At 53.7% G+C, this 55,141-nt stretch carries 59 protein-coding genes and 1 pseudogene (2 of these 60 running past the window's edge); 27 read left to right on the top strand and 33 right to left on the bottom strand.

The annotated features are described in order from the left end of the window. From kdpB to ACQ66Q_RS17015, 4 genes are all read right to left on the bottom strand, one after another. Positions 1-854, bottom strand: the 5' portion of a protein-coding gene (gene kdpB / locus ACQ66Q_RS17030; RefSeq protein ID WP_430457886.1) for a potassium-transporting ATPase subunit KdpB. Its footprint begins 1,213 nt before the window's first position; 854 of the gene's 2,067 nt are visible here — the first part of the coding sequence; its start codon is at positions 852-854; its stop codon lies off the left edge, out of view. A gap of 24 nt (positions 855-878) precedes the next feature. Further along, positions 879-2,651 (bottom strand): potassium-transporting ATPase subunit KdpA, encoded by a 1,773-nt coding sequence (kdpA, locus tag ACQ66Q_RS17025; protein ID WP_430457885.1) that lies wholly within the window; start codon positions 2,649-2,651, stop codon positions 879-881. A 256-nt stretch (positions 2,652-2,907) separates the two neighbouring features. After that, complete coding sequence (locus ACQ66Q_RS17020; RefSeq protein WP_430457884.1) at positions 2,908-3,324, bottom strand: DUF3703 domain-containing protein; 417 nt, start codon at positions 3,322-3,324, stop codon at positions 2,908-2,910. Between the two features lie 35 nt (positions 3,325-3,359). Beyond that, positions 3,360-4,085, bottom strand: coding sequence for a helix-turn-helix domain-containing protein (locus ACQ66Q_RS17015; RefSeq protein WP_430457883.1), 726 nt, complete (start codon positions 4,083-4,085; stop codon positions 3,360-3,362). Between the two features lie 315 nt (positions 4,086-4,400). On the opposite strand from ACQ66Q_RS17015, the gene ACQ66Q_RS17010 reads away from it, so the two are divergent. Continuing rightward, on the top strand, positions 4,401-4,592 hold the full coding sequence (locus ACQ66Q_RS17010) for a ribbon-helix-helix protein, CopG family (RefSeq protein ID WP_377239782.1): 192 nt from the start codon (positions 4,401-4,403) through the stop codon (positions 4,590-4,592). Positions 4,593-4,925: 333 nt separating this feature from the next. Here the strand turns inward: ACQ66Q_RS17010 and ACQ66Q_RS17005 are convergent, their stop codons facing one another. Next, a complete protein-coding gene (locus ACQ66Q_RS17005) occupies positions 4,926-5,120 on the bottom strand; it encodes a hypothetical protein (RefSeq protein ID WP_430457882.1) in 195 nt (64 codons plus the stop codon). Between the two features lie 227 nt (positions 5,121-5,347). Further along, complete coding sequence (locus tag ACQ66Q_RS17000) at positions 5,348-5,557, bottom strand: hypothetical protein (protein WP_430457881.1); 210 nt, start codon at positions 5,555-5,557, stop codon at positions 5,348-5,350. Between the two features lie 261 nt (positions 5,558-5,818). Here ACQ66Q_RS17000 and ACQ66Q_RS16995 point away from each other — a divergent pair, with 261 nt between their 5' ends. Next, on the top strand, positions 5,819-6,493 hold the full coding sequence (locus tag ACQ66Q_RS16995) for a diguanylate cyclase domain-containing protein (protein ID WP_377239776.1): 675 nt from the start codon (positions 5,819-5,821) through the stop codon (positions 6,491-6,493). Positions 6,494-6,529: 36 nt separating this feature from the next. Here ACQ66Q_RS16995 and ACQ66Q_RS16990 read toward each other — a convergent pair whose 3' ends face one another. From ACQ66Q_RS16990 to ACQ66Q_RS16970, 5 genes are all read right to left on the bottom strand, one after another. Then, positions 6,530-6,913, bottom strand: coding sequence for a DUF1840 family protein (locus ACQ66Q_RS16990; protein ID WP_430457880.1), 384 nt, complete (start codon positions 6,911-6,913; stop codon positions 6,530-6,532). Positions 6,914-6,991: 78 nt separating this feature from the next. Then, on the bottom strand, positions 6,992-7,915 hold the full coding sequence (locus ACQ66Q_RS16985; RefSeq protein ID WP_430457879.1) for an OmpA family protein: 924 nt from the start codon (positions 7,913-7,915) through the stop codon (positions 6,992-6,994). Further along, positions 7,912-8,388 (bottom strand): DUF4398 domain-containing protein, encoded by a 477-nt coding sequence (locus ACQ66Q_RS16980; protein ID WP_430457878.1) that lies wholly within the window; start codon positions 8,386-8,388, stop codon positions 7,912-7,914. Before ACQ66Q_RS16980 ends, ACQ66Q_RS16985 begins: the two co-directional genes overlap by 4 nt. A gap of 101 nt (positions 8,389-8,489) precedes the next feature. After that, positions 8,490-9,314, bottom strand: coding sequence for a BON domain-containing protein (locus ACQ66Q_RS16975; protein ID WP_430457877.1), 825 nt, complete (start codon positions 9,312-9,314; stop codon positions 8,490-8,492). Between the two features lie 133 nt (positions 9,315-9,447). After that, positions 9,448-9,864: a hypothetical protein gene (locus ACQ66Q_RS16970; RefSeq protein ID WP_430457876.1), complete on the bottom strand. Its 417-nt coding sequence runs from the start codon at positions 9,862-9,864 to the stop codon at positions 9,448-9,450. A 234-nt stretch (positions 9,865-10,098) separates the two neighbouring features. Between ACQ66Q_RS16970 and ACQ66Q_RS16965 the strand changes: the two genes are divergently transcribed. The 3 genes from ACQ66Q_RS16965 (at position 10,099) to ACQ66Q_RS16955 (ending at position 12,043) form a co-directional block, all read left to right on the top strand. Continuing rightward, a complete protein-coding gene (locus tag ACQ66Q_RS16965; RefSeq protein ID WP_430457875.1) occupies positions 10,099-10,572 on the top strand; it encodes a PRC-barrel domain-containing protein in 474 nt (157 codons plus the stop codon). A 57-nt stretch (positions 10,573-10,629) separates the two neighbouring features. Next, positions 10,630-10,773 carry a lmo0937 family membrane protein gene (locus ACQ66Q_RS16960; RefSeq protein ID WP_377239761.1) on the top strand — a complete coding sequence of 48 codons (144 nt, stop codon included), beginning with the start codon at positions 10,630-10,632 and terminating at the stop codon, positions 10,771-10,773. 64 nt (positions 10,774-10,837) lie between these two features. Continuing rightward, positions 10,838-12,043, top strand: a complete 1,206-nt coding sequence (locus tag ACQ66Q_RS16955; protein WP_430457874.1) for an OmpA family protein — start codon at positions 10,838-10,840, stop codon at positions 12,041-12,043. A gap of 62 nt (positions 12,044-12,105) precedes the next feature. Here the strand turns inward: ACQ66Q_RS16955 and ACQ66Q_RS16950 are convergent, their stop codons facing one another. The 4 genes from ACQ66Q_RS16950 to ACQ66Q_RS16935 all read right to left on the bottom strand — a co-directional run bounded on the left by ACQ66Q_RS16950 (position 12,106) and on the right by ACQ66Q_RS16935 (position 14,297). Continuing rightward, positions 12,106-12,825, bottom strand: a complete 720-nt coding sequence (locus ACQ66Q_RS16950) for a Crp/Fnr family transcriptional regulator (protein ID WP_430458566.1) — start codon at positions 12,823-12,825, stop codon at positions 12,106-12,108. A 163-nt stretch (positions 12,826-12,988) separates the two neighbouring features. Beyond that, complete coding sequence (locus ACQ66Q_RS16945; RefSeq protein ID WP_430457873.1) at positions 12,989-13,687, bottom strand: Crp/Fnr family transcriptional regulator; 699 nt, start codon at positions 13,685-13,687, stop codon at positions 12,989-12,991. Between the two features lie 93 nt (positions 13,688-13,780). Beyond that, positions 13,781-14,092, bottom strand: coding sequence for a BON domain-containing protein (locus ACQ66Q_RS16940; protein ID WP_430457872.1), 312 nt, complete (start codon positions 14,090-14,092; stop codon positions 13,781-13,783). 43 nt (positions 14,093-14,135) lie between these two features. Further along, positions 14,136-14,297, bottom strand: coding sequence for a DUF3309 family protein (locus ACQ66Q_RS16935; protein WP_377239748.1), 162 nt, complete (start codon positions 14,295-14,297; stop codon positions 14,136-14,138). A 290-nt stretch (positions 14,298-14,587) separates the two neighbouring features. On the opposite strand from ACQ66Q_RS16935, the gene ACQ66Q_RS16930 reads away from it, so the two are divergent. Further along, a complete protein-coding gene (locus ACQ66Q_RS16930) occupies positions 14,588-15,007 on the top strand; it encodes a PRC-barrel domain-containing protein (protein WP_377239745.1) in 420 nt (139 codons plus the stop codon). A gap of 55 nt (positions 15,008-15,062) precedes the next feature. On the opposite strand, the gene ACQ66Q_RS16925 is transcribed toward ACQ66Q_RS16930, so the two are convergent. The 7 genes from ACQ66Q_RS16925 to ACQ66Q_RS16895 all read right to left on the bottom strand — a co-directional run bounded on the left by ACQ66Q_RS16925 (position 15,063) and on the right by ACQ66Q_RS16895 (position 20,346). Next, positions 15,063-15,395 (bottom strand): hypothetical protein, encoded by a 333-nt coding sequence (locus tag ACQ66Q_RS16925; RefSeq protein WP_430457871.1) that lies wholly within the window; start codon positions 15,393-15,395, stop codon positions 15,063-15,065. Next, on the bottom strand, positions 15,371-15,847 hold the full coding sequence (locus tag ACQ66Q_RS16920) for a hypothetical protein (protein ID WP_430457870.1): 477 nt from the start codon (positions 15,845-15,847) through the stop codon (positions 15,371-15,373). Before ACQ66Q_RS16920 ends, ACQ66Q_RS16925 begins: the two co-directional genes overlap by 25 nt. Then, positions 15,837-16,169, bottom strand: coding sequence for a hypothetical protein (locus ACQ66Q_RS16915; RefSeq protein ID WP_430457869.1), 333 nt, complete (start codon positions 16,167-16,169; stop codon positions 15,837-15,839). Before ACQ66Q_RS16915 ends, ACQ66Q_RS16920 begins: the two co-directional genes overlap by 11 nt. 145 nt (positions 16,170-16,314) lie before the next feature. Further along, positions 16,315-17,016, bottom strand: a complete 702-nt coding sequence (locus ACQ66Q_RS16910) for a response regulator (protein WP_430457868.1) — start codon at positions 17,014-17,016, stop codon at positions 16,315-16,317. Then, the gene (locus ACQ66Q_RS16905) at positions 17,013-18,026 is read right to left on the bottom strand and encodes a sensor histidine kinase (protein WP_430457867.1); all 1,014 of its coding nucleotides are present in this window, start codon (positions 18,024-18,026) and stop codon (positions 17,013-17,015) included. Before ACQ66Q_RS16905 ends, ACQ66Q_RS16910 begins: the two co-directional genes overlap by 4 nt. A 9-nt stretch (positions 18,027-18,035) precedes the next feature. Continuing rightward, positions 18,036-19,514: a TrkH family potassium uptake protein gene (locus ACQ66Q_RS16900; protein WP_377239733.1), complete on the bottom strand. Its 1,479-nt coding sequence runs from the start codon at positions 19,512-19,514 to the stop codon at positions 18,036-18,038. Between the two features lie 97 nt (positions 19,515-19,611). Continuing rightward, positions 19,612-20,346 (bottom strand): hypothetical protein, encoded by a 735-nt coding sequence (locus tag ACQ66Q_RS16895; RefSeq protein WP_430457866.1) that lies wholly within the window; start codon positions 20,344-20,346, stop codon positions 19,612-19,614. A 180-nt stretch (positions 20,347-20,526) separates the two neighbouring features. Here ACQ66Q_RS16895 and ACQ66Q_RS16890 point away from each other — a divergent pair, with 180 nt between their 5' ends. The 7 genes from ACQ66Q_RS16890 to ACQ66Q_RS16860 all read left to right on the top strand — a co-directional run bounded on the left by ACQ66Q_RS16890 (position 20,527) and on the right by ACQ66Q_RS16860 (position 27,116). Then, positions 20,527-21,483 (top strand): methylenetetrahydrofolate reductase, encoded by a 957-nt coding sequence (locus ACQ66Q_RS16890; RefSeq protein WP_430457865.1) that lies wholly within the window; start codon positions 20,527-20,529, stop codon positions 21,481-21,483. Between the two features lie 838 nt (positions 21,484-22,321). Further along, positions 22,322-23,500: an acyltransferase family protein gene (locus ACQ66Q_RS16885; protein ID WP_430457864.1), complete on the top strand. Its 1,179-nt coding sequence runs from the start codon at positions 22,322-22,324 to the stop codon at positions 23,498-23,500. A 191-nt stretch (positions 23,501-23,691) separates the two neighbouring features. Further along, positions 23,692-24,387 carry a substrate-binding periplasmic protein gene (locus tag ACQ66Q_RS16880; protein ID WP_430458565.1) on the top strand — a complete coding sequence of 232 codons (696 nt, stop codon included), beginning with the start codon at positions 23,692-23,694 and terminating at the stop codon, positions 24,385-24,387. A gap of 169 nt (positions 24,388-24,556) precedes the next feature. Beyond that, positions 24,557-25,213, top strand: a complete 657-nt coding sequence (locus ACQ66Q_RS16875; protein WP_430457863.1) for an energy transducer TonB — start codon at positions 24,557-24,559, stop codon at positions 25,211-25,213. 47 nt (positions 25,214-25,260) lie between these two features. After that, positions 25,261-25,998, top strand: a complete 738-nt coding sequence (locus ACQ66Q_RS16870) for a MotA/TolQ/ExbB proton channel family protein (protein ID WP_430457862.1) — start codon at positions 25,261-25,263, stop codon at positions 25,996-25,998. After that, positions 25,998-26,411, top strand: a complete 414-nt coding sequence (locus tag ACQ66Q_RS16865; protein ID WP_430457861.1) for an ExbD/TolR family protein — start codon at positions 25,998-26,000, stop codon at positions 26,409-26,411. Before ACQ66Q_RS16870 ends, ACQ66Q_RS16865 begins: the two co-directional genes overlap by 1 nt. 474 nt (positions 26,412-26,885) lie before the next feature. After that, on the top strand, positions 26,886-27,116 hold the full coding sequence (locus ACQ66Q_RS16860; RefSeq protein WP_430457860.1) for a hypothetical protein: 231 nt from the start codon (positions 26,886-26,888) through the stop codon (positions 27,114-27,116). A gap of 54 nt (positions 27,117-27,170) precedes the next feature. Here ACQ66Q_RS16860 and ACQ66Q_RS16855 read toward each other — a convergent pair whose 3' ends face one another. Both ACQ66Q_RS16855 and ACQ66Q_RS16850 read right to left on the bottom strand, forming a co-directional pair. Beyond that, positions 27,171-27,509 (bottom strand): zinc ribbon domain-containing protein YjdM, encoded by a 339-nt coding sequence (locus ACQ66Q_RS16855; RefSeq protein ID WP_430457859.1) that lies wholly within the window; start codon positions 27,507-27,509, stop codon positions 27,171-27,173. A 241-nt stretch (positions 27,510-27,750) separates the two neighbouring features. After that, complete coding sequence (locus ACQ66Q_RS16850) at positions 27,751-28,356, bottom strand: methyl-accepting chemotaxis protein (RefSeq protein WP_430458564.1); 606 nt, start codon at positions 28,354-28,356, stop codon at positions 27,751-27,753. A gap of 828 nt (positions 28,357-29,184) precedes the next feature. On the opposite strand from ACQ66Q_RS16850, the gene ACQ66Q_RS16845 reads away from it, so the two are divergent. Together ACQ66Q_RS16845 and ACQ66Q_RS16840 are read left to right on the top strand one after the other, a co-directional pair. Next, positions 29,185-30,228: a 2Fe-2S iron-sulfur cluster-binding protein gene (locus tag ACQ66Q_RS16845; RefSeq protein ID WP_430457858.1), complete on the top strand. Its 1,044-nt coding sequence runs from the start codon at positions 29,185-29,187 to the stop codon at positions 30,226-30,228. Positions 30,229-30,347: 119 nt separating this feature from the next. Continuing rightward, on the top strand, positions 30,348-30,551 hold the full coding sequence (locus ACQ66Q_RS16840) for a hypothetical protein (protein ID WP_430457857.1): 204 nt from the start codon (positions 30,348-30,350) through the stop codon (positions 30,549-30,551). Between the two features lie 31 nt (positions 30,552-30,582). On the opposite strand, the gene ACQ66Q_RS16835 is transcribed toward ACQ66Q_RS16840, so the two are convergent. Together ACQ66Q_RS16835 and ACQ66Q_RS16830 are read right to left on the bottom strand one after the other, a co-directional pair. Then, positions 30,583-31,527: a helix-turn-helix domain-containing protein gene (locus tag ACQ66Q_RS16835; RefSeq protein WP_430457856.1), complete on the bottom strand. Its 945-nt coding sequence runs from the start codon at positions 31,525-31,527 to the stop codon at positions 30,583-30,585. Then, positions 31,527-32,429 (bottom strand): GGDEF domain-containing protein, encoded by a 903-nt coding sequence (locus ACQ66Q_RS16830; RefSeq protein WP_430457855.1) that lies wholly within the window; start codon positions 32,427-32,429, stop codon positions 31,527-31,529. Before ACQ66Q_RS16830 ends, ACQ66Q_RS16835 begins: the two co-directional genes overlap by 1 nt. A gap of 218 nt (positions 32,430-32,647) precedes the next feature. On the opposite strand from ACQ66Q_RS16830, the gene ACQ66Q_RS16825 reads away from it, so the two are divergent. The 6 genes from ACQ66Q_RS16825 (at position 32,648) to ACQ66Q_RS16800 (ending at position 40,036) form a co-directional block, all read left to right on the top strand. Further along, the gene (locus ACQ66Q_RS16825; protein ID WP_430457854.1) at positions 32,648-35,416 is read left to right on the top strand and encodes a TonB-dependent receptor; all 2,769 of its coding nucleotides are present in this window, start codon (positions 32,648-32,650) and stop codon (positions 35,414-35,416) included. Between the two features lie 16 nt (positions 35,417-35,432). Next, positions 35,433-37,430, top strand: a complete 1,998-nt coding sequence (locus ACQ66Q_RS16820; protein WP_430457853.1) for a phytase — start codon at positions 35,433-35,435, stop codon at positions 37,428-37,430. Between the two features lie 303 nt (positions 37,431-37,733). Next, on the top strand, positions 37,734-37,874 hold the full coding sequence (locus ACQ66Q_RS16815) for a hypothetical protein (RefSeq protein WP_430457852.1): 141 nt from the start codon (positions 37,734-37,736) through the stop codon (positions 37,872-37,874). After that, positions 37,871-38,935: a sulfate/molybdate ABC transporter ATP-binding protein gene (locus ACQ66Q_RS16810; protein WP_430457851.1), complete on the top strand. Its 1,065-nt coding sequence runs from the start codon at positions 37,871-37,873 to the stop codon at positions 38,933-38,935. Before ACQ66Q_RS16815 ends, ACQ66Q_RS16810 begins: the two co-directional genes overlap by 4 nt. Before the next feature lie 314 nt (positions 38,936-39,249). After that, positions 39,250-39,633 carry a hypothetical protein gene (locus ACQ66Q_RS16805; RefSeq protein ID WP_430457850.1) on the top strand — a complete coding sequence of 128 codons (384 nt, stop codon included), beginning with the start codon at positions 39,250-39,252 and terminating at the stop codon, positions 39,631-39,633. Between the two features lie 154 nt (positions 39,634-39,787). Then, positions 39,788-40,036 (top strand): DUF3297 family protein, encoded by a 249-nt coding sequence (locus ACQ66Q_RS16800; protein ID WP_377239681.1) that lies wholly within the window; start codon positions 39,788-39,790, stop codon positions 40,034-40,036. 213 nt (positions 40,037-40,249) lie between these two features. Here the strand turns inward: ACQ66Q_RS16800 and ACQ66Q_RS16795 are convergent, their stop codons facing one another. Beyond that, positions 40,250-41,644 carry an FAD/NAD(P)-binding protein gene (locus ACQ66Q_RS16795; RefSeq protein ID WP_430457849.1) on the bottom strand — a complete coding sequence of 465 codons (1,395 nt, stop codon included), beginning with the start codon at positions 41,642-41,644 and terminating at the stop codon, positions 40,250-40,252. A gap of 121 nt (positions 41,645-41,765) precedes the next feature. Between ACQ66Q_RS16795 and ACQ66Q_RS16790 the strand changes: the two genes are divergently transcribed. From ACQ66Q_RS16790 to ACQ66Q_RS16765, 6 genes and pseudogenes are all read left to right on the top strand, one after another. After that, positions 41,766-42,605 carry an SDR family oxidoreductase gene (locus ACQ66Q_RS16790; protein WP_430457848.1) on the top strand — a complete coding sequence of 280 codons (840 nt, stop codon included), beginning with the start codon at positions 41,766-41,768 and terminating at the stop codon, positions 42,603-42,605. Between the two features lie 356 nt (positions 42,606-42,961). After that, positions 42,962-43,741, top strand: a pseudogene (locus ACQ66Q_RS16785) (PAS domain-containing protein); the annotation flags it as partial. A 21-nt stretch (positions 43,742-43,762) separates the two neighbouring features. Continuing rightward, positions 43,763-44,260, top strand: a complete 498-nt coding sequence (locus ACQ66Q_RS16780; protein WP_430458563.1) for a methyl-accepting chemotaxis protein — start codon at positions 43,763-43,765, stop codon at positions 44,258-44,260. A 72-nt stretch (positions 44,261-44,332) separates the two neighbouring features. Then, positions 44,333-45,217, top strand: a complete 885-nt coding sequence (locus tag ACQ66Q_RS16775) for an AraC family transcriptional regulator (RefSeq protein ID WP_430457847.1) — start codon at positions 44,333-44,335, stop codon at positions 45,215-45,217. A 78-nt stretch (positions 45,218-45,295) separates the two neighbouring features. Further along, the gene (locus tag ACQ66Q_RS16770; protein ID WP_430457846.1) at positions 45,296-46,573 is read left to right on the top strand and encodes an acetyl-CoA hydrolase/transferase family protein; all 1,278 of its coding nucleotides are present in this window, start codon (positions 45,296-45,298) and stop codon (positions 46,571-46,573) included. A 171-nt stretch (positions 46,574-46,744) separates the two neighbouring features. Beyond that, positions 46,745-49,369: an Ig-like domain-containing protein gene (locus ACQ66Q_RS16765; protein WP_430457845.1), complete on the top strand. Its 2,625-nt coding sequence runs from the start codon at positions 46,745-46,747 to the stop codon at positions 49,367-49,369. 64 nt (positions 49,370-49,433) lie between these two features. On the opposite strand, the gene ACQ66Q_RS16760 is transcribed toward ACQ66Q_RS16765, so the two are convergent. The 6 genes from ACQ66Q_RS16760 to ACQ66Q_RS16735 all read right to left on the bottom strand — a co-directional run. After that, positions 49,434-50,258 (bottom strand): hypothetical protein, encoded by an 825-nt coding sequence (locus ACQ66Q_RS16760; protein WP_430457844.1) that lies wholly within the window; start codon positions 50,256-50,258, stop codon positions 49,434-49,436. Positions 50,259-50,326: 68 nt separating this feature from the next. After that, the gene (locus ACQ66Q_RS16755; RefSeq protein WP_430457843.1) at positions 50,327-51,148 is read right to left on the bottom strand and encodes a hypothetical protein; all 822 of its coding nucleotides are present in this window, start codon (positions 51,146-51,148) and stop codon (positions 50,327-50,329) included. A gap of 70 nt (positions 51,149-51,218) precedes the next feature. After that, positions 51,219-52,097, bottom strand: coding sequence for a sulfate ABC transporter permease subunit CysW (gene cysW, locus ACQ66Q_RS16750; protein ID WP_377239652.1), 879 nt, complete (start codon positions 52,095-52,097; stop codon positions 51,219-51,221). Then, positions 52,094-52,936 carry a sulfate ABC transporter permease subunit CysT gene (gene cysT / locus ACQ66Q_RS16745; protein WP_430457842.1) on the bottom strand — a complete coding sequence of 281 codons (843 nt, stop codon included), beginning with the start codon at positions 52,934-52,936 and terminating at the stop codon, positions 52,094-52,096. Before cysT ends, cysW begins: the two co-directional genes overlap by 4 nt. Before the next feature lie 31 nt (positions 52,937-52,967). Then, positions 52,968-54,062, bottom strand: a complete 1,095-nt coding sequence (locus ACQ66Q_RS16740) for a sulfate ABC transporter substrate-binding protein (RefSeq protein WP_430457841.1) — start codon at positions 54,060-54,062, stop codon at positions 52,968-52,970. Positions 54,063-54,226: 164 nt separating this feature from the next. Further along, positions 54,227-55,141, bottom strand: the 3' portion of a protein-coding gene (locus tag ACQ66Q_RS16735; RefSeq protein ID WP_430457840.1) for a PepSY domain-containing protein. 555 nt of this gene lie beyond the right edge of the window; 915 of the gene's 1,470 nt are visible here — the last part of the coding sequence; the start codon falls outside the window, past its right edge — the gene reads right to left on this strand; its stop codon occupies positions 54,227-54,229.

Here is a 55,141-nt window from a genome sequence, read left to right as displayed (position 1 = left end):
CCCGACTTAGCAATCAGGTTGGCAGCCAAAGCGCGGTTCATCCCGGCGATACCAATAGCGGGTAACAGACCGGCAATAGTGGTCGGAATTAAACACACCAGTAAGGCGATGAGCAGCAGCGGGTCCAGCGTGATGCCAACAAATTCTGCCATCGCCGGTAACGTTGCGACTGCCAGCAAAAACACCAGGGTCAGCGCCGCCAACAACACCGTCAGCGCCAGTTCGTTCGGTGTTTTTTGCCGCTGCGTACCTTCGACCAGCCGGATCATTTTGTCTAAGAAGCTATGGCCGGATTCCGCCGTGACCTGCACTTCGATCTGGCCGCTCAGCAGCATAGTGCCGGCGATCACACCGGAATGGTCAGTGCCGGCTTCGCGCAGCACCGGCGCCGATTCACCGGTCAGCGCCGACTCATTGATTGACGCCACACCTGACACGATTTCACCATCGGCCGGGATCAGCTGGCCGGCCTCAACCACCACCAGATCACCATTTTTCAGCGCGCTGGCGTTGACCTGCGTCAGCTGCCCGGCTTTATTACGCAAAGTGGCGGTTAAATCGCGCCGCGTGGCTTTTAAACTGGCAGCCTGATCGCGACCGCGCACTTCGGCGATGGCTTCAGCAAAGTTGGCAAACCAGACGGTAAAAAACAAAATCAGGCTGGTACAGAGCGCAAAACCATAAGGCTCGCCTTGTGCCAGGCGCTGCGCTGTCATAGCAAACGCCAGCACAGTGCCCACCCAGACCACAAACATCACCGGGCTTTTGATTGCCTGCATTGGCGCCAGTTTGCGCCACGCATCCAGACTGGCTGTACGAACCGCGCTGGTGCTGATCCGCATAAAATGATTCATCAGAGACTCCACAGAATTAAGGCACTAACGCAGGTCAACAAGGGCTTCGCCAATAGGGCCAAGCACCATCGACGGCAGGAACGACAGGAAATTCAGCAACAGGATCACCACCACCACAGTGACGCCGAAGGTCAGGCTATGAAGTGGCAGACTGGCAGCGCCGGGTGGTGTCACGGCTTTTCTCGCCAAACGACCGGCAATCAGCAGTGGGATCAACAGTGGCAGATAACGACCCAGCAGCAGCGCCAGCACCGTACTGAGGTTCCACCATGGCGTGTTGTCACCGAGCCCCTCAAAACCAGAACCATTGTTGGCAAAGGCGGAGGTGTATTCATAAAACACCTGAGAAATACCGTGCAGACCTGGATTGCTGTTGCCGGTCCAGGCCGGTACCGACAGCGTGATCGCGGTCAACACCAGGATCACCGCACTCGGCAGCACCAATAACAGGCCGAGCCAGCTCAATTCGGTTTTCTCCAGCTTGCGGCCAAAGATCTCCGGCGTGCGGCCAATCATCAGCCCGGCAATAAACACGGCCAGCCAGATGTAGACGATAAAGTTAATCAGGCCGCAGCCAATGCCACCCCAGATCGCGTTGATCAGCATACCGGCCCGGCTGATCAGGCCCGCCAGCGGATTCAGCGAATCATGCATCGCATTGACCGAGCCGTTTGAAGTCTGGGTAGTCAGCGTCGACCACAGCGCCGACAAATCAGTACCAAAACGCACTTCTTTACCTTCCAGGTTGCCACCCGTGGCGCCAAGGCCGGCAAAAGCCGCATTCGGTTGCATTTCGCTATAAACGGCTACCGCAATAAAACACAGGCTCAGCACGGCCATCACGGCAAAACTCATCCGGGCAAAACCCTGACCCGCTTGCGACGTCAGCCCGGCATGCGTGCCTGAGCCACCGGCAACAGCAGCGGTACGGCTCAACATGCCGCCCATCAGCCACAACATCGCCATTGGCACCAGCACTAACGCGATGGTTTGTAAGGCATTGGAGAATGGTGTTGGGTTTTCCAGCGGGTTTGTGCTGTTCGGGCCATACCAGCCGCCACCATTGGTGCCGAGCTGTTTGATGGCAACCATCGCCGCAACCGGGCCTTGTGGAATGCGCTGCGCTTGCGCTTGTTCGGCGCTTTGCGGTGCGTCCAGCAACACAGCTTCAGTTGCCGCCTGATAATTCGACGGCACGCCCTGACTGCCCAGCAACAGCGCCAGCACCACCGACAACGGCAGCAACACACGGGTCAAAGCACGCAGAGTGTCCTGGTAGAAGTTACCGAGGTTACGCGGTTCACCGGTTTTCGCCGTCGCTGAGTTCAGACCACCGGTCATGCCGCGCAGCACAGCCAGCGCCAGCGCCAGGCCCATCGCCGGGGTTAAAAATTGCAGGGTGACCAGCACCACGCTCTGACTGAAAAAGCTCAGTTGCAATTGGCCGGAATAATGTTGCTGATTGGTATTGGTTAAAAAGGACACCGCGGTATGCAGGGCTAAATCCCAGCTCAGCGGACCGACGTTATCCGGATTGAGCGGTAACAGATGCTGACAGAGCAACAGGACATAAGCGAGGATGCCCAGTAGTAAATTGGCAGCGACAAACGCCAGCCCATATTGCCGCCAGTTCATACCGGCCCGGCCATCGACGCCGAGCAGACGCAGGATCAACCGCTCCGGTCCGGCGAATATTTTATCGGACCAGTGCGGCGCACCGGCAAACACTGCCGTCATATAACGGCCAAGCGGCCAGGATAACAGCCCCGCCGCCAGTAAAATCAATACAACGTCCATTGCCGCTCCTAAAATTTTTCCGGCGCACGCATGGCTTCCGCCAGCACCAGCGCCAGAGCACACAGGGTGAATAACAACAACCAGTTCATCACTTTTCCTCAGGGGGTAATTCCACTGAGAATTGTCAGAGTTCCGGCCGTAAAGTCTCCAGATGCAAAACAGGGGCTGGCGTAAAGAAGGCGTAAAAATGAATGGGATAAAGCAAGCGGTGGCGGACTGGTTTGACCCGATATCCGCATCAAATCAACAATTCGGTTTACCGAATAAGCAGCACGAACAGCAGAACAAAAACCAACACCAGCAGCCGGATAGCAATATCGCGGCGGATCGGGTTTGACGGCAACAATGCCTTGATGTCGTCCGGTAATGGCATCGGCCTGATCGCCGACACATTGGCGCCACCGGTATTGCCAAGTGGTACCCAGCCGGTCAGAAACCCCGGTAATACCGCCAGCAATCGCAACAGCTGGCCCAAGACTTCTTTGACCGAGCCCAGTCGCCAGCCGCACTTCAGCATCCACCAGTGCGTGACATAATGCGCCACCAGAAAACGTTGCCCTAACACATGCGCCCGTTCCAGATGACCAAAGGCCTGTGACCACAAGCCTTGGTGATAACAACGTTTTGCCTGCGTTAATTCAATCCGGTATAGCCGGCGTAATTTGCGTTGCATCTGACTCCCCTGTTGTCGCTGACCTGCAGGGGTTATTACAGCCTGGTGCGGTGCGGTTCGTCTTGGAAAAACTGGCTGTTTTGCACAATTTCACGCAGAGACAACCCGAAAGAAACTCGGATATAGTTGGCCAAATGTGCCGCGTCATAGAAGCCGGCAGCCAGCGCCAGCTCGGTAAATGACGAAGGAGCAGCGGCTGTCAGCGCCAGAAATACCCGGCGTAGTTTGTGCCAGAGCAGATATTTACGCAGCGGTACCCCGGTTTGTGCCTTAAATAAATGTAAAAACCGCCCGGGGGACAATGCCACTGCCGCCGCCAGGCTGTCGGCCGACCAATCGGTGTTTTGTTCAGCTGTTTGGATCAGCGTCAAAGCCTGTCGAATACGCACATCGCTGATCTGTCTGAGCCTTGCCAGCGCCTGGACAAATTCCGCTACTGATACCGGCACATCAGGCGCAGCAACGCCGCTGGCAAAATACTGCTGCACCAGCTGTTGCAATTGCGCCTGATATTGCACAGTACAATCGGCATCGATTAACAGCGTTAAAAACTGGCCCGTCTGATCAGCAAACTGATGCGGCGTTTGCGATGGAATAAATACCTGGGTCATTTGCTGCCAGTGGTCGTCCAGCCACAGTGAAAATGGCCGGCCATCCAGGCTGCAGGTCCATTGATGGGCCAGATGCGCATGCGTCCCGGTGTGCAGCGAACTGGACTGCAACAGCGCACAGGCATGGCTGAGTGAAATAATATGTGTCATGCATCAGGTCCGGTGGTGATTGTGAAACATTGCCTGCATTTACCCCGGTATTGCAACGTAATTCCAGATCTGCTGCAACTGTCGTCCACCCGCTCGTTGGTTGCTACCAGAGCGCCAAAATGGCGCGGTTTCAGCCGGAAGATTTACATTGCGCAGGATGATTCGGTGCCGCTCGCGGCGGACGCAGTGACATTGGCAACTGGTTGCAATCACCTTACAATGCCATAGTAACAACCAGCAGATGCAGCAAATACACCGGACAGACCCAGATCTGATTCTGCCAGTACTGAACAACCTTAACTAAGTAGTGTGCCTATGGAAAAGAAAACTGCGCGGTTAACCATTTTGATTGACCCGGATAAAAAAGCCGCATTAGAAGAGTTGTGTCTGCAACAGGACATCACCCCGTCGCAGGTATTGCGGCAATTGATCCGCAGCTATCTCACGGACCATGGTATTGATTACAAAGCCAGGATCGCCAAACGCGACGGTGAAGCATCTTCGTAACTGGCGTGTCCTGAATTTTGCCCCGGTATAGCAGGCTAAATACAGATCAACAGCGTCATGCCGCACTGCGATCACAGCCCGCAGACCCGCTCTCGGCCAGAGCGCTCTCAGACACAGCGCTCTCAGACCCAGCAATGTCAAATACAGCAAAACAGCGGGTAGTGGCGGCAGTAATGTCAGCGTTATGGTGTGCAAAAGTTATATTTGCGGCAGACCTGGCGGTGAAATAACGGGGCGTTCAGCGGGAAATTAATTGGCCGAACTATGCTTCGGCCGTAGCATCAATCAAGTTTAAATAACTGTTTTATTTAACTTTATTCGACAATAATGTGTTCAGAGCGTCGCGATTTGCAGGTCGTCTTTTTCAAAGCCGTATACATCGCCGTCAAAATTGACTGAACATCTGACGGCTTTTTCCCGTGTGGAGATCCGTACCACAGAACCCACCAGACCAAAATATTCACTGGTTGAATCAGTGACAATCACATCAATACCCACACGCCATTGCGATTCGGAAAAAGATTGCATCTAATCAACTCCTGATTTGAACATTAAAAGTACAGCAACCCGCCATTATAATCTTATTATAATGCAATGACAATCAAAGCCGGTGCAACCACTGTGATGTCAAGCGGGTAAGTCAATGGCAACGGATGAGCCTGGCTGGTGGTCACAGCCGGCAAACCGCTGCTAAATGGCTAAAACATGTGGCTTTTTCTGTGCAAACAATGCGGCGGTCGCGCGCGCTGGCCCGGTCATTTACCGGGGCTGGTCTTCAAATGTAACTTCACCAACATGGCACTCCAGCCATGCCAAAAATTCTGCTCCGAAGTCGCTTTGCTGCGCAGTGCCCGGGACAATCGTTGGTTTTGGTCAAACTGCAGCCATTTATCCGGATCCGGCACCAAGCTGTTAAAGCCGGCCCGCAGCGGTGTTGTGTTCTCAGTCTTCGCTTTGATGATCATGGGTGTCCTTACTTAAATAATACAGCGGCAAAAACAGCGGAGTGTCAGCGGTATTGCTGTACAGACGGCGCTATTATCGTTCGCGTTTAACCAATGTTCGGTGCGCTAGCCCACAGCCACGAGCATCAGCCATGTGGGATATCGAACCGATCATCTAAAGACCAGTTGATAAGCTTTAACCGTCTCTGCAAGGCAGACGTGATGTTGTCAGGCAGCCACCAGCACAGCAGTGCGTAAAAAGGGATTGTGAGAGCAAATAACATGGCTGAAAAAATCAAACAGGCATTATTGGTGCACAGTGCAACGTCAGCACTGACTCCAGAGCAACTCGTGATTGAAAACAATTGGTTACGCACTGAGCTTTATCAGGCCCGCCAGCAAATTGCCAACGACCTACAAACCTTTGAGCGGCTGCGCCAACAAAGTCAGCTCGATTTTCTGACCCAGACACCAACCCGGCTGTTGCTAAGTGATCGGGCTTCCCAAGCCTTCCGCCAAGCGACACGTCAACATACCGAAGTGTTAGTTGTATTTATCGATATTGACCGTTTTAAGCAAATCAACGACCACTTTGGCCACAGTACCGGCGATCAGGTACTGGTGCAGTTAGCGGCGCGGTTGCAACAATGTTTGCGGATCACTGACACCGTCTGCCGCTATGGCGGTGACGAGTTTGTCTTGCTGTTGCCACTGACCTGTGAACCACGTGATGTCCAGCTGCTGGTTAACAAACTGCTGCATTGTGCTACGCAACCGATGACCATCAGTCAGCAGGTCATAGTGCCACAAATCAGTCTCGGCGTCGCGATTTACCCGTTACATGGTCAGACTCTGGCCAGCCTGATTGAAAAGGCTGATCAGGCGATGTACGCCGCCAAAGCGGATGGTGGCCGGCATTTTCGCATCAGTGCAATGAATGGCAAGACTACCGGTTAACCTTTATCTCGCCCGGCGTTGCAGGCGCAGCGCCGGTCAGCTGTTGGTAGAATGACGCCAAATTACCGGTTGGCCCGCCGTTTGAGCGGCCTGCAGTAACTGCAGTAGTGGAAAGGTACGGGCGGCCAGACTGATTTGTGATTCCAGCTGCAATACCGGCGCGATATGCCCGGCCAGGTTGCTGTTGTCTGGCGAGTCAGTCTGTACGGCGGCCTGGGCGTCAGCGTCACTGTGTTGTTGCAATAACGCCAGCGCATCAGCAACTGCGCCAGCCGGCACTATGCCTTCGGCTTTTGCCGCTTTGCCGCCACGACCGGTGTTGTTGTCATAGGGCGTACAGCCCATCATTTGCAGCATCTGCTCCCCCTGAGCCTGTAGGTAGGTCAGCGGGTACCAGTTTGGTGTTGTGAAGGTAATCATGATCATCACTCCGTTATTGAAAAAAACACTGCCGGTGTCACACCCGGCAGCTGCGATGCTTGATATTGATGCTACGGATCAGCGCGCGGCTAGCGCCGGTTCCGTAATGATCACTTCGACCCGACGGTTTTGCTGACGTCCGCCCGCTGAGTCATTGCCGGCGATCGGCAGCTCTTCCCCTTTGCCCTGACTACTGAGCCGGCCGGACTGAATGCCGCGGCCTAACAGAAAATTCCGCACGCTGTCCGCACGTTGTTGCGACAATCCCTGGTTGTAACCCGAACTGCCGACACTGTCAGTGTGACCTTCAATAATGGCGCCCCGTAGCGGATACTTGCTGAGAAACGAGGCCAGATCGCTCAGATGCTGACTGGTGGCGGACTTCAGATTGGCTTTGCCGGTGTCAAATAACACGTCACCCAAGGTCACCACCCAACCCCGTTCCGACTGGCGGGCGTTCAGCAGTTTTATTTGTGCCTGCAGTTCGCTGGCCAATTGCGCCGCGTTATCAGCATCGGCTTTGGCAGTTAATACCTGCTGCTGCGCCACATCAGTTTGCTGGCGAGCCGCCGCAGCGTCAGTGCGGGCATTGCGCGCATCCTGCTGCGCCAAATCGGCTTCACGGGTGCGGGAATCCAGCCGGGCGTCATCGCGCGCTTTGGCCAGCACTTTTTGCTGATCTTCGGCATAACGACTTTGCGCCTGCGCCCAGGCAATATTCACTTTGCGGTCGGCGACAAACACCAGATGGCTGGATAATGCTTCATCTTTTACCGGCTGTTCCGCCGCGCGCACCGCCTGTTCAGCTTGCGTGATCGCCGTTGGCGCCAACACAGCCAGTTCCTGATTGGCCTGCAGTGCACTGAGTTCAGCGCGGACATCGGTAATGCCACTGGCGAGCTTTGGTGCACTGCTGCAGGCCGTCAATACAGTTAGCGTCAAGCCATACCAGCAAAGCTGGCGCGCCCGGCGTAACGGGGTCAAAACAAAGGGCAGGTTCATGGCTGATTTCCTTGCGTGTTACGCAGCATTTCCTGCTGCAGGATACCGAGACTGGTCTTCATCTCGTCGTTGACACTATTGGCCTGCGCCAAATCTGCGCGGGCTACAGCCAGCTCGGCATCCAGTGTGGCTTGCATGGCATAGCGATCTGCATTGACGGCGTCCCGCTGCAATAAGGCGCTGCGTGATGCCTGCAGTTTTTGTCGTGCTTCGGCCAGTTCACTGGCGGCGTATTGGCCAACACGGTCTTGCTCGGCCCGGGCGATAGTACGCTCAGCCCGATTCATTTCATCGGTGGTGGCCAGCGGAGAAGAGCTACAGGCGGCAGCGCCGGTCAGTACCAGCACCGGCAGCGCTATCACCGGCAGCAACCAGCGCCAGACCGGCAGTCGCGGCCAGAATGGTAAGCGCGGCCAGTCCGGCAGCCAGCCCTGGATTTGATTCAACATTTGATTCAACATTTGATTCGACATCTGCAACTCCTTGCCCGGGTTCTTGATACCGGGAGTGTTCAGGACAAAAGCCCTGCAGCGCCCGGCATGTTGTGTTGCCAGGCTCTGCCGGATCCGGCATATCAGAACAACAATGCTTTTGAGGTCACACTTTTGACGCCGCGAATATTCTGCGCAGTTTCGATCGCCAGTGAACGTTCAATGCCGCTGGCCACTTTGCCGGTCAGCGTCACAATGCCGTTGTTGGTGCTGACATCAATGTCGCCACCGCTGATATTGCTGGAGTACATAAAACTGGATTTCACTTTGGCCGTGATCCAGCTGTCCGAAATGTTGTGACTTTCATCCTGCTTTTTCGCTTTTGCTTTATCGTCGTCGCTCATCGGATGATCCTGAATTTTCAGATTGTTGGTCACAGACATCACGCCGCGGGTATTCATTGCCAGCCGGTTGGCGATATCTTTGGCGGACTGACTGTCGGCACTGCCAGTCAGGGTGACCCGGCCATTTTTCGTTTTGACATCGGTGCCCACCGAATCCACGTCTTTATTCCACAGCAATTTTGAGCGGATAGCGGCAGAAATACTGGCGTCATCAATTTTGTCGCCATAACCACCCTGGCCAAAATGCGGCACATAACTGGCTTCAACCACAATTTGATTGTCAACGTCGGTGATGCCGGAAACACCCAGCGCGATTTCACTGGCCAGTTCTTTACTGACTTTTTCATCCACTTTACCGGTCAGTACCGCTTTGCCTTTTTGCACTGTGACTTTCAGGTCATTGGCGCGCAAATATGGATTTAACGCATAGCTGGTGGCGATTTGTGCTTCCTGTCGCACGTCATCCATTGAGGTGGTGACTGCATCGGCGGCCAGAACTGTTTGCGGTGCCATCGTTAATAAAATGGCCGAGGCGAACATAAACTTGCGATAGAGAGGGTTCATCAGCGAGCTCCTGTTGGGGAAAAGATAACCGGTGCTGCATCGGCAGCGCCGGTTGTGCTGCACAGGGCCAGACTCCAGTGGCGGATCAACTATTTATGCGCCACTGACAGGTCAGGTCCGGGTGCAATTTCACTTAGCAATGACATTTATCAATAAAACTTTTTACCTGTTTGCTGGCCATGTCCTGGCTCAGCGAATAACGCTGTTGCACCAAATCAGTCAGGTTGGTTTCCACACCACCGGATTTCAGTAATTCGCTTTCACTGATTTTGCTCCAGTTACTTTTCGCCGCCTGGATCTGGCTGTGCCATTTGCCGTTAAAGGCGTCTTTTTTCGCGCTGTCCGCCGGTTTGCCATTTTCGGCCGGTGTGCGTGTCGTTGCGTCCAATTTAGCTTTGTCGGCGGCAACCGCTTTGCTCATGTTGGTGGTGTCGCTGGCCGCAGCCTTAGAGTCATCTTTGGCCGTTTTGGCCAGCGCGTCGGTTTTTGCAGTGGTGGTATTCGGGTCGATTTTTGCAGCAGCTTTATTCTGTTCGGTGAACTTATTCATAAGGACCTCAGGGTAATTCGGCGCCTTGCAGAGTTGCAGGAACCGGACGTGCAGCTTGGCAAGTCAGCAGGCTGTAGTCGGTGCGTTAGCGCGCATGGCATCAATTGTGGCAATGCTGTTAGCAAATCGGGGTTGTTGCCGGGGCTTTTACGGACTGGGTGCTGCAGCGCACAGATCAACGCAGATAAACCCGCCATGTTGCAGGGAGTGAATGTCATGACACAGGAGCGTCCGATGAACAAACACCACAAAGCCACCTTATCAGCACCAGGGTCCAGTTACGGCGCTAACCCGCAGCGGCACAATACCGCAAACCATGGTGCAATCCATGCCGGGCAGGCCGAGCCTTATCCGGTCAACTCGGACAATCCCGACACTTTGCTGCTTGGCTGTAAAAAGCTGGTCGGCCAGCGGCTGAAGAATCATCGCGGTGAGATATTAGGCACGCTAGACAGCATAGTGCTGGACCTGAAAACCGGCCGGATCAGCTATGCAGTGCTGGCTTATCCCAGTTCGTTTGTCGCACCGCCGCGCCTGTTCGCCCTGCCCTGGCATGCATTAGTGCTGGATGCTGACCAGCGCCACTTTAGCGTTGAAGCTGAACATACCGAATTACAGCGTCAGGAGGGTTTTGACCGTGCCCTGTGGCCGGCGATGGCCGATCCGCAGTGGCAGCGCAAGGTAGATGGCTTTTACAGCAGTGACTGACAGTGTGGCCAGCGCGGACGCGCCGTCAGCTGGCCAACAACCCATAGGAGAACTGACATGTTAAGAACCGTCGCTTTGGTATTGCTGGTGCTGTGGCTGCTTGGGCTGTTAGCGCCGATAGGGATTGGCAGCCTGATCCACGCGTTATTGGTATTTGCGCTGATCCTGCTGCTGGTTGATGTCTTTCAGGCCCGCAGTTAGAGACGGTCCCGTTTATTGCCGGTTCCGCCCCCGTAAGGCGGGTCCGGATTTGTTGGAGATGATTATGTTAATACAATCCAAAGGCGTCGCCCCGGCACTGCCCGCTGACGCATCTGTTGCATCTTGCCCACGGTTGACGCCGCGAACACTGGCGTTGTGGTTCTGCAGCGGCTGCGTTTTAGTTTTGCCACAGCTCGTAATGGCCGACAGCTACCGGATGGAAACACCTTCCTGGTATGTCGGTGCCAGTGTTGGCGAATCGCGGCTTAGTCTCGATACCTCACAACTTGAACGTGATATGCAGGCGCAAGGTTTACCGCTGGCGTCGTTGTCGCGCAATACCAATGACACCGGCTATAAACTGTTTGCCGGATTCGCGCTGAATGATTATCTGGCACTGGAGGGCGGTTATTTTCGCCTCGGTGAAGTGGATTTCTCCGCTGTCACAGCCGCCACGCCGACTGGCAGCACGTATCCGCTCGCTGGTCATTTGCGTGATCAGGGGGCCAATCTGGATTTGGTGGCGCGGATGTTATTAGGCAGTGCCTTTGCTGTCACGGCGCGACTGGGTCTGACCTATAACGACACTGATTCGCGGCTTGAGTATCAGCGGCCGATCAATCTGGATCAGTACGACCGCAGTAAGCACTATCTGAAACATAAATTTGGTGCAGGTCTGGAATATCAGCTGACGCCGGATTGGGGCATGCGGCTCGAACTGGAACGCTACCGGCTGGATGATCTCTGGGGCGACCAGGGCGATATGAAGCTGCTGTCGCTGGGCCTGGTGTACCAATATGGTCAGCGCACCGCTTATGCTGAGCCCACGGCAGCACCCGAGCCAACTGCAGCACCGGAACCGTACGCCGATCCGCCAGCGCCATCGCCTGCAGCGCCAGACGCTGCGCCGGTATTGATAGAACTGGCCGACGTACATTTTGAGTTTAACCAGTCTGCGCTGACGCCTGCCGCCAAAACTATTCTGGCGCAGCATGTTGCAACGTTAAAAACACAACCGGATACACAGGTACAGATAGCCGGTTACACCTCGGCCAGTGGCACCGAAGCTTACAATCAGCAGCTTAGCGAGCGCCGGGCACAAGCAGTGCAGGACTATCTGACCAATGAAGGCGGGCTAACCCCAGCCCGGCTGACCAGTATCGGCTATGGCGAAGCGTCGCCGGCCGAAGTGGAAAATACGCCGTCTGAACTGCGCTCCAGCGCAGCAATGGCCAATATGCGCGTGCTGTTTCGCTTGCTGTTACAATAACGACTTCCGCACGACAGAAAAAAGAACAGCGGCTAATGCCGCTGTTCTTTTTCTGTCACTTATTAGAATTTACCGCAATGCCCCGGTGGCATTAATCGTTCCGATTCATGTTTGACCACGTTGTAACATTCGCAACAGGTGTCTTCCAACAGCTTGCGATTCACCACTTCGATATGACCCCGGCTGTAATTGATGATACCCATTCGCTGCAGTTTACCGGCAGCGTCGGTAACGCCCTCCCGGCGCACGCCGAGCATATTGGCAATCAGTTCCTGCGTCATCAGCAAATGATCACTCGGCAGCCGGTCTATCGACAACAACAACCAGCGGCACAGCTGCTGTTCGATACTATGATGGCGGTTACACACCGCCGTTTGCGCCATCTGCGTTAACAACACCTGGCTATAACGCAGCAGCAAATATAACAAAGCGCCGTGGCGGTTAAATTCATCTTTCAGGCGCTGACCAAACAACTTGTAGGCATAACCTGCACTTTGTACTACGGCCCGGCTGGTGGTGCTTTCGCCGCCCATAAATAGCGCCACACCGACCATGCCATCATTGCCAACGACGGCTATTTCTGCCGAAGCACCATTTTCCATCACATATAACAGTGAAATGATCGAATCGACCGGGAAATACACGTAACGCATCTTGCAGCCAGCTTCACCAATCACCTGACCCAGTTTGAGTTCCACCAGTTCCAGGTGTGGGTTAATCCGGTGTTTGACGTCTTCAGGGAGTTCACATAACAGGCGGTTTGCTTCTGGAGGAGGCTGCATAGCTTTGGTGTTCGGTTGTTCCGTTATAGCTTTAACTGCCGGCGGGTCAATCGTCATAGCAGATCCTTATGCGGTAGCGTACCTAAAAAGATACAGCTGTAGTATACGAGAAAAAATTTATCGCTATGTGCGGTAACGCACATAGCGGTGTTTAGTTGTTGTTCTAACCACTCAGAGGCTGATAACAGCTGCAACTGCGTGCCAGCAGGCTTTGCCGGTCGAGAATATGCAGCCGGCCCCGGTTATACAAAATGATGCCGTTGGCCTGTAAATCGCCGGCGGCGACCGTGATACTGCTGCGGCGCACGCCGAGCATGTCGGCCAGAAACTGATGGGTTAAATACAATTCGTCGGTCTGGATCCGGTCATGACTCATCAGTAACCATCTTGCTAACCGTGCTTCCACCTGATGAAAATGGGCGCACACCGCGTTTTTATTGAGCTGACGCAACAACAGATACATGTACACGCGCAGCAAAGGCGCCAAGTGCTCACTTTGCGCCAACGCAGTTTCAATCACCGAAACCGGGAAGCGCCAGGCGAGGCCTGCGCCCTGCACTATCGCTTCTGACGGCACTTGCCGGGTTTGCAGCAATGTGGTGACCCCCAACATACCTTCGTAGCCGACCAGGCCCATTTCCAGCGGCGGATGGCCCGGCAGTTTGGCGATCAGCGAGATAAACGCAGTCAGCGGGAAATACAAATGCTGATATTGTTCGTCGGGTAGACAAAGCGCCTCAGCAAACTCCAGTTGCACCAGCTCCGCCTGTGCCAATAACGCGGTTTGTTCGGCTTCCGGCAGATGTCGCAGCAGCCGGTTCTGGATCTGTGGTCTTTGAGTGGCAGGGATCACGACTGGCATAAGACTCCTTTCTGAACGCATGAGGAAACAGGTAGCAGGGTTGCCAGCATGTCGTTGCCTTTCCTGCGGCAACGGTCACGGCGGCACGGATGACTATTTAACCCGCATATCATTTTTCACCGACAGCACGCCGCCCACATCGCGCGTCAGCCGCATCGCGGTATTGATATCCTGCTGTGAATTGACAAAGCCGCTGAGCTGCACCACGCCTTTAAAAGTTTCGACGTTGATTTCGGCAACGCTGAGCGTTTTTTCGCCAAGGATCGCGGCTTTCACTTTGGTGGTGATCACGCTGTCATCCAGATACTCACCAGTGCCTTCTTTATTGTGTTCAGAGCTGCAGCCGGCAACGGTCGCCAGACTCAGCGTCAACAGAAAAATACGCAGAACTTGATGGGTTTTCATCACATACACTCCGTGGTTTAGCAGAAAAAATCACCTTGCCGCATCAGCCGGCGCGACCGGTTAGCAGCAGCACAATCAACACCAGCAGCATGATGCCGATGGCTCCGCCGGGGCGGTAACCCCAACTACGACTATGCGGCCAGGTGGGCAGAGCGCCCAGAAACAACAAGATCAGAATGATCAGCAAAATTGTCGAAATGGACATGGGTGGCCTCCGTGGCGCCGGAGCACAGAAGGTCCCGGATAACCCAAGTGTGCCCGGTTCAGTACAGACGATCGGTGCGCTGGCGCACTCAATACCGTAGTAATGGCTAATTTACATACAGCGCAATAGCCCGGCCGTCGGCGGGATAAGTGCTCCGCCGAACAGAGAACCGCACGCTGACAGCGCATGCTCAATGAACTGTCCATTACAGGACACATCCGCCGCCCGCGGCTCCAACGCGGCGTTATCGTCACTGCCCGGTTCGCCGGCAACCACAGAAGGTTCATCAGATGAATTATCACGAACGCGATATTTATGGCATTTACAACAACCCACAGTTTTCCCCGCCGCTAATGGCACAAGGCCCGGGTCCACATTTGATGGGTGCCGAAACGTTGATTGGCAACAACGTGTTGAATCATGCAGGTCAAACCCTGGGTGACATCAAAGAAATCATGTTGGAAGTGGAAACCGGCCGCGTCGGCTATGCCGTGTTGTCGTTCAGTACTTACTTTGGCCTCGGCGAGAAACTGTTCGCCGTACCTTGGAAGATGCTGAAACTGGACCCGCTGCAAAAATGTTTTGTCATGGATTTGTCACCCGAGCGGCTGAAAAACGCGCCGGGTTTTGACAAAGGCCACTGGCCCAATATGAAAGATGTGGAATGGGAAAAATCACTACATAGCTTTTACGGCAGCAACCTGAATTAATCGCTGCGACGGCGGGTGCCGGTGATAGTAAATCACCTGTGCACCCGCCGTTTTTTTATGCGTTTACTTGTTTGGCAGCGGCGCGTTGCTGCGACTTGGTGCGTTGCTGTGGCAGAACACGCACATGCTGTGCACTCTGCCACAACGCGAACAACCAGACCGGCAGTTGTTGTAGCCACGACGATCTGCCTTTACGTCTTTCGGCAGCGCCGACCGACAGGTGCTGCAGCAGACTCAGGGTCAGCACCAATCCGCCAGCCAGTAGCAGTGGCGTTTTCAAGCGGACGATCAACCGGTGCTGTACTTGTTGGCGCTGGGTCCGGCGAGCTTGCAATGAACCGGCACAGCGCTGGATTTGCTGGTTTAACTGACTGGATGTGAAGGACATGGTGCTGCCTCTGCTGGTGGTTCAGATCCGTTGACGGTGTCGCCGGATGAATGCTCGCTCCAGCTCTGTAACGTCGCCGGAAAACGCAGAAAGTGACTGTGATAACGGATTTGCCGCAAACAAATTGCCAGCGCCAGCAGCTGTAATAGCAATAACACCAGCAAACCCTGCCAGGCTGACCAGCCAAGCGCAGCCAAACCGGTCCACACTAACAACAGCATAATCACCCAACTACTGAGCAGCAGCAATGCGGCAAAGAGCCCAAGCACACAGATCGCCACCAGACTTTCGGCAGCGCGCTGTGTCTCGAGAGTCAGTAACTGCAATTGTTGCCGCCACTGGCTGCGGATCAGCTGCAGATACTCTTTCAGCTGATCCACCAGACCCGGCGCTGCGGCATGGACCGGAGCAGCGCCGGGAGTATCGGCAGGTCCGGCCGGTTCAGCCGGCACGGGATTTCAGCAACCAGCTGATGACAAAACCTGTGGCCACAGCAGCGCCAAGTACAGCCACAGGCCGGCGGCGGATTTGGCCTCTGACCGCGTTACCGAGACGTTGCCCGGCAGCAGTCAGCTGTTCGGAACGTACATCAAAATTCTCGGCACTATGACTGGCGGCGCTGGCCAGCCGATCAACGGTGTCATGCGCTTTAACACTGAACTGATCAATTACCGGATGGGCGGCAGCAGACGCCTGGTCAATCACATGATTAAAACCTGATGCTTTGGCATCGGCGCTGGTATTCATTTTGAGCGGGTCGGTTGACGTTTGCATAGCTACCTCAGAACTCTGCCAGATCCGCAGCAGTGCGGGGCAGGAGCTGTAACTATGCCTGTTTCAGCGCAGGACTTCGGTGCGCTGACGCACTTCTGTCACACAATGGCATAACGGGCGTACATAACCAGCAAACGAAGTGATGTTACAAACACAAGCGGTAGCCGACGCCGGCTTCAGTTTTCAGATGCTGCGGGGCGGCCGGGTTGTCTTCCAGTTTTTGCCGCAGCCCTGCCATATGCACGCGGATATATTCGGGTCTGTCCTGATAAGTAGCGCCCCAGACCTGGGTCAGGATCTGGTTGTGGGTCAATGCAGATCCGGCGTGACGCAGCAGACATAACAACATTTCGTATTCGGTTTTGGTTAGATGGACTGCGACGTCATCTTTGTGGACCAACCGCTGCACCGGGTCAATCCGCACTGTGCCAAAGCCCAGGACCGGCGTGTGACCATGCCGCGGTCGCAGCGCTGCACGCAAGCGCGCCAGCAGTTCGCCGGCGCTGAACGGCTTGGTGACATAATCGTTGGCACCGCAGTCCAGAGCCGTTACTTTGTCCTGCTCTTTGCCGCGGGCCGAAATGACAATCACCGGGATCTCGGACCATTGCCGCAACTGGCGCAACAGCTCAATGCCGTCGATGTCAGGTAGACCCAAATCCAGCAACAACACGTCAAATTGCTGGTGCGCCAGCAGTTCCAGACCGCTGAGCCCTTCGGCACAGATCTGTAGCTGATAACCCTGACTTTGCAGCAACGCCTGCAGAAAACTCTGCATGCCCGCGTCGTCTTCCAGCAGCAGGACCCGATTTTGTGCTGGCGTTAATGTTGGCGTGGTACTTTTCATTGTGGCCACTCCAGCAACGCCGTCACGCCGCTCGCGCTGTGTTCCAGCACAAAGCGGCCGCGATGCAGTGCCGCGACAGTCTGACAGATCCGTAGTCCAAGCCCGGTGCCGCTGTCGCGCTGCGTCTGACGTTTCTCGCCGGGGGCATTGTGCAGTCGCAACTGGTAATGCCCGTCCGCCGCGCTGAACACCAGCTGATAAGGCGGAGCACCGTGTCGATGGGCATTTTCCAGTAAATTCGCCAGCGCCATTTCTAATAACTCCAAATCGCCGGATAGCTGCTGCGCCGCGCCCTCCGGTCGCAGGCAAACCGGCATTAAGCCGGCATCGTCACTGCGCCGCGCCAGCGCGCCGGCAATTAAATCATCTGCACTGAATACACTGATCCGCAACGAATCGCGCATCAGCTGGGCTTTACTTAATTCCAGCACTTTTTCAAAATGTTGATTGAGCAGCAGACTTTGCTGATAGATATTCTGCGCCTGTTGCTGCCGTTGCTCAGCCGACAATTGCAAATCAGTATCCGCCAGCATACTGGACGCGCCCATGATGGTCGCCAGTGGTGTGCGTAGATCATGTGACAGACTGCGCAGTAACACGGCGCGTTGCTGTTCCAGTTCCACCTGCAGTTGTTGCTGCGCGCTGGTCTGCAGTTGCTGACGCAAACGATCAGACAAATAGCTGATAAATACCCCAAACGCAGCCATGACAAAAAAGCTGATAAAGTTACTGATATCATGCACGTTCAGCGTGTAATACGGCGGCACAAAACACCAGTTCAGCAATAACACCGACCAGATCGTCGTCAGCATCGCCGGTGCTTTGCCAAACTGCAGAGCCATTGCACTGATCCACAATAACAACAGCATCGCGACATCAGTCGGACTGATGGCCTCGCGCAGCGGTATCAGCAGCAGACACCCCAGTACCGGCAGCAGCAGGATCCCGCTGACCGACCACAGCAGTGAATGACGCCACCCGCTATTCTTTTGCAGATAAGCCAAGGCCATCGTGTTGCCTCAATACCGCCAGTACGACGGGGAAAATAACACCACCAGCGTCAGAATTTCGAGCCGGCCCAATAACATACCTAAACTTAACCACCACTTGGCACCATCTGGCAAGCTGGAAAAATTGCCGGCGGGGCCAATAATAGAACCAAGACCCGGCCCTACGTTTGCCACAGCTGTTGCTGCGCCTGTCACCGCAGTGACCAGATCTAATTCATAAAATGACAACATCAACGCAATGAAACCAATACTGGCGAAATAGATAAAGCAAAACGCCAGCACGTTGCCAAGCAACTGGTCGTCGACCGACTTGCCGCCATATTTCTGGCTCCAAACCGCTTTAGGATGGATCAGCAATTTCAGCTGTTTGACCAGTAACATCGCTGACAACTGAATACGGAAAATTTTCAGGCCGCCCGAAGTCGAGCCGGAACAAGCACCGGCAAAGGTGATATAGAAAAACAGCATCACGGCCATATTGCCCCACAGCGTGTAATCTTCGGAGGCAAAACCACAAGTGGTAATGATCGAGACCACATTAAACAGGCTATGCGTCAGTGCATCAAAAGCGCCCCGCGCATTATGCGCTACCTGATAATAAGTCAGAAGCGCAGTGCAAAAAGCCACAATTAATAAGAAAGCCCGGACTTGTGGATCTTTCCATAGCGCTTTGCGATCCCCTTTCACCATGCTGATAAACAACACAAAAGGCATCGCCGCCAGCAACATAAAAAAGCTGCTGAGCCAATAAATCTGTGGCATCTCTTTGTAAACACCAAATGAGGCGTCGTAATTAGCAAAACCACCGGTTGCAACAGTCGCCATCATATGAGTAATGGCATCAAAGCCATTCATACCAGCCAGATAATACGCAATCGCCGTGACCAGACTCAGCACCAGATAAACACCGCCAATCGCCGCCGACATCGAGGAGCTACGCGGCAGGATTTTCTCTGAAGTGTCGGAGCTTTCAGTTTTAAACAGCCGCATGCCACCGATTTTCAGCGCTGGCAAAATGGCGATGGCCATCACGATAATGCCGATCCCACCAATCCAGTTCAGGATCGCGCGCCAGTACAAAATACCTTTTGGCAGATTATCTAAGCCCGAGTAGACAGTCGCGCCGGTAGTGGTGATACCGGAAACTGTTTCAAACCAGGCATTGGTAAAACTTGAATTGGGAATAATCAGCCAGAACGGCAAGGCAGAAAAAACACAAATGACCAACCAGCTTAACGTGGTCAACAAAAACAACTGTCGCTGCTTCATCGCAACCGCATCGCGGCCCATTAACGTCAGGCTGTAGCCGACAATGACACAGGTCGCTGCAGTACCGAGGAAGGTCCAAAAAGTGTTTTCGTTAAAATACACCGACACCGCGGCGCCGCTCAGATGTACCACCGACAACAATAACAGCAAGTAACCGAGGACTTTGTAAATCAGCAGGCGACCACTCTGGCGTGGCGCCGACAACGTGAGGCTGGACATCAGCAAACACCTTCAACATCAGAGGTGTTTATTGTAAAACTGTGACGCGCACGGCTTTATAAAGAAACTATAAGGATTGCGGCGCCTGACTGGCTGGTCATGGAAATTTTTGCTGAAACAGCTGGCGTACCGCCGGTTCTAAGAACAAACCACCGGCCAGATAGTCGTCAGTTGAAGTGAGTTTATGGCTGATTTGATAGGCCGAAGCTGCCACAGACAATCGTTGCATATTGCGCTGTAAATCGACCGGCGCCACCACAATAAAATCGACCCGCTCGGCCAGCAAAACCCGCTCCAGGCTTTGTTGTTGTTGCGGGCTGATTTGCACAATTTGATTCTCATCGAAGCCCTGCTGTAACAGAATTTCACACTGCGCGGTATTTGCCGGGCAAGCGATCCTGAGGTCTTTGTCCTGTTTCAAACGTGACAAAGGCCAGTTTTTTTTCGGATTCCGGTTCAATGCCACAAGGTTGATCGGCACTTGCTGGTCGGCAACCAACCAACGATATCGTGCTTCACGCTGCGGCGTGCGTAATATCTGGAAAATCAGTGCATCATGTCGCTGTTCGACCTGCCGCATCGCTTTGGGCCAGGACACATAGTGCAGTTGGTAACGCAGTTCCGGTACTTTCGCCATGATACTACGTAAGCGCAGGGTTGCCTCAGTTTCCCGGCCGTCGGGGGCCGGCGCCTCATCTGTAATGAGGTAGATATCCAGCTTTGGATATACCGTTGCCGTTACGTTGGCCTCTGCAGCCGGCGTCACCATGCAGGACAATATCAACAGTAAAATAACGACGCTTCGCACTGAAATACTCCCGGCCAGATCCATGCAAAATACCTGTATGAAGATAATCGATCTAAGGTGATTTTTCTGCACTTTCCCCATCTCGACCAGTTAGTTTGAGTTTTTCTCAACTGAAGATTCGAAAAAATTCAATTAAATTTAGATGGCCAGCCATCCAAACATCTGTATACTTAGCCGCATCAACTGCTATAAGAGATTTCGACGATGCCGCTCAGTCTGCAGCAAAAAATTCAGGACCCAAACCAGGGTGTGTACCTGATTGGCACTACTCCGCCAAAAGCCGGCACTGCAACGGATAAAACCGAACGCATTGCTAGCAAGCTGCTAAAGCGCTTAAACGAAATCGAATTCGACGGTTTAGTTGTTTATGACATTCAGGACGAAAGCAGCCGGGTCAGCAGCGAACGGCCTTTCCCGTTTCACGCCACGCTGGACCCGCGTGAGTACAGCCTGTTGCTGCGTAAGCTGGCGCGTCGGGATGTGATCACCTACAAGTCCGTGGCGCAGCGCGATGCCGCCGAATTTCGTGATTGGCTGGGTGAAACAGCGCGCGATTATCAGCTGCAGAATCTGGTGTTGGTCGGCAGCCCTTCGTCCAACGGCACGATCAAACTGAGTCTGGCCGACGCTTACCGCGAGTTAGCGGAACATCCGGCCGATGTATATCTTGGCGGTGTCGCCATTGCTGAGCGTCATGCCAGCAAAGGCAATGAACACCAGCGCCTGATCGAAAAGTCGGCACAAGGGTGTCAGTTTTTTATCACCCAGGCGGTCTATAACGCGCAGGCCACCATTGATTTACTGACTAGCTACGCCCGCAGCTGCCGCCAGCAAGGCCTGACACCGAACCGCGTGATCCTGACGTTCACGCCTTGTGGCGGCGAACAAACGTTAGAATTTATGCAGTGGCTGGGCATTTCAGTGCCGGAAGCAGCACGCTACCGCATTCTGGACGCAGAAAACCCGCTGAACGAATCCATCCGCCTCTGCCGCGACAACCTGCAACAAATTCTGCAGCACTGCGCCAGCCTGGATATTCCGCTTGGCCTCAACGTGGAAAGCCTGACCAACCGACGCGAAGAAATCGACGCATCAGTCTTGCTGTTCCGCCTGCTGAAAGCCACGATGGAATTGCATCTGGCTGAGAAGCAAGTCGCCTGACGATTGCCTTTGTTTTTTGCCCTGCGGGCGGCACTTGGCTTATTTCTCGTTTTTACCTTCACGATGAGACCGTCTAGCAAAGATTTCACCTGTTGGTGAGTCACTTTCTTTTGTTTCAGCAAAAGAAAGTAACCAAAGAAAAACCGACCCCGGTTACGCTCGAAAGACCGATGAAAATCAACAATTTGAGGCGCTGGGGCAACTCGCACGGCGCTACCGTCGCCGCACTCAAACACTCCCCAGCTTAAAACCTCAAACCGCTGATTTGCATCGGCTCGCTCCAACGGGGGGATTGGCTTTTTTAGTTGTTTTTGATTTTAACCAAAGAGAATTAAAAGCAAGTACCACTAATTGAGACCGGCTGCCCGTTGGAGCGAACCGGCTGAAAATCGTTGGCCAAGGTTTTAAGAAAACGGGTGTCTGAGCACGGCGACGCTAGCGCCGTGCGAGTTACGTTTTCGCCTTGGACGGCGACTTTTCAGACGGGCTTTAGAGCGGAACCGGGTGGCGCCTTTTCTTTCGGTTCCTTTCTTTTGGCAAGACAAAAGAAAGGAACTCACCGTCAGGTGACATCTTTGCTAAGCGGTCTTGCGGCAACAGGCAAAAATGAAATTTGAATAAAAACCGCCCGTAGGACAAAGACTCAGCATCAGCGAAAACACCCGCCCACAGGGCAGAAAACCAGCAAACAGCAATCTGCTATCCCATGCCGTGCCCCACTCATCCCAGCGCTGGCAGGTCGGGCCGAACATTCTGACGACAATCCCCGGACAGGATGGTAATTTCAATGCAATTGCCTGCTCTCATTCGTGTTTCCGTCACAATTTCCGGGGTTTTAATGAACGTGTTGTCGTCGCGCCACTCTTCTCGCCACAGCGGGCTGGACCTGCTGCGGGCTTGCGCTATTGCGCTGGTGTTTATGTATCACTATATGGTGTTTGTCAGTGGCGAACCGACCTTTGGCTGGCTCAGTCAAATCGGTTGGGTTGGCGTCGATTTGTTTTTTGTTTTATCCGGTTATCTAATCGGTAATCAGCTGTTTAAAGGGTTGGCGCAAGGCAAGCAGCTGTCGTTCCGGCGTTTTTACTGGCGACGCGCCCTGCGGACCTGGCCGGTGTTCTGGCTGGTATTGGCCGCCTTCTTCCTGTTGCCACAGCTGATGGGCGGCAACACACCGCCACCGTTATGGCGCTTTCTGACTTTCACACAAAATTATCAGCTGATGCCCGGCACCGCCTTTTCGCATGCCTGGTCTTTATGTATTGAAGAACAATTCTATTTTTTGCTGCCATTGGTGGTCTGGCTCTGCCTGCGGGTTGGCAGCAAAGTGCAGCATGCCTTCTGGCTGATGGGCGCGTTGATTGTGGCGGCCACTTGTTATCGTTATCAGATGTGGCAGTTGTATGGGAATGAAGCCGATGGCCAGACCCGCTATTTTAATGCATTTATTTATTATTCCAGCTTCGCCCGGATGGACGAATTGCTGCCTGGACTCGCCGTGGCCTTGTTTAAAAATGCCTATCCGGCACGCTGGGCAGCCTTGGCGCAACATCAGACCAAGCTGCAGCTGCTGGCATTTGGCGCCGTGGCAGTGATGTGCTATCTGCTGCTGAACTATGGCTATATCAGAGGCGAAGGTTATGGCTTTTTTGCCACTGTGTTCGGCTATTCCTTACTGGCGATGGCGTTTGCTTTATTACTGATGAGTGCGCTGCAGCCGGGCAGTTTGCTGGCGCGCTACCAGATCCCCGGCGCCGCAACTTTAGCGTTATGGTCCTATTCACTGTATCTGGTGCATAAACCGATTGGCTTTATCATTAAACAGCAGGCGCCGCAGTATGGTTGGTCAGACAGCACAGTGCTGCTGCTGAATATTGCCGTATCGCTCGGTGTCAGCGCGCTGTTATATAAACTGCTGGAAGCACCGGCGATGGCGTTACGGGACCGCGTTTATCCGGATATCTTTCGTCCTGCGACGCAGCCTGAACACGCGGCGCCTGCCAAAGTACCTGGTTAATTCGACGCTACATACTTTTCCTCGGGCTGGCGCAAAAGTTTGCGCCAGTGCCCCCTGCTACTGCGCTATGCTGTTAACAATCGCCATTACCTGACAGCGCAATAGTGAAATTTCCTTCATTTCTTTGGTTACTCTTGGCGCTGCTTGGCAACGCTGCCGGTAGCAAAAATGCAGAGGCCGCGCCTGTTACGATGCGCTGGTGTCTGGATCATTTTCCGCGCTTACACGAATTTGATGCAAAAGGCAGGACCGCGACTGGCCCTTCTGTTCAAATGATGCAAGCAATCGCAGACAGAGCCGGCTTCAGCTTAGAGCTCTCGCGTCAGACACCCATCGCCCGTTGCCTGAAAGATCTCGCTGCAGGCGACACCGACATCATGGTCAATTTGCTCTATAGCGAGGAGCGTGCCAGACAGTTTATCCTGATCAGGTTCGCCTCGCGGCTGCCGGACCAGCTGTACAGACCCGTCACTGCTGCAAAACCTGTGTTACTGCTGTCGCAAATCAGCAGCATGAGCATCGTGATCGTCAGGGGTTTCCGCTTACATCCCAAACTACAGAAAATTGCTGACGCGCTGCCAGCCAACCAAATTCAATACGTGGATTCGGCATTAAACGCATTGAAATTGGTCGCGATGGGCAGGACTGAAGCGGCTTTGCTGTCACCCAATATTGTGAAAACTGTCTTGGACCAACATCCAGATATCGCCAGTCAATTGCAAAGTACGCAATTCCCACATGACGACCTGCAACCGGAAGATATTTTTATCGGTTTGTCTCGCCATCTGAAACATTCTGATGCGGAACAAAAGATCAAGACAGCGCTGGCTCAAATGAAACAAGACGGTTCTTTACAGCGCATTTTGGGCAATACAGTGCTGTATTAACCCATTCACTGCACCTGCCCCGACTCTTCAGCTGCATCATAGTCTGAGCAACAGGCCACTACTGCCAAACGCGCCATTCGCGGGATCCTCGCTTAAAGCAAAAAGCTGCTGACAAAACCTTTACACTGATGCATAATGCGAATCATTCTCATATGCCTTAAGTTTTATCATGTCGCGCGGATCTGCCGGAGTCTTTTTGTTGTTGTTGTCGCTGCATCTCGGCGCTATTGCCGCGCTGGTGCAGGCGGATGCAGCCATTACAGAACCGACAATCGACATGGAACCACCCAAGCTACAGGGCATGTTGATCGCACCTGAGCCCAAAGTGGCGCCGCCGCCACCTAAAGCTGAGCCGGAATCGGTGAAACCACAGCCGAAGCCCAGCACGAAACAACCGCCGCTGAAGCAGACTACGCCCAAGCAAAAGACACCGCCGCCGGTCGCCAAAGCAGCAGCGGCAGCACCGGCCCCAACGCTGACCAAGCCTGTCACGCGACAAGCACAGGCCAGCAGCAGCGCAAAAACCACCGAGCCGAGCACACAGCTGCCCAGCGCCGATGCCGCAGGCCTGAATAACAAAGCACCGGTCTACCCGATGTTGTCGCGCAAACGCAAAGAACAGGGCACGGTCTGGATGTTATTACTGGTCAGTAAAGACGGCTTGGTCACCCAACTGAAGCTGAAAAAAACCAGTGGTTTTGACCGGCTGGATCACGCCGCGCTGCAGGCGGTGAAAAAATGGAAATTCCAGCCGGCACGCAAAGAAGGCCAGCCAATTGATTATTGGTACGAGCTGCCGCTGAAATTTTCATTGCAGCAGGGTTAACCGCGGATTTTTGGTGCTACGCGCCGCATTATTTAAAGGAGTACATCATGCAAGACAATCCTTATGGCATCGCGCTGTTATGGCAACAAGGCGATATGGTCAGCAAAACCGTGGCGTTTTTATTGCTGCTGATGTCGGTCGCCAGCTGGACTGTGATTGCCCGGCGCAGCTATGCGTTGTGGCAACTGCGCCGTTTGCAGCAAGCCGGCCGCGAATTTTGGCATGCGCAAAGTTTTCAGGCGGGCCTGAGTTTATTACAACAAGCCCGGCCGGTGGATGGCCCTGCGAATCCGTTTTTTTATCTGGCAGATCAGGGCCAGCAGGCGTTAGCGCATCACAGCACGCACCGAGATGACCTACATGGTCATCTGCCACTCTCCGACTGGCTGACGGCGAATTTAAAAGGCGCGATTGATGAAAGTTCTGAGCAGCTGCAACGCGGTCTGGCGATCCTGGCATCAGTCGGCTCGGTTGCGCCATTTGTCGGTCTGTTCGGCACGGTTTGGGGTATTTATCATGCACTGGTGAGCCTCGGCGCCAGCGGTCAGGCTAGCATCGACAAAATTGCTGGTCCGGTCGGTGAAGCGCTGATCATGACGGCTTTTGGCCTCGCAGTGGCGATCCCGGCCACGTTGGCCTTCAACGCCTTTAGCCGCAGCAACAAGGGCATTGTGTCGCAGTTAAACCGCTTTGCTTTTCAGCTGCATGCGTATTTCATTACCGGCGCCGCGCCAAAAGCGACGGTGTCGCATACGCACACCAACCCGATGAACGGAGCCGCCTGATGTCTTTTCATAATGATTTTGATGAGGATAGCGGCGTGATCAGCGAAATCAATATGACGCCGCTGGTCGACGTGATGCTGGTGCTACTGATTATTTTTATGATCACAGTGCCGGTGCTAACCCACTCTATTCCGCTGGAACTGCCGCAGGTCAGCCATCAGCCCAGTCAGACCAAACCGGACACTGTCACGCTGGCCGTCACCGCCGACGGTGCTGTGTATTGGAACCGCGACAAACTGAGCCGCGCCGAACTGACGCAACGACTACAGCAGGCCGCGCTGCAAACACCGCAGCCCACCTTTCAGCTCAAAGGTGACCGCGCGGTCGCCTATGAACACGTCGTATCGACACTGGCGGCCGTGCAGCAAGCCGGTATTACTCAGCTGGGGTTTCTGACGGAACCGGGGGCTTGAGTTCCGGGTATTTTTTATCGATTTCGCCCAGTAACTCCTGCGCAATCTGCACAGTGACTTCGCTGAACCTTTGCAGTTGTTCCGGGTACATCGCAATAGATTCATATCACGGCGCCATACTGCGGTATAGCGCTAAATCAATATCATTTAGCCGGCCCGAAGCCAGCATCATATTGACGCCTTCAAGATGCCAATAGTCGCTGAAAATCACGCCGAAAATACACCAACAAACACCATTAACAATTCGGGCAGCAGCTGGTTTAGTTTCAGCCGGACTCACAGATTAGCGTGTTGTGTCTGTTGCGATTTAGCATCCACCTGTTAACTCCACCATGGCAAACCGCCAACAGCCTATCGCAGCATAACGAAGACGTCACCTGCTTATAAATTTGCTTACAGAATTATGCTGTGGACAAGAAAGTTTTGAGATAGAGTCAGTTCAAAGGCCAAATCGTTGAAAGTAAGGAGCCGGCTATGGCAGAACAAGGGTCAGGCGGTAATGTAATCGCCGCATTATGCAGTGTGTTTATTCCGGGGCTGGGCCAGCTGGTGCAAGGCCGTTTGCTGCCAGCCATTCTGTTTTTTGTCGTTTGTATGGCTGGTTATGCCATGTGGTGGCTGGTTTTTATTCCGGCGGTCATCGCAGGACTGGTACATCTGTGGTCGATTTTAGATGCAGCGACTTTTAAAAACCGCGCTTACTGACGTGGCAACAGCATAAAAAATGGCGCCCTTGGCGCCATTTTTATTAGGGTCCATTCAGACCTTTTTGACGAATTCCGATTTTAACTTCATCGCACCAAAACCATCAATTTTGCAATCGATGTCGTGATCACCATCAACCAGCCGGATGTTTTTCACTTTAGTGCCAATTTTCACCACAAGCGAAGAGCCTTTGACTTTTAAGTCTTTGATCACTGTGACGGTATCACCATCCTGTAACACAGTGCCGGCTGAATCGCGGATCTCTCGGCTACTTTCGGCTGCAGCTTCAGCGCCCGGTTGCCATTCATGGCCACACTCAGGGCAGACCAGCTGCGCGCCGTCTTCATAGGCAAAAGGGGACTGACATTGTGGACATGGTGGTAACTGGCTCATCGGGGCTCCGTTGTGGACTGGCTAAATAGCCTTAAAAAATGGAGGGCTATTATAGCGGCGAGCGCAAAAATTGCAGCAGAAACTGCAAGCCTTCAAAGCCGTAGGTATAAAACCCCCCGCCCACAACACGCATCACCGCACATGTTATGCCAAGTGCCCCGCTGCGCCGCTGCTGGAAAAACCTGTTCTCCGAATCTGTTGCGGCGAAGCTTTCCGGGAGATCGTGCCGTGTCGCCGCCGGCTAGATCGCAGCACGGTTCCTGGCCATGTCACGCAACCATTGTTGTTGATCCAGCTGACTCAGACTATCCGCCCGATTGAGGCTTTGTTGCAGTTTGTCGATATCAGCGCTGACATGCGCCAGGATCTGACTTATACGGTCCTGGAATTGCAGCGACGTCAACACAGCACTGATTTCTTGTTGCACATGCAGGCTACTGCTTTCCAGCTGGCCAGATGATGCGAGGATAGCGCTGGCGACTTGTTTAAAATCACTAAGGACTTGTTGGATTGAGACTTCCGAATGCTGTAACCGCTGCTCGTCCTGCTCGGTAAATTGTGCGGTGCGCGCCAGCGTACGCTTCAGCATTTCATTGACGTCATCAATGCGTTTGGTGATGCGGGCACCGGTTTCGCCGGAGCGGGATGACAAAGTGCGCACTTCGTCAGCAACCACGGCAAAACCGCGGCCTTGCTCACCGGCCCGGGCCGCTTCAATGGCGGCATTCAGCGCCAATAAATTGGTTTGTGAAGCTATGCCGGCGACTTCAGCGCCCATCGTTTTCAGCTCATCAGTGATAGCAGCCAATGCATTGATTTCATTCAGCAATTCGTCGCGATTACTCATGGCTTCACGCAGCAAACTGACAATAGCTGTCAGATTGTGATCACTTTGCTTTACCACATCCGCGAGGCCAGTTTGCCCGCCAGTGGCGGAGCGGGATGATTGAATGGATTGCTGCAGCTGATCATGAATGCCATGAAACTGGCTGATCAGCGCGTTGACTGCAGTTTCCAACTGTTGTGACGCCATCTGTTGCTGGTCACGCCAAACCGGCAAGACGGCTTGTAAAAACTGCTGCTGTTGCCCGAGTTTATCCTGTTGTTGTTCCTGCAGTTCACGTTTGGTGTCCTGCTGTGCTACCGATTGTTGCTGTGCCTGCGCTACTGCCCCGCGTAACTGCGACCAGGCCCAAAATGCAGCGGCCAGCCCAACGCCAGCGACAACCAGACGGACGGCAAACGCCGCTGGATTGATCAGTAAAAACGCCGTCAATGCCAACAGTGCTGCAGCCAGCACAATTGACGGGAGAACGGGCTGATTATCAGATTGTGCCATCATAATTTTCCTGTGCTAACCGTTTGTACCACCGAGATTTTCTGCAATAAGTACAAACCAAATGCCAACTAACTCTATGAACAGAATCAACATTCGCTCCAGTGGAACGAGTTCTAAGTATTAGCAGTAATTGCATCATTGCTGAGAAAAAATTTTGGTCGTACTGAAGTTGCAGCACCGAAATATGCAAGAACGCGGTTTACTGTGTCCACTTTATCACCCCATCAAACAAATGATAATCATTCTCATCAATGCCGGAGTGGTGATATACTGTTGCCCCTGAATAAACTGCTTGCTGCCACTTGTGAGCGCCAGCAAGACCTGATGGTTACTCTGATGATTACGACTCTCGCGCTGGTCCTGATACTGTTTTTACCCACATTGCGCTTGCTGCAGGCAGGTTTTGACTGGTGGCAGCAGCGTCGGACGTACCTGCGCCACCAGCCGTCTTTGCAGCTGCGGATCAGCCGGCTGCACCGTCAGCGCCAATACTTGCATCTGACGCTGGTCAGTGCTAACGGGCGTGCACTGCCTGAGGCGCGGGCCGGTCAGCATATTCAGTTATTTGGCACTGATGCGACTGGCCAACCAGTCAGCCGCGCTTATTCGCTGGCGCAGGATTGCCGGCATAGTCATTTTTACCGGCTGGTGATTAAAGCGGAACCAGGTGGCAGGCTCAGTTCACAGCTGTTTCGTCAGCTCAAAATTGGTGATGTGCTGCACAGCAGCCGGCCCAAAGGCCATTTTGTGTTGCGGGGCTGGCGCAGACCACTGGTGTTGATTGCCGGCGGCGTTGGTATCACCCCGATGATTGCGATGGTCTATCAGGCACTGCGCAGTCGCCGACCTGTCACGTTGGTGTATCAGGCGCGCACAGCGGCGGACTTGTTATTTCATCGTGTATTGAACCGACTGCCGGGCTTGCATTATGTGCCGGTTTTATCACAGCCTCCGGTCGACTGGCTGGGCGGACAAGGTCGCATCAATGCCGCCCAGCTATTAGCGCTTGGGGGCCGGCAGGCGGATTATTATTGCTGCGCCAATGCGGCGATGACAGCGCAGCTGCGCCATGAACTGGCGCCATCCGGTGTGTCACTGCAGTCTGAACTCTTTAGTGCCGCGGTCAGTAAACAGAGCTTTTTGCTGCAATATGGCGAGATCCGCACCGATTCGGCCGGTTTTCGTTCCGTGCTGGACGCGTTAAATCAAGCCGGTGCCTGCATTCCGTCCGATTGCCGCGGTGGCTCCTGCGGCTTATGCAAAAAGCGCCTGCTTAAAGGTGAAGTGATCCAAATGCTGGATCCGGCGGTGCCGCTGGCCGCCGGCGAAGTACTAACTTGCTGTGTACAGGCCAAAAGCGCACTGCTGCTGGGCGACTGATCAGGCCGCTCATCCTGTGCAGCCCGTATTTGGTCGATTTGTAAAATAAATGTCATCTGCCTGTATTGTTCAGCCGGCATGATGCGGCCTGCAATGGTTTAACTATGCAGGAACCGATTATGACTTCAGATTTTGTCCGCAATATTCATCTGCAAACCGGTCAGCGTATGCTGGCCAAAGGCGCCAGTATGGAAGAGTTGGCCAGTCATTTTGACCGGGTAGGTTTTAGCGATCGTGAGATCGCGACCCTGTTGGCCGAGTTTGGTGATTTATCGGCCAAGCTGCCTGATCAGGAATTTGGTCACCGTCAATCCCAACGCTAACCGGTGTTTTGGGCTAATAGTGCCTGGTGATTCAGCCAGGCCTGAACGCGCTGGGTAATAAACCTGTCCAGCGTTTCACCGCCCGGCGAAAGTTGTGCTCATCTGAATAACCCAACCGCGCTGCCAGCTGCCGATTCGACAGCTCTGGTTGCGACAACCAGAACAGCGCCAGCTGATTGCGTAACAGATCCTGCCATTGACTAAAACTGCAATGTTGTTCCGCCAACAAACGTTTCAGCGCTGCCGGATGCAGTTGCAAAATAGCCGCAGCTTCATCCGGGCTCAACCAATCCGGTAAACGCCGCAGCTGCTGCCGACTCAGCCATTCCAGTAAACCGGGCTGACGCGGTAATAACTTCGCCTGCTGACAACAAATCTGCCGCCAGTGCCGGCATTCCGCCCGTTGCTCTTGCTCCAAGCGCTGCGCCAACTGCGCCGAAGTCAGCTGTAACAATAACGGCGCTACGCTTTGAGTTGCATTCCCACAACGCACCTGGCGGGCAGCGCAAAGCGCCAGCACAAACTGCTGACATACCGCCAGCGCCAGTTCCTGCACAGCGCCCATGCCAACCGCCGGCAATAACGTCAGCCGCAGCGTCGCGCCCTGCCATTGCAACACCGGCAGGCATAATGGCCACAACTGCTGACGATAAAACCACAGATAACGCAGCGCTTTGCCAAGGGTTGGTGCCGAGAGGATCAGCCGACAGACCGGGATCTGCGGGTTCAGCAATATCGCCTGTGCGATCACCGCCGGCAGTTCCGGACTCGGTACTTTATTCAGGTTACAGAGCAGGCGTTGCAGCGCGCCGGCATGGATCCGAAATTGCGGTTTTTGCAGGTCGGCTTCAAACAAAGTCGTACCGGCAAGCAGCTGATGCAGAGAAGCACCACGGCGCTGTGCGGCCTGCAGCAGTTCAGGCACGCCATGCGCGACCAAAAGCTGTTTATCCTGATATCCGCCCGGCCGACGCATCAGTACCACACCCTGGAGTACGCGGCATGTCGCGACGCAGGCTGCGTTTTTGCCTGCAACAAGCATTGCTCCAGCTGTTGCAAAGCCGCCGCTGCGCTTTGATCCTGTACCGACTGGACCACCGTCTGCAGCACCAAAGGTTCAGTGCAGATATGCTGCAGTTGACTTTGTAAATGCTGCGCCAGCAGTTCAGCGCTGCTTGGTGGTGTGTCTGGCAGCAGCACAACAAAACAATCACCGCTATAGCGGCAAATCACATCCTGCGGCCGCAGCTGGCCGGCAAACCAAATCGCCAGACGCTGCAGTAACTCGTCCCCGGCTGACACACCAAAATGGCGGTTGTAGGCGGCGAAGCCCTGAATATCCAGTAATAGCAGCGATAAGGTCTGACCCGGCCGGCGCAGCTTGATTTCCCGGTTCAGCACCGCATGCAAATACACCGGGCCATAGAGCTGAGTCAGCGGGTCAATCAGCTGATGGTCACGCAGAAAACCTTCGCGGCCTTGTAACTGACGGCTAATCACTTGTTGTTCCCGATGCCAGCCAAACAAGCCGATGGTTAATAACACCATGCCGACCGGTGCCGGGAAAGATTCCAGCCAGCTCAGCAATCGCTGCTCTGGCGGGTAATCCAGCACTTCGTCCGCCAAATCTAAAGTGGCGGAAAACAGCAGTAAAAAACTGCCAAAAAACAGATAGTTGGTAATACGCCCGACTGGCCGGCTACTGATGATCAGGCTCAACCAGGCGCCACAGACTGCCAGCGTCACGGCTTCGCCCAGACTATCGACGCTGTCGCGTAACGCCCAGTCTTTCAGTTCGCCCTGATGAAATGCCAGCACCAGCACCGCCAGCAATAAGAGCAGGCAGACACTGAGTTTTTGCCGGTGATATCGCCACATCCGCTTTGCCCTCTGCGCTAATTCGCAATATCTAAACCTCTTATTTTCGGCAGCCCCTGTGACAGTGCCGTGACAGTCGGATGACAAATGCTGCCCCAGCTTGTGCTGCAAAGACCCGGGTCCGCCCGGCACACAGAATCGATTTTTTGTCCGCGTAGCTGTCACACAGCCTTCGCACAATAAAGACCGGACTTTCTTCTTCAGCACTGGAAACTGTTATGACTTCTGCACCTTTATTCCATCCGCACCGGCTCAGCCGGGCTATCTGGCTTGGCCTTTGTTTAACTGCTGCTGCGACCACGACTGCGGCATACGCCGATGCCGCACTGAGTGGCCGCATCACCGACAACCAGCAGCGGCTGTTGCCCGGCGCTGAAGTGGTGATCCGCGAACTGAATTTAAGCCGCACCACCGCCGCCGATGGCCGGTTTGTGTTTCCGAAACTGCCGGCAGGCAGCTACACGCTGCAGGTGCGTTATGTCGGCGCGGCGCTGGCCGAGCAAGCCGTGATCATCGCAGCCGACCCACTGCAACTCGGTGATATCAAATTACGCGCGGTCGATAACAGCCTCGAACACGTGGAAGTCACCGGCCAGTCCGGCGCCGTCAGTAAAGCCTTGAGCCGCCAGCGCAATGCGGCCGGCATCGTCACCGTGGCGAGCACCGACGAAATGGGCCAGTTCCCGGACAGCAACGCCAGTGAAGCCTTGCAACGCCTGGCTGGTGTGTCGGTCGAGCGCGACCAGGGCGAAGGCCGTTTTGTCCGCGTGCGCGGTCTGGCACCGGATTACAACGCCGTGACCTACAACGGGACTTCGCTGGCAGCTCCGGAAGCGGGCCGCCGTGCGGTTGCGCTTGATGTGATCCCATCCGATTTATTGGAATCGGTCGAAGTCAGCAAAACACTGACGCCGGATATGCCGGCCGGCTCTTTAGGCGGCACTATTGAAATCAAGAGCTTATCTGCGTTTGACCGCAGCCATGATTTCTATAGCTTCACGGCAGAAGCCGGCCATAACAGCCTGGTTGATGCACAAAGCCCAAAACTGTCCGGCGTCGTGACCCGGTTATTTGATGTCGGTGATAACAGCGACAGTCTGGGTATCGCCTTCGCCGGTAGCCTGGCCAAACGTAAATTTGGTTCCGACAACAGCGAAACCGGTGGCAAATGGGATTTCCCGGACGGCCTCGAAGAGTTTGAACTACGCGATTATCAAATCAGCCGCGAACGCTTAGGTCTGGCGCTGAACGCCGACTACAGACCCGACAGTCTGACTGAATATTATGTCCGCACGCTGTATAGCCGCTTTACCGACGATGAGAGCCGGCAGGCGTTGATCACCGAGCTCGACAAAGCGCAGCTGGCCGGCGTAACCGGCAAAGGCAAATTGGTGCGGGAGCTGAAGCAACGCGAAGAGCAGCAAAGCATCAGCGCGCTGGTACTCGGCACCAAACAGCAGCAAGGCGCTTATGAATGGCAACTCGAAGCCGGCAGCAGCCAGGCTGACGAAGACACGCCTTTTAGTATTTCCGGTGCAGCCTTTACACAGAAGTTCAAAGCGGGCCTTGGCTTCCAGGGCAGCGATATGCTGCAACTGATCGCACCGGATGCGGCTTATCTGGCCGACGGTTACAGCATTGACGAAGTCGAGATGGGCGACACCTACACCAAAGAGCAGGAGCACAATGTGCGGGCCGATCTCAGCCGCGAATTTATTGCTGCCGACGGTGTCTGGCAGCTGAAAACCGGTGTGAAAATCAGTCAGCGCGAAAAAACGGCTCGTGAAACGGTGTGGGCCTTTGAAGATTTCGCCGATGCCGGCGTCAAAGCATTGAGCCTGAGCCAATACAGCAACAGCATGGTCGACTTTGCGCCTGCTCGTTTTGGTCCTGCCATCAATGCGAGCAGTATTTATAGCCTGGTCAATAGCTTAGACAGAGATGATTATATCGATGACGTCGAATCGGCCATCAATAACTTCAAAGCCGACGAGCAGTTAAGCGCCGGCTATCTGATGGCGCAATGGGAAGGCGACCTGTGGCATTTAGTGGCGGGTGCGCGTTATGAGCATGAACAACGCGACAGCAGCGGCATCCGTTATGACGGCGAACAGGACACGTTCACTGCGACCAACGCCGATACCAGCCATGGCGACTGGTTGCCGGCGCTGATCAGCCGCTATCAGCTCAATGACAATTCGCAGATCCGCGCCTCTTACAGCCGCTCCTTGGTCCGGCCGAATTTTGCCCAGCTTGCGCCGGCGTATCTGCTGGAAGAAGACGATGGTGAACTGGAAGCGAGTTTTGGCAATCCGGATCTCAAATCGCTGACCTCAGACAACCTCGACCTGGGTATCGAACACTATGCTGACGGCCTTGGCGTGTTATCGGCCATGGTGTTTTACAAAGATATTCAGCACTTTATTTACCAGGCCGACCTGGCTGGCAGCGCAGGCTATGAAAACTTTGCCGTGGCAGAAACCTATCGCAACGGCGACAAAGCCCGTTTAAGCGGCCTTGAACTAAATGCGGTGCATCAGCTTTCTGGCTTTGGTAACTGGCTGGATCAGCTGTTGCTGTCGGCCAACCTGACGTTGACCCGCTCGGATGCCAGCCTGGGTTATCTCGATGACGGCAAATGGCAACAACGCGACATCACGTTGCCAAGTCAGTCAGACCGCACCGCCAATATTGCGATTGGCTATGAAACCGAGGCACTTAGCCTGCGCCTGGCGGCCAACTATAAATCGGCTTATTTAGCTGAAGTCGGCGCACTGGATGACGCGGCCTATGACGTCTTTGCCGACGACCATCTGCAGCTGGATTTTTCCAGTAAATATCAGTGGTCAGACTCAGTGCAACTGTACTTCAACATCGTCAACCTGAATGACGAGCCTTATTACGCCTATACCGGACAGCGTTATGCCAATTTCCAATACGAACAATACGGCCGCAGCTTCGCGCTTGGTCTGCAAATCAGCCATTAAGATGGGAGCACATCGAATGAATTATCCTGTCTTCACAAACAAGGCCCGCTTTGTTTGCTCGTTACTGAGCAGCGCTGTGCTGCTCGGTCTGGCTGGTTGTCAGCAACAACTACAAACGGCGCCAACGGATGCCAGCAAGCACGGCGCTGATACGCCGCTCGCTGTGCAGCCACTGCGGCTGACCGGCACTTACAGCGCCACAGCCACTGTCGCGGATCAGGCTCTGCAGCTACGCACTGACGCCACAGCACTGCAAGTGCTGGACGCTGACGGCAAAGTGCTGGCGAGCGCTGCCGGCCGCTTTGAACGGCTGACTTTGTTACAGCAGCAAGCCGATCAACTGCTCATCACTGCCGTTGATAAAGAAACGCAACAGTTATGGCTGTGGCAGTATCAGGCAGGAGTGCTCACGCCTCGGTTCAACTACACCCTGACCAGCCGGGTCGCCGAAGACCTGTGTTTTTATCAAAGCAAACAAAATCAGCAGCTTAGCTTATTTGTTATTGGCGACCGCGGCGGTGCCGACCAGTTGTTGCTGCAACAGCAGGACCAGTGGTTGCCACAACCAGTGCCGATGCGCGTGCTGAACCTGCCGTATGACGCCAAATCTTGTGCGGTCGATAGCAGCAAAGGTGTGTTGTATGTCAGTGAGCCACAGGGCTTATGGCGCTTTAACGCCGAAGCAGAATCGGATGAAGCTGGCACGCTGATGCAGGCCCGCCAGCCGTTTGGTGCAATCCAAAGCGAGATCAGCGTGCTGCAGCTGTTACCAGACGGCCAGTTGCTGGCGCTGGAAGCTGAACCAGCGCGGCTGCTGCGTTTTACCCCAGCTTCCGACGATAGTTTCAGTGCGACGGCATCCCCACTGTCGACTGAGCTTGCTCTGCAAAGTATGTCACTGCAGCACAACAATCAGCAGATTGCCCTGCAGTTCGCTGTCGAGCCGGCGCATTTACTCGATGTGCAGCCGCTGCAGAGCGCGACGCTGCCCATCCAGTTGCAGCCGCAACAAACCGCAACGGCTGTCGTGTTTCCGCAGCTACAAGCCACGCTGGAAACCGCGTCAACCGCCACGCGCGGTGATGTGATTGACGACCCGGCGTTTTGGCATCACGCCACCACCCCGGCGAGCAGCCGTATTCTGGCCACCGATAAACGCTCAGGTCTCGAGGTGTATAACCTGCAAGGGGAACGGGTGCAGCAGCTGCCAGTCGGCCGGCTGAACAATGTCGACGTGCGCTATGGCCTGCATTGGCAGGGCAAACCACACGATATCGCCGTGGCCAGCCTGCGCAACAATAACAGCCTGCAGTTGTTTGCGATTGATGCCAGCGGCAAGTTACACGACGCCGGACAAGTCCCGACCGCGCTGCCGGATATTTATGGCATGTGTCTGTATCAACCGGCGGCGGACCAGCTTTATGCCTTCGTTAATGATAAAAGTGGCCGCATCGATCAGTTCCGCCTGAGTTCAGACGGCACCCAATGGCAAGGGAAGCTGGTGCGCACGCTCACAGTACCATCGCAGCCGGAAGGGTGTGTGGCGGATGATCAAAACCACCAGCTGTATGTCGGGGAAGAAGATGTCGGCGTCTGGACCTTTGCCGCCGATGCAGCAGCTCCTGTGGCCGGACAGCTGGTGATCACCGCCAACGATGAACAAGGCCCGCTGGTCGCGGACGTTGAAGGCATGGCGTTATTGCCGGCCGGCACTTTTACAACACAAAACAAACCCTTGTTACTGATCTCCAGCCAGGGCAATGACAGTTATGTGTTGTATGAAGCGACGGCGCCTTATGCATTTCTGCAGCGTTTTCGCGTCGGCACTAATCCGCAGCTTGGCATCGACGGCAGCTCAGAAACCGACGGCTTGGATCTGACCGTGAAAAGTCTGGGACCGGCGTTTCCATTCGGCGCCATCGCGATCCAGGATGGCCGCAACCGGATGCCGGAAGCGGGTCAGAACCTGAAACTGGTGCCATTGCAGCAATTGGAAGCGGTGTTGAAGCGGTAATCGTTACACAATTGTTGTACGGCGACTATCGTACGGCGGCGCTGCGCTTGCCGATACCTACGAACTTATCGGGGTCGTAGGTACGCGCAAGCGCAAGCGCCGCCGTACATGTTCTCACCAAACAAAGACCGCCGTACGTCACACGCCGTCCATCACACGCGCTCCATGTTCTCCTTACCAAATCCCTTCATATAACTTTTCAGTTATATCCTGCTCCGAAAAAGTATTTAAAGTTATTAATGCGCTCTGTTTTAATGCAGGCTCTTAGATATTAGGCATATAGATGTCTAAACGGAGATTTGCATGCAACAGACTCAACTGACCTGGTGGCAACGCTACAGCTTATGGCTGCAACAGGCGTTAATCCGCGCAGAATTGGGCCCCTGGCAGGCAAATGCCGCAGCAGACCGCCACGACACCACCACCTCACCGGGGCAGCTATGAGTATTGAAGTCCAGCAATTGCGAAAAAATTTCGGCGATTTTAAAGCCGTTGATGATGTCAGTCTGTCGATTAAAAGCGGTGAACTGACTGCATTGCTCGGCCCATCCGGCTCCGGCAAAACCACGTTATTGCGCCTGATCGCCGGTCTGGAACAGGCCGATAGTGGCCGTATTTTGTTTAATGATGAAGATATCAGCGACCGCCATGTCAGTGAACGTGGCGTCGGTTTTGTGTTCCAGCATTACGCCTTGTTTAAACACATGACAGTGGCGGAAAACGTCGGTTTTGGTCTCAGCGTCAAGCCAAAGAAATTCCGCCCTTCCAATACAGAAATTAAGCAGAAAGTGCATAAACTGCTGGAGCTGGTGCAACTGGACTGGACCGCAGATCGCTATCCATCTCAGTTATCCGGTGGTCAGCGTCAGCGCATCGCGCTGGCCCGCGCCTTAGCAGTGGAGCCCAAAGTCCTGCTGCTAGACGAGCCGTTTGGCGCGCTGGATGCCAAGGTACGTGCGGAACTGCGCCGCTGGCTGCGCCGGCTGCATGACGAAATTCATGTCACCTCGGTATTTGTTACACACGATCAGGAAGAAGCGCTGGAAGTGGCCGATCGGATTGTCGTGATGAACAAAGGCCGCGTTGAGCAGGACGGCACGCCGGAGCAGGTCTACGACCATCCGGCCAATCCATTTGTTTACGAATTCTTAGGCACGGTGAACCTGTTCCACGCCCGGGTACGTGACGGCGACCAGCTGGTGCAACCAAGCAGCGCAGACTTACCAGCCGCCGCCGAACAGCTGGAGCAACCAGGCCTCGCCTACGTGCGCCCACATGAAATCGACGTGCTGCATGCCAAAGAAGACGACGCCATCGCCGCCCGCCTCGACCTCATCACAGTCGTAGGCCCGACGGTACGGCTCGAACTGCAATCGCAACACGCCGACCAAATCATCCACGTCGAACTGGATAAAACCCGCTTTAAACAGCTGGGGTTATCCGTCGGCCAGCACACCTGGTTAAAACCCCGCTACAGCCGGGTGTTTTTAGGCGAAGGGATTTGATCTCTGTTTAGCGCGAATTGCGGAAATTCGTAAACTTGTAGGGGCGACCCTTGCGGTCGCCCGCAATCCGCTGAATTCGGGTAGGCGCAAGGCCTACCCCTACGGTTCATCAAATATCCGCTTTTGGCACAAACCAACTGAACAACATGAATCCCGCATCAGGCATGATGCATAAATAAATCTAATCCTTCTGTCACAATTCTTCTCGTGCTTCCGCCATAGCCCTGTCACGCATGACCATTAATCTGACGCCCGTTGCTGAACGAGCACCAACACCAATCCCTGTTGTGCCTAAATCTCAGAAGGAAAATCGGATGAAACTGCTGACTCACACTCCAACACTGCTGGCCGGCCTGTTTGCCCTGGGTCTGATGAATATCGGCGCTGCAAATGCTGCAGAACAACAACATAGCTACAGCAATAGCGGTTACTGCCAGCTGGCTGCCAAAGGCACCTCACAATATCAGCGCAATGTACTGGCCGCTTATGCCGGCAAACTGGGCTACGTTCCAAGCCAACGTGAATGCCGCAGCCTGCAACAACAACGCGCTGTGACGACACCAGTGTTTGAACTGGGTAGCGCCATTAAACAATTTGAACAGGGTTCAGTGCGCAAGTTGCCAAACGCTACGGTAGAGAAGCTGAAAATGCTGGATTCTAGCCGCCAGCAACAATGGTTTAATCAGGTTGCGGGTTAAGCCGGCCACCGCTGAATCAAGATAATCCCGGGCTTTTTTTGCACAAAGCCCGGGATTTTCAAAAAATGCCTCCCGACATTTCTGCCGTTAACACTTGAGCCATCCCATCGCAATTGCCTACAATAGCGCTCTTTTTTTTGCACAGAATCTCAGCATGAACGACACCACCGCTCGCCCGGAATTACCAGACCGCCTGTCAGTCCAACCACGCAGCCCGCATTACAATGCAGCCGTGTTTGAACATGACATTGGCATCCGCCTGAATGGCAAAGAACGTTTTGACGTTGAAGAATACTGCATCAGCGAAGGCTGGGTAAAAGTGCCAGCCGGCAAAGCCGTGGACCGTCGTGGCCAACCGCTATTGATGACGATGAAAGGCACTGTCGAAGCTTATTACCGCTAAGACACGGCCACATCTGTAAAAAAACCGCCCGGCCTTTAATAGCCTGAGGCGGTTTTTTATTCGCCCCGTCCATGGCGCTCACCTTTCAGGCCAACGCTATGCGTTGTTAAAAATTGCTCCAGGCAATTTTTTATTCGCCCCGTCCATGGCGCTCACCTTTCAGGCCAACGCTATGCGTTGTTAAAAATTGCTCCAGGCAATTTTTTTATTGCGTCAGTGTGCCAAAATTCCCGCAGCGATCTGCTGGGCTTGCTGGCGAATTTCATGCAGTGCAGTACTTTCCCACAACTCGCCACGCAATAACGAACCGATGGCATAAACTGTCGGCTTTACAGCGCCAGCCGCATTCTTAACCCGCAAACTGGCCACATCCGCCGCCAAGCCTAAGCCCAACGGCCCTGCCGCTAAAGCACCTGTTGCGATAGCCTGTTGCAGCAGATGGCCCGGCAAATTGCGGTAATCCTGCTCTGGCCCGGTGCAATTCAGCACTAAATCTGCTTTGTAATCAAATTCATGCACCGGCATATCACGATGCACCCGGCTATTGATCTGCAGTATAAGCTGCTCGCCTGCCGGGCAGACACTCAACACTTTGCCGGCATGTACTTCCAGTAAGCCATGTAAACGCTGTTGCTGCAGCTGGTCATGTAAATGCAGTGGCACCCGATGGCGCGCCACGCCCCATAAATGCCGCAGCCGGCGCATAAACAGCGTTTTTTCTGCGCCACTGAACTGCTGCCAGTAGCGCTGCGTGTGCGGTCTTAATGCATCAATCAGCGGTTCTGCCGACACGCCTAAGCGCCGTACCTGATGACGCGCCCGGTTAAACAAGCGCAGTAACTGCCGCAGGCTGGCCTGCTGCGGCAACGCCTGGCTGAACTGGTTCAGCTGCAGACCCGGATGGCGGTGCGGTAACATGCCATAACCATGCGGAGAAACTGACAGCACCGGTGTTTTGAGGCCAGCAGCGCGCAGCGATAACAACGTATCGACCATCGTCAGACCATTGCCGAGGATCACGACTTGGCTGTCCGGTTTGAGTTTTTTCAGCCAGGCGTCAGACCAGGGATTGTGGACATAAGCCGGATGGTCGCAAAGCGCAGCAAAACCGGTCGGATGGCGCGGTAATTCATTGCCACAGGCCAGCACCAGTTGGTGATAGCTTTGCCACTGCCCTGCACTTTGCAGTCGCGGCGCGGTCCGGTCCGCTAAATCAAGCGCCGTCACTGTGACAGGGCGAAGGCTGACCTGCAGACCTTTTTGTGCGGCCAGCGCCATCGCTTCTTGCCAACGCTGTGCGACATAGTCGCCAAACACAGCCCGGGGTAAATAGGCCTGTGCCAATAGCGCGCGCTCATCACCGGCAAACTGAGGTTGCTGCTGCAACCATTGCAGAAAGTCTTCCGGCAGCGCCGGGTCCAGACTCATCTTGCCGGCGGCGACATTCAACAAATGCGCCACTTGCCTTGGCTGATATGCCAGCCCGCGGCCAAACTGGCCGGATTGGTCAAAGATCACCAAAGACAAAGGCTTAACAGCCTGTTTAATCAGCTGCATCGCTACTGCAGCGCCAGCCAACCCACCACCTACAATCGCAATCTTCTGCATCGCTGTGCTGTACCACCTGATTAATTACCGCCGCTGTGATAACTGGCCACAGCCCTTCCTGTCAATGAAAAAAGCAGTTAAGGTGACGCTGAAGTTCATGTTTTGTCTGCCGGAGTCTCTGATGTCGCAAGCCCCCTCGCCTTTGATTGCCCTGGTTACCGGTTGCTCCGGCGGCATCGGTCTGGCTGTGGCACGGGAGCTGAAAAGCCGTGGTTATCAGGTGTTCGCCACAGCCCGGCAAGCGGGTGACTTGGCGCGATTACAGGCGGAAGGTTTTGCAGTGTTTGGCCTAGATGTCAACGACCAGCTGCAAATTGATGCCATGATCCAGCAGCTCAAGGCCCAGCAAGGCCGGCTCGATTTATTGGTCAACAATGCCGGCTACGGCGCTATTGGCCCGGTGCTGGATATCAGCCCGGAGCGCTTAGCGCTGCAGTTTCAAACCAATGTGTTTTCGGTGGTGGCGATGACCAAAGCTGCTTTGCCGCTGCTGCAGCAAAGCCACGGCACTGTGCTGAATATCGGCAGTGTCAGTGCCAGTCTGGTCACGCCTTTTGCCGGCGTCTATTGCGCATCGAAAGCCGCCTTGCATGCCATTAGTGAAGCGCTGCGGATGGAACTGGAGCCATTGGGTGTGCAGGTGCTATTAGCCGTGACCGGCGCTGTCGATACCGGTTTTGCCGACCGCGCCAGTCAGTTGGCTGAACAGGTGTTGTCCGAAGATTCCAGCTGGTGGCCCTATCGCGATGGCGTGCGGCGCCGCGCCCGTGCCTCGCAGGATTTCCCGACCCCCGCCACTGAGTATGCGCGCGAACTGGTACAGGCACTGCAAATACCACAACGTCAGTTACACATCCGGGTTGGCCGCGGCAGTTGGTTGTTACCGCTGCTCAAAGCGGTGTTACCGAGCAACCTGCTACACCGGATCCTGAAACGCAAATTCGGTTTGTCGGTGCACTGAATCGGGTAAAACAACAGGAACAATTCTTTTTGGCGAGTCGCCAATTCAACACTATCTTTATGAGTCAGCACTTTCGATGCATGACCCTGCGATCGGTCGCAAACAATCGCTAATTGGCGAAAGCACGATAGGCATTAGCAGGACAACATTAGACAAATCAATACATTACCCAATGCTACAGCCTCAGAGAGCGCCCTCCGGCGCCTCCAGAAACCGCTGCATTTATTGCTGTTCCTGTTTTTTTGCAGTGACAAGATGGAGTCAAAAAAATTTGAGATCCAAACAGCAAGTACAACGTAGGAACTATACGCACGCTGTAATGCTTCAAAAAGCGGCCCCCCGCTGGAGGGAATATTATGTTTTTTTCTAGACACAAAACGTCCGAATCACAACCTGCCTTATTTAACGCTAATCTGGCAAATCTTGAAAACGAACTGAACGCGATCCGCAGCAATACAGCATTTATCAGCTTTAGCCCGGACGGCGATATTCTTGACGCCAATAAAATATTCCTTGAAGCAACGGGCTATCAATATACCGAAGTGGTGGGCCGTCATCATCGGATGTTTTGTGACGCTGCATATACCCAAAGCGCTGCCTATCAGCAGTTCTGGCGCGATTTGGCTGCCGGCATAGCACAAAACGGTACTTTCAAGCGGCATCGTAAAGATGGCACTGTGCTGTACCTGCAAGCGAGCTATTTCCCGGTGCAGGATGACCACGGGAAAGTCAGCAAGATTTTTAAAATCGCCTGCGATGTCACAGCGGATCAATTGGCTCTGCGTGAAAAAAATGCCGTGCTCGAAGCGTTAGATCGGTCGCTTGCTGTCATTGAATTCAGTCCTGACGGCCAGATCCTGACTGCGAACCAAAACTTTCTCGACACCGTCGGGTACCGGCTGGAAAGCATTGTTCACCAGCATCACAAGATGTTTTGCTTTGACGATTTCTACCGGAAAAATCCGGATTTCTGGAGCAAGCTGAGTAAAGGGGAAGTATTTTCAGGGCGTTTTGAGCGCAAACACGCACGCTGCCATAGCATTTGGCTGGAAGCGACCTACAACCCTATTAAAGATGAATCAGGCAAGGTTTATAAGATCATAAAATTCGCGTCGGATATCAGCTCCAGAGTCAATGCCGCCAGAGAAGCAGTTGAAATGGCGAGTGCCACATCAGAACAAACGTCTCAGATCACCAGCAACGCAGTGCAAAATCTGCAAGATGCCGTAGCGACATCAGTCCAAATTGCCAAGCAGGTGCAACAAGCAACTATCAATGGCAATGAACTGAGCCTGCAGGCAAAAAGTATCAGTGAAATCGTCACGACCATCCGCTCCATAGCCGAACAAACAAATTTACTGGCGTTAAATGCTGCCATTGAAGCCGCCCGCGCCGGTGATTCTGGCCGTGGCTTTGCCGTAGTCGCCGATGAAGTACGCAAATTGGCCGGCCGTACCGCCGAAGCCACAGCAGAAATAGCCCGGGTGGTTCATACCAATGCTGAACTGATCAAAACCATCGACAATCAACTGAATGCGGTCAGTAGCATCGCAGAGCAAGGACAACATAATATTCAGGATGTTGCCACAGGCCTCGCCGACGTAGGCCAGGGCGTGGCGAACTTTGTGGCTGTGGTGGAACGGTTGAAACCCTGACCGCAAGAACGGTCAGGCAGCACCGGTATGACTTTGATACAGTAAGGCCACTTCTGTTTAAGGAACTTACTGATGTCTGAACCCTTTTTAGCGCTGCTGCCGCAGCTGTTGGCCCTGATTGAAGCTGCCGATGAACCGCTGACGCTGACCGAGCTCAGTGCGCGGAGCGGTTATTCTGCCTGGCATTTACACCGTCAGTTCCGGTTTTATTGCGGCATGCCCTTACAGAGTTATCAGCGCTTACTGAAGTTGCAGCGCGCTGCGACAGCGCTGGCCTACCGGCAAACCCCGGTGACTGAATTAGCACTGGAAGCCGGTTATCAGCATGCAGAAAGCTTCAGCCGCGCCTTTGCCCGTTGGTTAGGTCAGGCGCCGGCGCAGTTCCGCCAGCAACCGGATTGGTTGTATTGGGCTGAACAAACTGAACAGCTCAACCAAATCGCAGCTTCAGACGCACCGACACTTTCTGCTGCGGCCATCGCAGCGGTGCGGGCTGAAACACGCAGCGGTACTCTGTTACTACAATGGCTACATCAGGGCCACCCGGCCAGTATTGGCAACAGTATCCGGCGTTTTATCGAGTTTCGCCGCACGCACAAATTGCACCCGAGCCGTTTCGCTACTTTTAACCTGCTCTATGACGACCCGCAGGATACCGCTCCGGACCAATACCGGTTTGGTCTGGCGCTGCAACTGAACACAGTGCAGCCGGAATTATTGCAATCACCCGAGCTGAGCTATGTCGAGCTACCAGCCGGTCTGTATGCCCGTTTTGACCACACAGGACCGGATGCGCAGCTCGAACCTATCATCCGGGCTTTGTATACCGAACTGTTGCCGGCAAAAGGCTGGGTTCCTGCCGATGTTCCATTGTTACTGGAGCGGGTCAGTTTTTTCCCCGACGTGCCGGCGCATCAGGCACAAACCCGGATTTGGCTGGCCTTGCAAACTAACTGAGCCGGTTCTTGATCAAGGTCAGAGTTCCGTCGTTGTGGACCCGCTACACTATGGGCTCTTTAAGCCACGGAACCGACCATGAAACATCCCAATGCTGCATCCGCTCTGAACCTGATTGGCAACAATGAATTTATCTGGAGCCACTCGATGGCTGCCACCCCTTACAGCATGCTGGACGCTTTAGCCCAGGTGGCGCGTGATAAACAGAACCTGACATTGCTGAGCCTGCATACCGAAAAAAGCGGTGCGTTGTGCGCACCTGAACTGGCCGGGCATTTACGCCAACGGGTGTTTTTTGTTGGTGGCCCGACCCGCCCTGCCGTGAATTGTGGTCTTGCCGATTATGTGCCGTGTTTTTTATCAGAAATTCCGAAGTTATTCAGAAGCAAAGAGCAACGCGTCGATACGGCGATTGTGCAGGTGTCGCCGCCGGATAAACACGGTCTGTGCAGCCTCGGCGTGTCGGTCGAAGCTACCCGCGCTGCGATGCAAAACGCCCGTCGCGTCATTGCCCAAATCAATCCGCGCATGCCACGCACCCACGGCGATTCTTTTGTCCACCTGCAGGATTTTGCGGCTTATGTCGAACTGGAATCGCAGATCCCACTGCATCTGCCGGCGGAACAGGATCCGGTGACACAACAAATCGGCGCCAATGTGGCGAGCCTTATTCGTGACGGCGACTGCCTGCAAATGGGGATTGGTGCTATTCCGGATGCGGCGCTGGCTTGCCTTGGCGACCGGCAGAACCTTGGCGTTCACACCGAAATGTTCTCCGATGGCGTGCTGCCGCTATTGGCCAAAGGCGTCATCAACAATCGCAATAAGAAAAAACATCCGGGCAAAGTGGTGACCACTTTTGCCATGGGCAGCCAGGCGCTGTACGACTTTGTCGACGACAACCCGGAAGTGGTGTTTTTGGATGTGGCTTACACCAACGACACCGCCGTGATCCGGCAAAACCCGCAGGTGGTGTCGATCAACAGTGCGCTGCAGGTCGATTTATCCGGCCAGATCTGTGCCGATTCACTGGGTACTAAGATTTACTCCGGTGTCGGTGGTCAGATGGATTTTGTCCGCGGCGCCGGTTTATCTGAAGGCGGCCGCGCCATCATTGCGCTGCCAAGCACCGCCGCCGGTGGCACTGTGTCACGAATCAGTTCTTTGCTAAGCCCGGGCGCCGGCGTCGTCACCACCCGCGCTCATGCGCACTATATTGTCACCGAATATGGCGTCGCCAACTTACGCGCCCGCAGCCTGACCGAGCGCGCCAAGGCGCTGATCGACATCGCTGCGCCACAATTTCGTGAACAGCTGGCGCGGCAGGCATTTGAGGATTGGGGTTTAAGAGTGTAGAAATCACTGTGTGGATCGGCCTACGGCCGTCGTGACTCCCTTGTTTTCATCAAAAGTATCACCCACATTCCGTCCTACCAAGTAGCTTAAGCTGCCCTACCAGATACGGGCAGCTTATTCCATTATTCATTTAACTCAGGTTATGATGTAAATATATTTCATAAGGAGTTAATGATGTTTTATAGGATTGGGATAATTTTCTTGTTGATTACAACGTGCTTCACTCAAAATGTTGTGGCAGCCGCTAAATACAGCTATGTAAAAAAAGAAGAGATTGGTGCAACAACAGGTTCAGGAGTGATCTTCAAAGGCCGACTGTATCTACTTGGAAAGTCCGCATATTCCACCAATGGATTTTTTATAGATGTTTATAATCTTAAAGAGCCATCACAACATAAAAAGACCAAGCGTATCCAGTTAGACTCAGAAGCTCGCTTTCTGAAAGTCAGTGAAGACTTGCTGATGATAGAGCACGCCAGTCATATTACCTTGATGCGTCTTGACGATATTGGTGAAAAAGTCATTGGACGTATACCTGTCAATGCTACAGCAAGTTTTTCGTACTCGGCAGCTATTCACAAGAACAAAGTTGCTACGAGAGTCAGTGAACGGATTGCAGCATCCTTACCCGGAAAGGTAACCATAGAAGCATATACAGTTACTGATGAGCCAAAACTGAAACAGTCATTTACATATAACTCGGGCGGCGCGAATTCCACAATAGTTATGGATGACAGTTATATAATACTGAGAGACAGAACCAGCCCAGACTGCCAGTCATGCACGCAGAGTGTTATTCATACGCTAGACGACAATAATACGTTCAGTACAACAAACATAGAATCAAAATATGTAAGCCTTACTTACGTAGGTAATTCGAAATTCATCACCCGAACGACAGAGAGTATCTACAACCAAATATTGGTGGAGTTAAAGAATAATAAGATAGAAGAAAAATTCACCTTTGATGGTGGGGGAATAATTACCGTATTCAATGGAAATTTTTATCATACCGATGATTCCGAAAAAAAATTATGCCTATCACAAATTGGAATCTCAGGCCTTAACAAAGTTTCTTGCCTCAACGCTGATAATATTTCACTCCGAACAAATAGCCACGTGAGTAGTATGGGAAATGATCTTTCTTACATCGCTGACAACGCGCTGTATTACTTTGACCCAGATAATTCTAGCATCAGCTATGTAGCAGACGTGCAATCAGGTTTAGGTCAATTTGGTTGGCTAGATGGACAACTGGTTGGTTTAACAGAAAATTCCTATGTACTGTTTACGGATTCAACGAAGAAAACAACTGAGCTACTCAGGGTTATGAATACGAATTTGAACTTGCAAAATAAACACCAAAAAGCGTTTTTTAATGGCGATAAAGTTTCTCACTTCGAGTATTACTATCCAAACGTCAAAAGAAGCACTTATACATTTTCTAATGGATCTTTCACATTGACTGACAGTCATATATTAACAGAACAGGGGTCACAAGTCCCAGGCCGAATCATTTACAGTGATGATTATTACATATCAACTTTCAACACCATAAAAATTAATGGCGTCGACAAAAAACGCGGTTTCTACAATGAAATCCCGCTGAGCAAAGTAAAAACGCAGCAAAACAAAGGACTCGATAGTTTAACAATAGACCAATCAGGGACACACCTAGACAACATAATATTTATTGATCAGGATAGCAGGCTAAACTATTTTCATGCCCAAGCATCTGATGCCATTACAGCACAGCAGATCCAAAATGCTCAAAAATTTGCTACATATAACAATTTTCTTTTTGTTGCTTATAACAACAGCTTAAGAAAGTACAATTGGCAGAACAACTCATATATAGAAACTGAATCATTGACAGGGACAGGTTGCGCTCTAACCGCAAAAGTGTCTGGCTTAAGCGTTAGTGAAGACAAAGCCTTTGTTGTTATGTACGAAGCGAATACTCAGTTAAAGGCACGCCGCAATTTTCTTTGTATTTACGATTTAAGCAATTCACTAATAAAATTTGAAACTCAATTAGAAATACCAACTGCAGCCACTGGTGAAAGCCTTTTTAACATGAAAGGGAGAGATTTGTACGGTGTCATCGGCAATGACGGTCGTCTGTTCCACTATCAACAAAACTTTGCGCCAACTTTTGCAACCAATGTCACAGTGAAAGAAGACAGTAACTCATCATCACTGATCGCTTTGAACGATGCTGAAAACGATACGCTGGCGCTTCAGATCACCAAACCAGCCACTCAGGGCAATGCCAGTATTGTTGGTAATCAAATCAGCTACGCACCGAAAGCCAATTACCACGGCAATGATATCATCGGGGTCAAAGCGACAGATGCTGTCGGCAATGTGACCGAACAGGATGTAAATATCACCATCACTCCGCTGAATGACCTGCCTGTGATCGACGCTTTGCAGTTTACGGTCAGCCAAAATGAAAAATACAGCGGCCAGTTCAAAGCGACTGACGTTGACGGTGATAAGCTTAGTTTCACCGCACTGACTCAGCCCAAACTGGGACTCCTTACTCTCAATAACGATGGCAGTTTCAGCTACCAGCCCAGTCAAAGCGGGGATGACAGCTTTGAAATTAAAGTCAGCGATGGCAACGGCGGCGAGAGTAAGACCCAAGTCAGTATTAAAGTAAGTGCCAGCACATCGACCGGTGGTTCCACATCTGAACCGGCAAAAACTGAAAGTTCAGGTGGTGGCAGTACTGGCTTTTTCAGTTTGATCTTGCTGAGTGCGTTGGCCTGGCGCAGACGTCAGGTCAATTAAGCTGCGGTCAGACCGCTAAAGTAAGACAGCTTTTCAGCTGTCTTACTCGAAGAAACGCAATACTTTATTGCAAAACCGCAGCCGGAAATGTCTTCTGGAAATACGGCCGTGCCTGCTGCCATTCAGCAACAGAGAAATACTGCTGATAACTCTGGTACAGGGCTTGTTGTAATGCCGGGGTGGCCATCAGCTGATCAAAATATTGCATCAGCTGTTGGCCATGTGCGCTGCGGTTGCAGACAATAAAACCTTCGAGGATCAAAGGCTGACCCAGGATCGCAGTAGCGTGGTAAGGGGTCTGGTCTTGTTGTAACCAACGCAAATATTCAATCCGCACCACGTAATCCAGCACCGCATCCACCCGGCCTTTTTGCAGCATTTGCCATAACTTCAGGTTCACATCTTCACCGGCTACCGTGTACACCTGCTTGGCGTGGCTTTGGATCACTGCATCCAGCGCTTTACCATAACTGCGCCCGGCAGCCACGCCGATTTGGCGTTTCGGCGCGTCATCCAGCCAGGCGGCCACATCAATACCGGGCTCCAGCGTTGCTGCGCCGCTGCGGATCAAGCGGATAGATGGCGATACATTCAGCGGTTTTTCACTGAACAATAACCGCGCTTCCCGCTCCAGTGTTTTCATTTTATTGATCGCACAATATCCGCTTTGCTGCACCTGACTAAAACTGCGTTGCAGGCTAACGTGTTCAAACCGCACATCCAGCGCCTCGCCGGCATGGCGTTGCAACAGTCGCCAATGCAACATCTGCTGAGCGTATGCGGCGGCATTTTGTTCGCTGAATTCCAGCAAGATGGTCACGGTCAGCGGCGCAGCCTGTAATGGGCTCAGCCAGCACAATGCGGCGAAAAGTACCAGCCAATAACGCATATCACTCCTTGCCCTGAAGGTGCCGGCATTTAATCAGAAGGGTTTGAACAGTCTGTCATCGCATCGGCTCACAACGGTGCCGGCAACAGCTGTTGTAAATCATCTTGCAGCAATTGCCATTCATCCGCACTGAAGTATTGCTGATAACTGGCCCGCAATTGTTGCTGCAAAGCCGGTTGCTGCAGCAAAGTGTCAAAAAAGTTGATCAGCTCTTGTCCTTGCTGACTACGATTACACACCAGATAGCCGGCGATCAGTGCAGGTTCACCGCGGATCGCACTGGTCCGCAATGCCACGCTATGCTCTGCCAACACACTGCTGCGCGCACTGTAGTCAATCAACGCGTCCAGCCGGCCTTTTTGCAGCATCTGCCAAAGTTTGCTATGGGCATCTTCACCGGCAAGCTGATAAAAACGCGCACTGTGCTGCTGGATCAGTTCATCCAGCACCGGGCCATAGCTGCGCCCTGCCGCAATGCCGATTTTACTGCGCGGTGAACTAAGCAGCCAATCGGCCAGATCAACTTCTGCTGGCAATGGCTTGGAAGCCGGGTGGATCAGTTTCAGTGATGCGCCGATATTCAGCGGATAGCGGGAGAACAGCAGATGCTGCTCACGTTGTGGGGTTTTACGTTTATTCAGACTGCAAAAGCCGTCTTGTTGTACCAGATCCAGACTGCGCTGCAGGCTGACATGTTCATACTTGACGTCGAGTTGGTCACCGGCAGATGCCCGCAACAAGTCCCACTGCTGTCGTTGCAGCTGAAAGGCCTCTGCGCCTTTTTCACTGAACTCCAGTAACATGGTCACTTGCAGTGGCGTGGCCGCCAACGCCGCTGGAACCAGTAAATCTGGCAGCAGCAGACCAGCCAGCAGCAGAACAAACTTCATAACGCTTACTCACTCAGCGGATACACCAAAAATGAGTATAGCGAGCGCGCCTGACCCGGCAAGTCCGCGCTTATTCAGGCCGGCGGCACGCTTCGGCTTCGGCTAAATCCTTGGCAGCCCGCCATTCCAGACTGCTTTTCAGCACCAGCGTGAGCAGTGCTAACAACGCCAGCAGTGAAGACACGGCGAACGCAGCAGCAAACTGATATTCGTTGTATAGAATTTCAATATGCAGCGGCATCGTATTGGTCTGTTCGCGGATCTTGCCGGACACCACAGACACAGCACCAAATTCCCCCATAGCCCGCGCGTTACACAGGATCAAGCCGTACAGCAGCGCCCATTTTACTGAAGGCAAAGTCACGCGGATAAAGGTCTGCCAGCCGCTTGCGCCTAACGTCAGTGCTGCTTCTTCAGCTTCGCGGCCCTGCTGTTGCATCATCGGGATCAGCTCGCGCGCCACATAAGGAAAAGTGATAAAGATGGTCGCCAGCACAATACCCGGCACCGCGAACATCACTTGTAAATCGTGGTCGTTCAGCCACTCGCCCCACCAGCCACGCGCACCAAAAATCAGCATCAGGCTTAAGCCGGCAATGACCGGCGACACCGCAATCGGCAAATCAATCAAGGTGATCAGGAACTGCCGGCCACGGAATTGGAATTTGGCGATAGCCCAGCTTGCCGCGAGGCCGAAAATCGCATTACAGGGCACTGCAATCACGGCCGCGATCAATGTGAGCTTAATGGCATGGGCGGCCGCAGGTTCAGTCACCGCGGCAACATACACTTGCCAGCCCTTGCTGAAAGCTTCGCCAAAAACAATCACCAGCGGTAACAGCAGAAATAACGCCAGAAACCCCAGTGCAAAAGTTAATAATACAGCCCGCAGCCACAGTGGTTCTGTTGTCGCGCGTCTGGGTTGGAACTGACCTGAACCTGCACTCACCGTCCACCTCCGTGCCGCTGCTGACTCCAGTGCTGCAACGCATTAATCAATAACAACAAAATGAACGAAATCAATAACATCACTGTGCCAAGCGCGGCTGCGCCGGCATAATCAAATTCTTCCAGGCGTGACATAATCAGCAGCGGCGTGATCTCAGTGCGAAATGGCATATTACCGCTGATAAACACCACAGAACCGTATTCGCCAATGGCGCGGGCGAAAGCCAAAGCAAACCCAGTCAGCAAGGATGGGATCAGCGCCGGAAAAATCACCCGGCAAAAAATCTGCAAGCGGTTGGCGCCTAAACTGGCCGCAGCTTCTTCCAGTTCCTGTTCTAAATCTTCCAGCACCGGCTGCACGGTACGCACGACAAACGGCAGGCCGATAAACACCAGCGCCAGTGTGACACCAATCGGCGTGTAGGCGATTTTGATGCCCCACTGATAAAAGTACTGCCCAATCCAGCCATTCGGCGCATAGATGGCAGTCAGCGCAATGCCGGCCACAGCCGTCGGCAACGCAAACGGCAAATCGACCAGCGCATCGATGATTTTCTTAAACGGAAAGCTGTAACGCACCAGCACCCAGGCCACCAACAAACCAAACACCAGGTTGATCAGTGCGGCAATAAAGGAGCTGCCAAAAGTCAGCTGATAGCTGGCGATGGCGCGCTCGCTGGCGACCACTTTGACAAAACCGGCCCAGTCCAGCTCAAAGCTTTTCAGCACCAGCGCGGACAATGGCAGGAACACCAGCAGACTCAGGTAAAAGGTGGTAAAGCCCATACTGAGGCCAAAACCCGGTAAGACCGGTTTTTGCGATGATTTCTTAAATAACACAGCGGTTCCTCATGTCACAGGCAGCCAAGGCTCAGCGCGCATAAATCTGATCAAAAATACCGTCTTCGCCAAAATGCTGCTTTTGTACTAAATCCCAGCCGCCAAAATCAGCGATGGTTTTCAGCTCCAGCTGCGGCAGCGCCGGCACGCCAGGCACCGGCTGAATAGGCCGGAAATAGTGCTCAGCCGCTAACTTTTGCGCCGCTGGCGTGTATAAAAACTCTAAGTAAGCCTGCGCCAACGCAGTGGTGCCTTTGCGTTCGGTGTTTTTCTGTACCACGGCAACCGGTGGCTCGGCCAGCACCGAAATCGACGGCACCACAATTTCAAACTGATCAGCGCCCAGTTCTTTCACCGCCAGATAGGCTTCGTTTTCCCAGCTTAATAACACATCGCCAATACCGCGGCGGGCAAAGGTGCCGGTCGACGCCCGCGCACCGCTGTCGAGCACCGGCACATTGCGATATAACTTTTGTACAAAGGCTTTGGCGCCAGCTTCGGTGCCGCTGCTTTTCAGGCCATAAGCCCAGGCCGCCAGATAGTTCCAGCGCGCGCCACCGGACGTTTTCGGATTGGGCGTGATCACATCAATGTTGTCGCGCGCCAAATCATTCCAGTCATGGATTTTCAGCGGATTGCCTTTGCGCACCAAAAACACAATGGTCGAACTGTAAGGCGCGCTGTTATGCGGCAACTGCTGTTGCCAGTCTGGCGCGATCAGCTTCCCAACGCGCGCCAGTGGGTCGATGTCCGCTGCCAGCGCTAAAGTGACCACATCAGCGCGCAGGCCATCGAGCACAGCACGAGACTGGCTACCGGAGCCGCCATGCGACTGTTCGACAATCAGCTTCTGGCCGGTTTTTTCCAGCCAGACTTTGGCAAAATGTTGATTGATATCGCGGTAAAACTCGCGGGTTGGGTCATAAGACACGTTCAGCAGCCGCACTTCTTTTTGCGCTGGCTGCTGAGGGTTGGCCTGCAGCTGTGGCGCTGCAAGCAAAAACAGGGTTGGCAGCAACAACGCAGGCAACCGCAGCCAAGATCTCAGCGTTCCGCTGGCCCGCGTTGATGGCTGCAAGTGGCGCCGTTTCGCGCTAACCTGCAGGGGAAAAGTGAATAATTGCAACGGTTTACTCCGCAATCAGTACTGACCACCGGTCGCCAGGCTCCGGCAGTTTCAGATATACAGACGTCTGAACATCTCTTGATGGGAGTAAGACTAAAACAATTCGGTCAAGATAAAAAGAATCAAAAAGTGCGGAGCTATAACCAAAAGTTATGATTCAAATATTAGCGCTGCAACCGGTACTGCCAGCAGGTCCAGCCAATCAGCACCACGGCGCAAAATGCCCAGCACAGGCCCAGCTGCGTCAGTAAGGCGGTGCTGGATTGTGGCATCACCGCACTGAGCAACATCAGCAACAACGTGGCCAGCACAAAGCCGCTGGTCAGCGCGCGCAGCACAGCAAATAACCACCAGCGTTGTTTGCGGCCATAAGATTCTGCCGCCCCGCACAGCATCAGGACGGCGAGCACACCGCCGAAGGCCAGCAAGGCGCGTAACCCAGGTCCGGCGTACAGACTTTGATGCGCAGCATAACCGAGATTTCTGAGCGACCAGGGCGCACTTTGCCAATAATCAGCCTGCGGCAGCACCTGTAAATTGGCATTTAATGTTTGTTGTCTGAGCTGATAAGGCGCGGTTTGTGGCCAGGCCGGCTGTTCTGTCAACAGCCATGTCCCTGTGGTCAGATCCAGCTGCACTTTGGCCACCGGCCAGCCGGGCGTGTTCAGCAACTGCGCCAGGTCTGATGTTGCCGTGGCATGGACGCTTGCAGCCGGCAGCGGCTGTGGAAACAGAGCCTGATAATAAGCCGCACTGTGTTGTTTGATGAGGTCAGGCTGCCAGTTGCCGTATTGTGTCAGCAGCGCCGAGCCAAAAAACCACATGAACCACGGCAGGCTCAGCAGCGCACCTGTTAAATGCCAACGCAACGGGCCGCGGCCGAATAAGTGGCCAGATGGCTGTGCCCTGCCGGCTTGTCGCCAGCGCTGCCAGAGCAGATACATGCCAGAAAAAGTTAGCGCCAGCACCGCAATCGACAGCCCAATCAGCAGCGGCTGGGCGGCGCGTTTCAACAAGCCCGCCAGCTGATAATGCAGCGAGAAAAACAATTCACCGATGCTGTGCCGGCTATTGCCGGG

It is taken from the genome of Rheinheimera sp. (assembly GCF_965283995.1).
Taxonomy (GTDB): domain Bacteria; phylum Pseudomonadota; class Gammaproteobacteria; order Enterobacterales; family Alteromonadaceae; genus Pararheinheimera.
The sequence above is the reverse complement of the archived record's forward strand: the minus strand, read 5'-3'. Positions and strand labels throughout refer to the sequence as shown.

What these genes read in the sequence shown, in the direction of transcription:
- kdpA (WP_430457885.1), bottom strand. Translation starts at nt 2,651, where the DNA reads ATGGACGTTGTATTGATTTTACTGGCGGCGGGGCTGTTATCCTGGCCG.
- ACQ66Q_RS17020 (WP_430457884.1), bottom strand. Translation starts at nt 3,324, where the DNA reads ATGCAACGCAAATTACGCCGGCTATACCGGATTGAATTAACGCAGGCA.
- ACQ66Q_RS17015 (WP_430457883.1), bottom strand. Translation starts at nt 4,085, where the DNA reads ATGACACATATTATTTCACTCAGCCATGCCTGTGCGCTGTTGCAGTCC.
- ACQ66Q_RS17010 (WP_377239782.1), top strand. Translation starts at nt 4,401, where the DNA reads ATGGAAAAGAAAACTGCGCGGTTAACCATTTTGATTGACCCGGATAAA.
- ACQ66Q_RS17005 (WP_430457882.1), bottom strand. Translation starts at nt 5,120, where the DNA reads ATGCAATCTTTTTCCGAATCGCAATGGCGTGTGGGTATTGATGTGATT.
- ACQ66Q_RS17000 (WP_430457881.1), bottom strand. Translation starts at nt 5,557, where the DNA reads ATGATCATCAAAGCGAAGACTGAGAACACAACACCGCTGCGGGCCGGC.
- ACQ66Q_RS16995 (WP_377239776.1), top strand. Translation starts at nt 5,819, where the DNA reads ATGGCTGAAAAAATCAAACAGGCATTATTGGTGCACAGTGCAACGTCA.
- ACQ66Q_RS16990 (WP_430457880.1), bottom strand. Translation starts at nt 6,913, where the DNA reads ATGATTACCTTCACAACACCAAACTGGTACCCGCTGACCTACCTACAG.
- ACQ66Q_RS16985 (WP_430457879.1), bottom strand. Translation starts at nt 7,915, where the DNA reads ATGAACCTGCCCTTTGTTTTGACCCCGTTACGCCGGGCGCGCCAGCTT.
- ACQ66Q_RS16980 (WP_430457878.1), bottom strand. Translation starts at nt 8,388, where the DNA reads ATGTCGAATCAAATGTTGAATCAAATGTTGAATCAAATCCAGGGCTGG.
- ACQ66Q_RS16975 (WP_430457877.1), bottom strand. Translation starts at nt 9,314, where the DNA reads ATGAACCCTCTCTATCGCAAGTTTATGTTCGCCTCGGCCATTTTATTA.
- ACQ66Q_RS16970 (WP_430457876.1), bottom strand. Translation starts at nt 9,864, where the DNA reads ATGAATAAGTTCACCGAACAGAATAAAGCTGCTGCAAAAATCGACCCG.
- ACQ66Q_RS16965 (WP_430457875.1), top strand. Translation starts at nt 10,099, where the DNA reads ATGAACAAACACCACAAAGCCACCTTATCAGCACCAGGGTCCAGTTAC.
- ACQ66Q_RS16960 (WP_377239761.1), top strand. Translation starts at nt 10,630, where the DNA reads ATGTTAAGAACCGTCGCTTTGGTATTGCTGGTGCTGTGGCTGCTTGGG.
- ACQ66Q_RS16955 (WP_430457874.1), top strand. Translation starts at nt 10,838, where the DNA reads ATGTTAATACAATCCAAAGGCGTCGCCCCGGCACTGCCCGCTGACGCA.
- ACQ66Q_RS16950 (WP_430458566.1), bottom strand. Translation starts at nt 12,825, where the DNA reads ATGCAGCCTCCTCCAGAAGCAAACCGCCTGTTATGTGAACTCCCTGAA.
- ACQ66Q_RS16945 (WP_430457873.1), bottom strand. Translation starts at nt 13,687, where the DNA reads ATGCCAGTCGTGATCCCTGCCACTCAAAGACCACAGATCCAGAACCGG.
- ACQ66Q_RS16940 (WP_430457872.1), bottom strand. Translation starts at nt 14,092, where the DNA reads ATGAAAACCCATCAAGTTCTGCGTATTTTTCTGTTGACGCTGAGTCTG.
- ACQ66Q_RS16935 (WP_377239748.1), bottom strand. Translation starts at nt 14,297, where the DNA reads ATGTCCATTTCGACAATTTTGCTGATCATTCTGATCTTGTTGTTTCTG.
- ACQ66Q_RS16930 (WP_377239745.1), top strand. Translation starts at nt 14,588, where the DNA reads ATGAATTATCACGAACGCGATATTTATGGCATTTACAACAACCCACAG.
- ACQ66Q_RS16925 (WP_430457871.1), bottom strand. Translation starts at nt 15,395, where the DNA reads ATGTCCTTCACATCCAGTCAGTTAAACCAGCAAATCCAGCGCTGTGCC.
- ACQ66Q_RS16915 (WP_430457869.1), bottom strand. Translation starts at nt 16,169, where the DNA reads ATGCAAACGTCAACCGACCCGCTCAAAATGAATACCAGCGCCGATGCC.
- ACQ66Q_RS16910 (WP_430457868.1), bottom strand. Translation starts at nt 17,016, where the DNA reads ATGAAAAGTACCACGCCAACATTAACGCCAGCACAAAATCGGGTCCTG.
- ACQ66Q_RS16905 (WP_430457867.1), bottom strand. Translation starts at nt 18,026, where the DNA reads ATGGCCTTGGCTTATCTGCAAAAGAATAGCGGGTGGCGTCATTCACTG.
- ACQ66Q_RS16900 (WP_377239733.1), bottom strand. Translation starts at nt 19,514, where the DNA reads ATGTCCAGCCTCACGTTGTCGGCGCCACGCCAGAGTGGTCGCCTGCTG.
- ACQ66Q_RS16895 (WP_430457866.1), bottom strand. Translation starts at nt 20,346, where the DNA reads ATGGATCTGGCCGGGAGTATTTCAGTGCGAAGCGTCGTTATTTTACTG.
- ACQ66Q_RS16890 (WP_430457865.1), top strand. Translation starts at nt 20,527, where the DNA reads ATGCCGCTCAGTCTGCAGCAAAAAATTCAGGACCCAAACCAGGGTGTG.
- ACQ66Q_RS16885 (WP_430457864.1), top strand. Translation starts at nt 22,322, where the DNA reads ATGAACGTGTTGTCGTCGCGCCACTCTTCTCGCCACAGCGGGCTGGAC.
- ACQ66Q_RS16880 (WP_430458565.1), top strand. Translation starts at nt 23,692, where the DNA reads ATGCGCTGGTGTCTGGATCATTTTCCGCGCTTACACGAATTTGATGCA.
- ACQ66Q_RS16875 (WP_430457863.1), top strand. Translation starts at nt 24,557, where the DNA reads ATGTCGCGCGGATCTGCCGGAGTCTTTTTGTTGTTGTTGTCGCTGCAT.
- ACQ66Q_RS16870 (WP_430457862.1), top strand. Translation starts at nt 25,261, where the DNA reads ATGCAAGACAATCCTTATGGCATCGCGCTGTTATGGCAACAAGGCGAT.
- ACQ66Q_RS16865 (WP_430457861.1), top strand. Translation starts at nt 25,998, where the DNA reads ATGTCTTTTCATAATGATTTTGATGAGGATAGCGGCGTGATCAGCGAA.
- ACQ66Q_RS16860 (WP_430457860.1), top strand. Translation starts at nt 26,886, where the DNA reads ATGGCAGAACAAGGGTCAGGCGGTAATGTAATCGCCGCATTATGCAGT.
- ACQ66Q_RS16855 (WP_430457859.1), bottom strand. Translation starts at nt 27,509, where the DNA reads ATGAGCCAGTTACCACCATGTCCACAATGTCAGTCCCCTTTTGCCTAT.
- ACQ66Q_RS16850 (WP_430458564.1), bottom strand. Translation starts at nt 28,356, where the DNA reads ATGAGTAATCGCGACGAATTGCTGAATGAAATCAATGCATTGGCTGCT.
- ACQ66Q_RS16845 (WP_430457858.1), top strand. Translation starts at nt 29,185, where the DNA reads ATGATTACGACTCTCGCGCTGGTCCTGATACTGTTTTTACCCACATTG.
- ACQ66Q_RS16840 (WP_430457857.1), top strand. Translation starts at nt 30,348, where the DNA reads ATGACTTCAGATTTTGTCCGCAATATTCATCTGCAAACCGGTCAGCGT.
- ACQ66Q_RS16835 (WP_430457856.1), bottom strand. Translation starts at nt 31,527, where the DNA reads ATGCGTCGGCCGGGCGGATATCAGGATAAACAGCTTTTGGTCGCGCAT.
- ACQ66Q_RS16830 (WP_430457855.1), bottom strand. Translation starts at nt 32,429, where the DNA reads ATGTGGCGATATCACCGGCAAAAACTCAGTGTCTGCCTGCTCTTATTG.
- ACQ66Q_RS16825 (WP_430457854.1), top strand. Translation starts at nt 32,648, where the DNA reads ATGACTTCTGCACCTTTATTCCATCCGCACCGGCTCAGCCGGGCTATC.
- ACQ66Q_RS16820 (WP_430457853.1), top strand. Translation starts at nt 35,433, where the DNA reads ATGAATTATCCTGTCTTCACAAACAAGGCCCGCTTTGTTTGCTCGTTA.
- ACQ66Q_RS16815 (WP_430457852.1), top strand. Translation starts at nt 37,734, where the DNA reads ATGCAACAGACTCAACTGACCTGGTGGCAACGCTACAGCTTATGGCTG.
- ACQ66Q_RS16810 (WP_430457851.1), top strand. Translation starts at nt 37,871, where the DNA reads ATGAGTATTGAAGTCCAGCAATTGCGAAAAAATTTCGGCGATTTTAAA.
- ACQ66Q_RS16805 (WP_430457850.1), top strand. Translation starts at nt 39,250, where the DNA reads ATGAAACTGCTGACTCACACTCCAACACTGCTGGCCGGCCTGTTTGCC.
- ACQ66Q_RS16800 (WP_377239681.1), top strand. Translation starts at nt 39,788, where the DNA reads ATGAACGACACCACCGCTCGCCCGGAATTACCAGACCGCCTGTCAGTC.
- ACQ66Q_RS16795 (WP_430457849.1), bottom strand. Translation starts at nt 41,644, where the DNA reads ATGCAGAAGATTGCGATTGTAGGTGGTGGGTTGGCTGGCGCTGCAGTA.
- ACQ66Q_RS16790 (WP_430457848.1), top strand. Translation starts at nt 41,766, where the DNA reads ATGTCGCAAGCCCCCTCGCCTTTGATTGCCCTGGTTACCGGTTGCTCC.
- ACQ66Q_RS16780 (WP_430458563.1), top strand. Translation starts at nt 43,763, where the DNA reads ATGGCGAGTGCCACATCAGAACAAACGTCTCAGATCACCAGCAACGCA.
- ACQ66Q_RS16775 (WP_430457847.1), top strand. Translation starts at nt 44,333, where the DNA reads ATGTCTGAACCCTTTTTAGCGCTGCTGCCGCAGCTGTTGGCCCTGATT.
- ACQ66Q_RS16770 (WP_430457846.1), top strand. Translation starts at nt 45,296, where the DNA reads ATGAAACATCCCAATGCTGCATCCGCTCTGAACCTGATTGGCAACAAT.
- ACQ66Q_RS16765 (WP_430457845.1), top strand. Translation starts at nt 46,745, where the DNA reads ATGATGTTTTATAGGATTGGGATAATTTTCTTGTTGATTACAACGTGC.
- ACQ66Q_RS16760 (WP_430457844.1), bottom strand. Translation starts at nt 50,258, where the DNA reads ATGCGTTATTGGCTGGTACTTTTCGCCGCATTGTGCTGGCTGAGCCCA.
- ACQ66Q_RS16755 (WP_430457843.1), bottom strand. Translation starts at nt 51,148, where the DNA reads ATGAAGTTTGTTCTGCTGCTGGCTGGTCTGCTGCTGCCAGATTTACTG.